At 63.6% G+C, this 56,625-nt stretch carries 52 protein-coding genes, 1 tRNA gene and 2 pseudogenes (2 of these 55 running past the window's edge); 36 read left to right on the forward strand and 19 right to left on the reverse strand.

The annotated features are described in order from the left end of the window. Window positions 1–1,151 carry the 5' portion of a 3-phosphoshikimate 1-carboxyvinyltransferase gene (gene aroA, locus KDC96_RS03555; RefSeq protein ID WP_212450757.1) on the reverse strand. The gene continues 169 nt to the left of window position 1, outside the view, so only the first 1,151 of its 1,320 coding nucleotides appear in the window; it begins with the start codon at window positions 1,149–1,151; the stop codon falls past the left edge of the window. A gap of 147 nt (window positions 1,152–1,298) precedes the next feature. On the opposite strand from aroA, the gene KDC96_RS03560 reads away from it, so the two are divergent. From KDC96_RS03560 to KDC96_RS03600, 9 genes and pseudogenes are all read left to right on the forward strand, one after another. Further along, a complete protein-coding gene (locus KDC96_RS03560; protein WP_212450759.1) occupies window positions 1,299–1,640 on the forward strand; it encodes a TIGR02300 family protein in 342 nt (113 codons plus the stop codon). A gap of 161 nt (window positions 1,641–1,801) precedes the next feature. Beyond that, window positions 1,802–1,877 (forward strand) — tRNA-Ala (locus KDC96_RS03565). Window positions 1,878–2,055: 178 nt separating this feature from the next. After that, entirely contained in the window at window positions 2,056–3,483 is a 1,428-nt protein-coding gene (ffh, locus tag KDC96_RS03570) for a signal recognition particle protein (protein WP_212450761.1), read from the forward strand. A 50-nt stretch (window positions 3,484–3,533) separates the two neighbouring features. Continuing rightward, entirely contained in the window at window positions 3,534–4,157 is a 624-nt protein-coding gene (gene rpsP / locus KDC96_RS03575; protein ID WP_212450763.1) for a 30S ribosomal protein S16, read from the forward strand. Between the two features lie 108 nt (window positions 4,158–4,265). Then, window positions 4,266–4,769, forward strand: coding sequence for a ribosome maturation factor RimM (gene rimM / locus KDC96_RS03580; protein WP_212450764.1), 504 nt, complete (start codon window positions 4,266–4,268; stop codon window positions 4,767–4,769). 4 nt (window positions 4,770–4,773) lie between these two features. After that, window positions 4,774–5,735 (forward strand): annotated as a pseudogene (locus KDC96_RS03585) (carbon-nitrogen hydrolase family protein). A 315-nt stretch (window positions 5,736–6,050) separates the two neighbouring features. Next, window positions 6,051–6,790, forward strand: a pseudogene (trmD, locus tag KDC96_RS03590) (tRNA (guanosine(37)-N1)-methyltransferase TrmD). Then, complete coding sequence (gene rplS / locus KDC96_RS03595; protein ID WP_305819765.1) at window positions 6,787–7,155, forward strand: 50S ribosomal protein L19; 369 nt, start codon at window positions 6,787–6,789, stop codon at window positions 7,153–7,155. Before trmD ends, rplS begins: the two are co-directional and overlap by 4 nt. Window positions 7,156–7,352: 197 nt before the next feature. After that, window positions 7,353–9,572: a DPP IV N-terminal domain-containing protein gene (locus tag KDC96_RS03600; RefSeq protein WP_212450765.1), complete on the forward strand. Its 2,220-nt coding sequence runs from the start codon at window positions 7,353–7,355 to the stop codon at window positions 9,570–9,572. On the opposite strand, the gene KDC96_RS03605 is transcribed toward KDC96_RS03600, so the two are convergent. Continuing rightward, window positions 9,556–10,422, reverse strand: coding sequence for an alpha/beta fold hydrolase (locus KDC96_RS03605; RefSeq protein WP_212450766.1), 867 nt, complete (start codon window positions 10,420–10,422; stop codon window positions 9,556–9,558). The genes KDC96_RS03600 and KDC96_RS03605 overlap by 17 nt on opposite strands. Before the next feature lie 89 nt (window positions 10,423–10,511). Here KDC96_RS03605 and KDC96_RS03610 point away from each other — a divergent pair, with 89 nt between their 5' ends. The 12 genes from KDC96_RS03610 (at window position 10,512) to KDC96_RS03665 (ending at window position 20,332) form a co-directional block, all read left to right on the forward strand. Beyond that, window positions 10,512–11,537, forward strand: a complete 1,026-nt coding sequence (locus KDC96_RS03610; protein ID WP_212450767.1) for an aspartate-semialdehyde dehydrogenase — start codon at window positions 10,512–10,514, stop codon at window positions 11,535–11,537. Between the two features lie 5 nt (window positions 11,538–11,542). Then, window positions 11,543–12,103 carry an aspartate-semialdehyde dehydrogenase gene (locus KDC96_RS03615; protein WP_212450768.1) on the forward strand — a complete coding sequence of 187 codons (561 nt, stop codon included), beginning with the start codon at window positions 11,543–11,545 and terminating at the stop codon, window positions 12,101–12,103. A gap of 13 nt (window positions 12,104–12,116) precedes the next feature. Then, window positions 12,117–12,767, forward strand: a complete 651-nt coding sequence (locus tag KDC96_RS03620) for a 2-hydroxychromene-2-carboxylate isomerase (protein ID WP_212450769.1) — start codon at window positions 12,117–12,119, stop codon at window positions 12,765–12,767. A 47-nt stretch (window positions 12,768–12,814) separates the two neighbouring features. Further along, a complete protein-coding gene (locus KDC96_RS03625; protein WP_249171904.1) occupies window positions 12,815–13,216 on the forward strand; it encodes a GFA family protein in 402 nt (133 codons plus the stop codon). Next, entirely contained in the window at window positions 13,213–13,971 is a 759-nt protein-coding gene (locus tag KDC96_RS03630; protein ID WP_212450771.1) for an alpha/beta fold hydrolase, read from the forward strand. The genes KDC96_RS03625 and KDC96_RS03630 overlap by 4 nt, the downstream gene beginning before the upstream one ends. Further along, on the forward strand, window positions 13,968–14,489 hold the full coding sequence (locus KDC96_RS03635) for a hypothetical protein (RefSeq protein WP_212450773.1): 522 nt from the start codon (window positions 13,968–13,970) through the stop codon (window positions 14,487–14,489). Before KDC96_RS03630 ends, KDC96_RS03635 begins: the two co-directional genes overlap by 4 nt. Before the next feature lie 78 nt (window positions 14,490–14,567). Continuing rightward, entirely contained in the window at window positions 14,568–16,418 is a 1,851-nt protein-coding gene (locus KDC96_RS03640) for a M2 family metallopeptidase (protein WP_212450775.1), read from the forward strand. Then, window positions 16,415–17,431 carry a YncE family protein gene (locus KDC96_RS03645; RefSeq protein WP_212450777.1) on the forward strand — a complete coding sequence of 339 codons (1,017 nt, stop codon included), beginning with the start codon at window positions 16,415–16,417 and terminating at the stop codon, window positions 17,429–17,431. The genes KDC96_RS03640 and KDC96_RS03645 overlap by 4 nt, the downstream gene beginning before the upstream one ends. Further along, a complete protein-coding gene (locus tag KDC96_RS03650; RefSeq protein WP_212450779.1) occupies window positions 17,428–17,892 on the forward strand; it encodes a RimK/LysX family protein in 465 nt (154 codons plus the stop codon). Before KDC96_RS03645 ends, KDC96_RS03650 begins: the two co-directional genes overlap by 4 nt. Next, window positions 17,889–18,794, forward strand: coding sequence for a 30S ribosomal protein S6--L-glutamate ligase (gene rimK, locus KDC96_RS03655; RefSeq protein WP_212450782.1), 906 nt, complete (start codon window positions 17,889–17,891; stop codon window positions 18,792–18,794). The genes KDC96_RS03650 and rimK overlap by 4 nt, the downstream gene beginning before the upstream one ends. After that, a complete protein-coding gene (locus KDC96_RS03660; protein WP_212450784.1) occupies window positions 18,794–19,711 on the forward strand; it encodes a DUF4019 domain-containing protein in 918 nt (305 codons plus the stop codon). The genes rimK and KDC96_RS03660 overlap by 1 nt, the downstream gene beginning before the upstream one ends. Before the next feature lie 105 nt (window positions 19,712–19,816). Further along, complete coding sequence (locus tag KDC96_RS03665; RefSeq protein WP_212450786.1) at window positions 19,817–20,332, forward strand: YbjN domain-containing protein; 516 nt, start codon at window positions 19,817–19,819, stop codon at window positions 20,330–20,332. Window positions 20,333–20,418: 86 nt separating this feature from the next. Here KDC96_RS03665 and KDC96_RS03670 read toward each other — a convergent pair whose 3' ends face one another. From KDC96_RS03670 to rpsF, 5 genes are all read right to left on the reverse strand, one after another. Further along, window positions 20,419–21,498 carry a VCBS repeat-containing protein gene (locus KDC96_RS03670; protein WP_212450788.1) on the reverse strand — a complete coding sequence of 360 codons (1,080 nt, stop codon included), beginning with the start codon at window positions 21,496–21,498 and terminating at the stop codon, window positions 20,419–20,421. 82 nt (window positions 21,499–21,580) lie between these two features. After that, window positions 21,581–23,017 (reverse strand): AMP nucleosidase, encoded by a 1,437-nt coding sequence (locus KDC96_RS03675; RefSeq protein ID WP_212450790.1) that lies wholly within the window; start codon window positions 23,015–23,017, stop codon window positions 21,581–21,583. A gap of 148 nt (window positions 23,018–23,165) precedes the next feature. Next, entirely contained in the window at window positions 23,166–23,843 is a 678-nt protein-coding gene (rplI, locus tag KDC96_RS03680) for a 50S ribosomal protein L9 (RefSeq protein WP_212450792.1), read from the reverse strand. A gap of 13 nt (window positions 23,844–23,856) precedes the next feature. Beyond that, window positions 23,857–24,081, reverse strand: a complete 225-nt coding sequence (gene rpsR / locus KDC96_RS03685) for a 30S ribosomal protein S18 (RefSeq protein ID WP_034904833.1) — start codon at window positions 24,079–24,081, stop codon at window positions 23,857–23,859. Beyond that, entirely contained in the window at window positions 24,081–24,446 is a 366-nt protein-coding gene (gene rpsF, locus KDC96_RS03690; protein ID WP_212450794.1) for a 30S ribosomal protein S6, read from the reverse strand. The genes rpsR and rpsF overlap by 1 nt, the downstream gene beginning before the upstream one ends. A gap of 201 nt (window positions 24,447–24,647) precedes the next feature. Between rpsF and KDC96_RS03695 the strand changes: the two genes are divergently transcribed. Further along, the gene (locus tag KDC96_RS03695) at window positions 24,648–25,289 is read left to right on the forward strand and encodes a glutathione S-transferase family protein (RefSeq protein WP_212450796.1); all 642 of its coding nucleotides are present in this window, start codon (window positions 24,648–24,650) and stop codon (window positions 25,287–25,289) included. Here the strand turns inward: KDC96_RS03695 and KDC96_RS03700 are convergent. Genes KDC96_RS03700 through KDC96_RS03710 form a run of 3 tightly spaced genes read right to left on the reverse strand, consistent with a single transcriptional unit; the run spans window position 25,286 to window position 28,560 of the window. Further along, window positions 25,286–26,812 carry a class I adenylate-forming enzyme family protein gene (locus KDC96_RS03700; protein ID WP_212450798.1) on the reverse strand — a complete coding sequence of 509 codons (1,527 nt, stop codon included), beginning with the start codon at window positions 26,810–26,812 and terminating at the stop codon, window positions 25,286–25,288. The genes KDC96_RS03695 and KDC96_RS03700 overlap by 4 nt on opposite strands. Before the next feature lie 36 nt (window positions 26,813–26,848). Continuing rightward, window positions 26,849–27,136: a hypothetical protein gene (locus KDC96_RS03705; RefSeq protein ID WP_212450799.1), complete on the reverse strand. Its 288-nt coding sequence runs from the start codon at window positions 27,134–27,136 to the stop codon at window positions 26,849–26,851. Further along, window positions 27,133–28,560: a glutamate ligase domain-containing protein gene (locus KDC96_RS03710; RefSeq protein WP_212452359.1), complete on the reverse strand. Its 1,428-nt coding sequence runs from the start codon at window positions 28,558–28,560 to the stop codon at window positions 27,133–27,135. Before KDC96_RS03710 ends, KDC96_RS03705 begins: the two co-directional genes overlap by 4 nt. 56 nt (window positions 28,561–28,616) lie before the next feature. Between KDC96_RS03710 and KDC96_RS03715 the strand changes: the two genes are divergently transcribed. The 7 genes from KDC96_RS03715 to KDC96_RS03745 all read left to right on the forward strand — a co-directional run bounded on the left by KDC96_RS03715 (window position 28,617) and on the right by KDC96_RS03745 (window position 35,979). After that, window positions 28,617–29,447, forward strand: a complete 831-nt coding sequence (locus KDC96_RS03715; RefSeq protein ID WP_212450800.1) for an LD-carboxypeptidase — start codon at window positions 28,617–28,619, stop codon at window positions 29,445–29,447. Window positions 29,448–29,474: 27 nt separating this feature from the next. Then, window positions 29,475–30,410 (forward strand): ACP S-malonyltransferase, encoded by a 936-nt coding sequence (gene fabD / locus KDC96_RS03720; RefSeq protein ID WP_212450801.1) that lies wholly within the window; start codon window positions 29,475–29,477, stop codon window positions 30,408–30,410. A 34-nt stretch (window positions 30,411–30,444) separates the two neighbouring features. Further along, window positions 30,445–32,325 (forward strand): beta-propeller domain-containing protein, encoded by a 1,881-nt coding sequence (locus KDC96_RS03725; protein WP_212450802.1) that lies wholly within the window; start codon window positions 30,445–30,447, stop codon window positions 32,323–32,325. Next, window positions 32,315–32,740, forward strand: coding sequence for an N-acetyltransferase (locus tag KDC96_RS03730; protein ID WP_212450803.1), 426 nt, complete (start codon window positions 32,315–32,317; stop codon window positions 32,738–32,740). Before KDC96_RS03725 ends, KDC96_RS03730 begins: the two co-directional genes overlap by 11 nt. A 13-nt stretch (window positions 32,741–32,753) precedes the next feature. After that, window positions 32,754–33,506 carry a 3-oxoacyl-[acyl-carrier-protein] reductase gene (gene fabG, locus KDC96_RS03735; protein WP_212450805.1) on the forward strand — a complete coding sequence of 251 codons (753 nt, stop codon included), beginning with the start codon at window positions 32,754–32,756 and terminating at the stop codon, window positions 33,504–33,506. Window positions 33,507–33,683: 177 nt separating this feature from the next. After that, window positions 33,684–34,811 carry a DNA polymerase III subunit beta gene (gene dnaN, locus KDC96_RS03740; RefSeq protein WP_212450807.1) on the forward strand — a complete coding sequence of 376 codons (1,128 nt, stop codon included), beginning with the start codon at window positions 33,684–33,686 and terminating at the stop codon, window positions 34,809–34,811. 85 nt (window positions 34,812–34,896) lie between these two features. Further along, entirely contained in the window at window positions 34,897–35,979 is a 1,083-nt protein-coding gene (locus tag KDC96_RS03745) for a DUF2855 family protein (RefSeq protein ID WP_212450809.1), read from the forward strand. A gap of 6 nt (window positions 35,980–35,985) precedes the next feature. Here KDC96_RS03745 and KDC96_RS03750 read toward each other — a convergent pair whose 3' ends face one another. From KDC96_RS03750 to KDC96_RS03765, 5 genes are all read right to left on the reverse strand, one after another. Then, on the reverse strand, window positions 35,986–36,810 hold the full coding sequence (locus KDC96_RS03750) for an SDR family oxidoreductase (protein ID WP_212450811.1): 825 nt from the start codon (window positions 36,808–36,810) through the stop codon (window positions 35,986–35,988). Continuing rightward, window positions 36,807–38,573 carry an amidohydrolase family protein gene (locus KDC96_RS03755; protein WP_212450813.1) on the reverse strand — a complete coding sequence of 589 codons (1,767 nt, stop codon included), beginning with the start codon at window positions 38,571–38,573 and terminating at the stop codon, window positions 36,807–36,809. Before KDC96_RS03755 ends, KDC96_RS03750 begins: the two co-directional genes overlap by 4 nt. A 69-nt stretch (window positions 38,574–38,642) precedes the next feature. Beyond that, window positions 38,643–38,909, reverse strand: a complete 267-nt coding sequence (locus tag KDC96_RS16360) for an alpha/beta fold hydrolase (protein ID WP_249172028.1) — start codon at window positions 38,907–38,909, stop codon at window positions 38,643–38,645. After that, window positions 38,855–39,499, reverse strand: coding sequence for an alpha/beta fold hydrolase (locus KDC96_RS03760; protein WP_249171905.1), 645 nt, complete (start codon window positions 39,497–39,499; stop codon window positions 38,855–38,857). Before KDC96_RS03760 ends, KDC96_RS16360 begins: the two co-directional genes overlap by 55 nt. A 123-nt stretch (window positions 39,500–39,622) precedes the next feature. Further along, window positions 39,623–41,320: an alpha/beta hydrolase gene (locus KDC96_RS03765; RefSeq protein WP_212450815.1), complete on the reverse strand. Its 1,698-nt coding sequence runs from the start codon at window positions 41,318–41,320 to the stop codon at window positions 39,623–39,625. Window positions 41,321–41,497: 177 nt separating this feature from the next. Between KDC96_RS03765 and KDC96_RS03770 the strand changes: the two genes are divergently transcribed. From KDC96_RS03770 to lepA, 3 genes are all read left to right on the forward strand, one after another. Next, window positions 41,498–44,230, forward strand: a complete 2,733-nt coding sequence (locus KDC96_RS03770; protein ID WP_249171906.1) for an EAL domain-containing protein — start codon at window positions 41,498–41,500, stop codon at window positions 44,228–44,230. 137 nt (window positions 44,231–44,367) lie between these two features. Further along, a complete protein-coding gene (locus tag KDC96_RS03775; RefSeq protein WP_249171907.1) occupies window positions 44,368–46,560 on the forward strand; it encodes a bifunctional diguanylate cyclase/phosphodiesterase in 2,193 nt (730 codons plus the stop codon). A gap of 93 nt (window positions 46,561–46,653) precedes the next feature. Beyond that, the gene (gene lepA / locus KDC96_RS03780; protein ID WP_212450817.1) at window positions 46,654–48,471 is read left to right on the forward strand and encodes a translation elongation factor 4; all 1,818 of its coding nucleotides are present in this window, start codon (window positions 46,654–46,656) and stop codon (window positions 48,469–48,471) included. Window positions 48,472–49,087: 616 nt separating this feature from the next. Here lepA and KDC96_RS03785 read toward each other — a convergent pair. The 4 genes from KDC96_RS03785 to KDC96_RS03800 all read right to left on the reverse strand — a co-directional run bounded on the left by KDC96_RS03785 (window position 49,088) and on the right by KDC96_RS03800 (window position 53,032). Next, entirely contained in the window at window positions 49,088–51,055 is a 1,968-nt protein-coding gene (locus KDC96_RS03785; protein ID WP_212450819.1) for an ATP-dependent endonuclease, read from the reverse strand. A gap of 130 nt (window positions 51,056–51,185) precedes the next feature. Then, on the reverse strand, window positions 51,186–51,479 hold the full coding sequence (locus KDC96_RS03790; protein WP_212450821.1) for a DNA-binding transcriptional regulator: 294 nt from the start codon (window positions 51,477–51,479) through the stop codon (window positions 51,186–51,188). Continuing rightward, window positions 51,476–51,826: a type II toxin-antitoxin system RelE/ParE family toxin gene (locus KDC96_RS03795; RefSeq protein WP_249171908.1), complete on the reverse strand. Its 351-nt coding sequence runs from the start codon at window positions 51,824–51,826 to the stop codon at window positions 51,476–51,478. The genes KDC96_RS03790 and KDC96_RS03795 overlap by 4 nt, the downstream gene beginning before the upstream one ends. 447 nt (window positions 51,827–52,273) lie before the next feature. Continuing rightward, window positions 52,274–53,032: a hypothetical protein gene (locus tag KDC96_RS03800; RefSeq protein WP_212450823.1), complete on the reverse strand. Its 759-nt coding sequence runs from the start codon at window positions 53,030–53,032 to the stop codon at window positions 52,274–52,276. 231 nt (window positions 53,033–53,263) lie between these two features. Here KDC96_RS03800 and KDC96_RS03805 point away from each other — a divergent pair, with 231 nt between their 5' ends. The 4 genes from KDC96_RS03805 to KDC96_RS03820 form a co-directional block, all read left to right on the forward strand. Beyond that, window positions 53,264–54,058, forward strand: a complete 795-nt coding sequence (locus tag KDC96_RS03805) for an outer membrane protein assembly factor BamD (protein ID WP_212450825.1) — start codon at window positions 53,264–53,266, stop codon at window positions 54,056–54,058. 71 nt (window positions 54,059–54,129) lie between these two features. Beyond that, window positions 54,130–55,797 carry a DNA repair protein RecN gene (recN, locus tag KDC96_RS03810; protein WP_212450826.1) on the forward strand — a complete coding sequence of 556 codons (1,668 nt, stop codon included), beginning with the start codon at window positions 54,130–54,132 and terminating at the stop codon, window positions 55,795–55,797. After that, a complete protein-coding gene (locus KDC96_RS03815; protein WP_212450827.1) occupies window positions 55,797–55,988 on the forward strand; it encodes a hypothetical protein in 192 nt (63 codons plus the stop codon). Before recN ends, KDC96_RS03815 begins: the two co-directional genes overlap by 1 nt. Before the next feature lie 67 nt (window positions 55,989–56,055). Next, window positions 56,056–56,625 carry the 5' portion of a GNAT family N-acetyltransferase gene (locus KDC96_RS03820; protein WP_212450828.1) on the forward strand. It continues 120 nt past the right edge of the window, so 570 of the gene's 690 nt are visible here — the first part of the coding sequence; the start codon lies at window positions 56,056–56,058; its stop codon lies beyond the right edge, outside the window.

The following is a 56,625-nucleotide window of genomic DNA, read 5'->3' on the forward strand; positions in this document are numbered from 1 at the left end:
GGAAGCGGTTCGCCGCCGGTGCCGTGGATGGCAAGGCCGTCCTCTTTTTCCTCCACACGCGCGCCGGCCAGCGTCAGCGCGGCGGCCATCGTCGCCAGCCGGTCGCTTTCCTTGACGCGCAATTCTTCGAGGCCGGTCGTGACGGTTTTGCCGTCAGCCAGCGCTGCGGCGACGAACAGCACGGGAAACTCGTCGATCATGCTGGGGGCAAGCGCGGGGTCGATCTGGGTCCCGGTCAGCGGCGAGTGTCTGACGTGAAGGTCTGCCACCGGTTCGCCGCCGACTTCGCGCGGATCCAGCGCCTCGATATTGCCGCCCATTTGCCTGAGCGCCTCGATAATTCCGGAGCGGGTCGCGTTCATGCCGACATTCTCGATCACCAGGTCGCTGCCCGGCACGATCAGGGCGGCGACGATGAAGAATGCCGCCGAGGAGGGATCGCCGGGCACAACGACATGCTGGGGCCGCAGGTCCGCTTCGCCGTGGATCGCAATGACGCGTTCGCCATTCTCCTCGCCGATCTCGAGCGTAGCGCCGAACCCGGCCAGCATTCGCTCGGTATGATCGCGCGTAGCGACCGGTTCGATCACGGTCGTGATGCCTGGCGTATTGAGGCCGGCGAGCAGCACGGCGCTTTTGACCTGCGCACTCGCGACGGGAAGGCGGTAGCGGATCGGGACAGCGGGCAGGGCACCGCGCAGCAGCAGCGGCAGGGTGCCGCCGCTCGACGCTTCGAAACTCGCGCCCATCAGGCTGAGCGGCTCGATCACGCGGTTCATCGGGCGGCCAGACAGGCTGGCATCGCCGACGAAGGTCGCCAGAAAGCCGTGGCTGGCGAGAAGCCCCATCAGCAACCGGGTCGACGTGCCGGAATTTCCCATGTCGAGCGCCTGATGCGGCTCCAGCAGGCTGCCAAGCCCTGCGCCGTGCACGCGCCACACGCTGTCGTCGCCGCGCACGATTTCGGCGCCGAGTTGGCGCATCGCCGCTGCGGTGGCGAGCACATCCTCGCCTTCGAGCAGTCCCTCGATCGTGCTTTCACCCACCGCGAGCGACGCAAACATCAGCGCGCGGTGGCTGATCGACTTGTCGCCGGGCACGCGCAGGCGGCCCCGCAGCGGTCCGGATAGGGAAAAGGTTTGGCTGCCCATAGCGCGGCGGTCTTTGACAGCGCCTCTCGCGTCTGGCAAGGCGCGCCGCGATCTTGATTCCGGACCTTGAATGTGGTCGAGGCCGGTCCCACAAATTTGCGAATTCAAGCGCCCGCCGGGCTCGCGGGCACAACCAAGGATTAATCAATGGCGAAGCCAGAATGGGGCACCAAGCGTTCCTGCCCCAAATGCGGGGAACGCTTTTACGATCTGGGCAAGGATGATCCCGTGACCTGCATCGAATGCGGGGACGAGTGGACTCCCGAACCGGTGCTCAAGACCAAGCAACCGATCCCGTTCGAGGAAGAAAAGAAGAAGAAGGACGCCGAGCCCGACAGCGATCTCGGCGGCGATGACGACGATGAACTGAAGGACATCGAAAACATCGACGACGACGACGATTCGCCCGATAACGATGTGGACCTCGGCGGCGACGACGACCTTGGCGTGGCCAAGGGCAAGGGCGACGACGACGACGACGACAATTGATGCGCGCGCGCCCATCCGGGCGCGCGTCAGTCCGCCGTCCGACGCATGAGGGTCCGCGAGAATTTGGGCTTGCCAAATTATCGCAGCGCCCATAAAGCGCGCGCTCCTTGCGAAAGCGGGGGCTTGGCCTTATCTTGGTAGGGCTGAAAATCGATGGATACGGGGCCTTAGCTCAGCTGGGAGAGCGCAACACTGGCAGTGTTGAGGTCAGCGGTTCGATCCCGCTAGGCTCCACCATTGAATGATGCAAAAGCCGGACTTCTGTCGAGGAATTCCGCACGCTGGCCGACGAGTTTTCGTCCGCCGGCGTTTTTCGCGTTTACGGGAGTTTCCCGGAGAAGGTGGGCACCACTTCTTCGGTTCGGGAAGCGACCAGACAAAGGCTCGGGCGTTCGCTTGAGAGGAGTTGAAGACGATGTTTGACAATCTGTCCGACCGCCTTGGCGGCGTCTTTGACAAGCTCAAGGGTCGCGGCTCGCTGAGCGAACAGGACGTTCGCGATGCGATGCGCGAAGTCCGGATCGCGCTCCTCGAAGCCGACGTCGCGCTGCCGGTCGCGCGCCGCTTCATCGATGCGGTCACAGAAAAGGCGATCGGCCAGGACGTCCTCAAATCGATCAAGCCGGGCCAACAGGTCGTCAAGATCGTGCATGACGAGCTGGTCGAAACGCTCGGCGGGCACGAGACCGAAGGCCTGATCCTCGAAGCCAGGCCGCCGGTCGTCATCATGATGGTCGGCCTGCAGGGCTCGGGCAAGACGACCACCACAGCCAAGCTTGGCAAGCTGCTGCGCGAAAAACACGGCAAAAAGGCGATGATGGCCTCGCTCGACGTGAACCGTCCGGCGGCGCAGGAACAGCTCGCGGTGCTGGGCGATCAGGTCGATGTGGCGACCCTGCCGATCGTCGCAGGCCAGCAGCCGGTCGATATCGCCCGGCGCGCGATGGAATCGGCGCGGCTCCAGAATTTCGATGTGCTGCTGCTCGATACCGCGGGCCGGTTGCATGTCGACGAAGCGCTGATGGCCGAAATGAAGGCCGTTTCGCAGGTTTCGACCCCGACCGAAGTGCTGCTGGTGGTCGATTCGCTCACCGGTCAGGACGCGGTCAACGTCGCGCAGAGCTTTACCGACGAAGTCCCGCTTACGGGCGTCGTGCTGACCCGCATGGATGGCGATGCGCGCGGCGGCGCGGCGCTGTCGATGCGCGCGGTCACCGGCAAGCCGATCAAGTTTGCCGGTACCGGCGAAAAGCTCGACGCGATCGAGACCTTCCGCCCCGGCAGCGTCGCCGATCGCATCCTCGGAATGGGCGACGTCGTCAGCCTGGTCGAAAAGGCTGCGGCGACGATCAAGGAAGAAGAGGCCGAACAGCTCGCCCGCAACTTCGAGAAGGGCAAGTTCGACCTCAACGATCTGCGCATGCAGTTGAAGCAGATGCAGAACATGGGCGGCCTCGGCATGCTGGCGGGCATGATGCCGGGCATGAAGAAGGCCAAGGCGGCGATGGCGGCTGCCGACATGGACGACAAGGTGCTGGTCCACATGGATGCGATCATCGGTTCGATGACCGAGAAGGAGCGCAAGAATCCTGCGCTCATGAATGCCAAGCGCAAGAAGCGCGTTGCGGCGGGCAGCGGCACCGATGTGCAGCGGGTGAACAAGCTGCTGAAGATGCATCAGGAAATGAGCCGCGCGATGAAACAGATCAAGAAGATGGGCGGGCTGAAAGGCCTCGCGGCGATGTTTGGCGGCGGCCCGGGCATGGGACTGCCCGGCATGGGCGGCCCGGGCGGCATGCCCGGCGGTCTTCCCGGCCTGGGCGGACCCAACCCCAAGAAGTGAATTCAGAACGTTCGAAATATCATCAGTTTGGAATCGAAAGGTAATCTACAATGGCAGTTGCAATCCGGCTTTCGCGCGGTGGCGCAAAGAAGCGTCCTTACTACCGCATCGTCGTGGCCGACTCGCGTGCGGCGCGTGACGGCAAGTATCTCGAGCAGATCGGCACCTACAATCCGCTGCTCGCCAAGGACGACGCAAACCGTGTGAAGCTCGACGAAGACCGCGCCAAGTACTGGCTCGGCGTCGGTGCCACCCCGTCCGACCGCGTGCTGCGTTTCCTCGATGCCGCCGGCATCATGGAACGTCCGGCTCGCAACAACCCGCAGAAGGGCGAACCGGGCGAAAACGCCAAGGAACGCGCCGAAGAGAAGGCTGCGAAGCTGGCTGAAGCCGAAGAAGCGGCGAAGTCTGCCGAGGAAGAAACCGCGGCCGAAGCCGATGCGCCGGCCGATAGCGATACGACCGAGAACGACGCGACCGGTTCGGTCAAGACCGAAGAGACCGCAGAAGCGGTCGCCGATGCTGTCGAGGAGGAAACCCCGGCCGACGCGACCGACGAAGACAAGACGGCGATGGCCGAGCAGGCAGCCGAAGGCGGTCCTGTCGAAGAAGCGCCTGCTGAAGACGCCAAGGAAGATGCCGGCGAAGACGCAGCAGACGATAAGGCCGAGTAAGCAAACTATGCCACCAACCGCTCGTCCTGAGCTTGTCGGAGCACCGTTCTTTTCTGCGAAAGTGAAGTACGGCCCTTCGACAGGCTCGGGGCGAGCGGAGCATTGAACATGGCAGAGGACCAGATCGAACTCGCCGCCATCACCGGCGCGCATGGCGTGGCGGGCGAGGTGCGCCTCAAATTGTTCGGGGAGGGTGTCGAGGCGCTTTCCCGGCACACTGCGTTCAATGGCGGCGCACTGACGCTTCGCAAGATCCGCTCCGACACCAAGGGCGGGGCGGTGGCGCGGTTTGCCGAGGCCACCAATCGCACCGAGGCGGAAAAGCTGCGAGGGACCGTGCTGACAGTCCCGCGTGACGGCTTGCCTGCCCTCGAAGAAGGCGAGTACTACCACGCCGACCTGATCGGGCTGCGTGCGATGACCGACGCGGGCGCGCATGTGGGCAGGGTGATCGCGGTTCAGAATTTCGGCGCGACCGATATTGTCGAGATCGAAAAGGACCCTGCGCCTGCGAAGGGCATGAAGACCTTCATGGTCCCGATGACCAAAGCGGCGGTGCTGGACTGGGACACGGAAAAACTTGTGATCGCAGCCGGTTTCGCCGACGAATAGCGGCATGACCCAGCTTCCCGTCGCCATCTGCCAGGCCGCGCCGGTGCCTCTCGATTTCGCTGGCGGCATCGAGAAAGCCACCCGCCTTGCGCGCGAGGCGATCGAGGGCGGGGCGCGGCTCGTGGCGTTCGGCGAGACGTTTCTGGGCGGCTATCCGCTGTGGCTGGATGAAGCTCCGGGCGCGGCGCTGTGGGACCATCCGGGAACCAAGGCCTGCCATGCGATCATGCTCGAACAGGCGATTGTCGCCAATGACGAGCGGCTGCTGCCCTTGCAGGAACTGTGCGACGGTAGCGGCGCGTGCATCTCCATCGGCGCGCATGAGCGGGTGCGGCAGAGCCTTTACAACAACCAATTGCTGTTTCGCCCCGGCCAAGCGCCGCTCGACCACCGCAAGCTGGTGCCGACCCACGGCGAGCGTCTGATCTGGATGCGCGGCGATGGCTCGACGCTCGGAGTGCATCAGGCCGAATGGGGCCGGGCGGGCAACCTGATCTGCTGGGAGCACTGGATGCCCCTGGCCCGCGCGGCGATGCACAATCTGGGCGAGAGCGTGCACGTGGCAGCGTGGCCGACCGTGCGCGAGGAATATGCGCTCGCCTCAAGGCATTACGCGATGGAGGGCGGTGCTTTGTGCTGGCCGCAGGACTGGTGCAGCATCGCGATGATCTGTTCGAGGGGTTGGAACGAGTGGGAGGCAACGACGAGGCGCTCGCTCTGTTCAATGCCATTGAAGGCGAGCAGCTCAACCGAGGCGGCTCAATGATTATTGCTCCCGATGCGCGGGTGTTGGCGCAGGCGGGTGAGGGCGAGGAAATCCTCCACGCCGAATTGGACCTAAGCGAAATCGGACAGGGACTGGCGAGCCTTGACACCGACGGTCACTACTCGCGGCCCGATGTTTTTGAGCTCATCGTCGATACGCGAGCGAAGGATGGGGTGAATTGGCGGGGCCGCGAACGATGAACTTGACGCATATCGTGCAGATTTGGCTGTCTGGTAGCGCGGTACAACTGATCGTCGTTTGGATATATCTCCGTTCCTATCGTCATGTGCTCCGCCAACTGAGCCGGGTCGAGACCGAGTGGGTCATTCCAGCGATTTTGCCAGTGGGAGGGCTTGCCCTCTGGGGGCTTGGCATGTTCGATTACGGTCGAACTTATGGATACCGGCAAGCCTTTGAATGGCTTCGGTGGCAACCTGTGGGAGCAATTCTAGGGTTCTTGATCGGTCAGAGGTTCTCTCGCTGGTATCGTGCACGCAAGTCGGCTTCCGCGTGAAATGACCTTCGCAACCACCATCCTCACGCTCTACCCGGAGATGTTCCCCGGTCCGCTGGGTGTGTCGCTCGCGGGCAAGGCACTCGAGCGGGGGGACTGGTCGTGCGCGACCGTGAACCCGCGGGACTTTGCCACCGACAAGCACCGCACCGTCGATGACACGCCCGCAGGGGCGGGGCGGGGATGGTGCTCAAGTGCGACGTGATGGCCAGCGCGCTCGACAGTGTGCCTGCGGACCGCCCCATTCTCGCCATGACGCCGCGCGGGAAGCCGATCACGCAGGCGCGCATCCGCGCAATCGCCAGCGGGCCCGGCATCACCATCATTTGCGGCCGGTTCGAAGGCTTCGACGAGCGTCTGTTCGACGCCCGGCCCGAGATCGAACAGGTCAGCCTCGCCGATATCGTTCTTTCGGGCGGGGAACCGGCGGCGCTGGCGATACTTGATGCTTGCATTCGGCTGCTTCCCGGCGTAATGGGCGCGCCCGACAGCGGGGCCGAAGAGTCGTTCGAAAACGGCCTTTTGGAATACCCGCAATATACCCGACCTCAGGAATGGGAAGGGCGCACGATCCCCGAAGTGCTGCGATCGGGGGATCATGCGAAGATCGCTGCTTGGCGCAAGTCGAAAAGCGAAGAGATCACTCGGTTACGCAGGCCGGACCTTTGGGAGCGTCATACGGGCGTTCGGGACCAGTCTGCCTCTGGCGCGCGGCGAAAGAACAAGGATACGGACCAGTGAACCTGATCCAGCAAATCGAAGCCGAGGAAATCGGCAAGGTCGAAAAAGAGATTCCCGAATTCCGCGCGGGCGACACCGTGCGCGTCGGCGTGAAGGTGATCGAAGGCCAGCGCGAGCGTATTCAGAACTTCGAAGGCGTCGTGATCGCCCGCTCGAACCGTTCGATCAACAGCAATTTCACCGTGCGCAAGATCAGCTTCGGCGAGGGCGTCGAGCGCGTCTTCCCGCTTTATTCGCCGATCGTCGACAGCATCACCGTGGTGCGCCGCGGCGTCGTGCGTCGGGCGAAGCTGTACTACCTGCGCGGCCGCACCGGCAAGCGTGCGCGTATCGCCGAGCGCAAGGTCAACGCCCCGAAGGCGTAAGCCTCGAAGCGACGAGATCAAGGAAGGGCGGTCCTGCGGGGCCGCCCTTTTTCGTTGGGTTTTGCATTCCAATCAGTTTTTCGTCATTGCGAGCGACCATAAGGTCGCGCGGCAAACCATGGCCCATAGCTCTAGGATCGGGACAGTCGGTCCATGGATTGCTTCGCTTCGCTCGCAATGACGAGGTTTGATTTGAAATGCGCTTCTCGATGCTTGCCGCTGCTGCCATTCTCACCGCAACTCCCGCCATGGCCGATAATCACGTGACCACCGAACCCGAACTCACCTTCGAGCGCGTCTTCGCCTCGCCTTCGCTCAACGGGCCAAGCCCGCGCGCAGCCAGGCTTTCGCCCGACGGCAAGTATCTCACGCTGCTGCGCAACCGCGACGATGCGCTTGAGCGCTACGATCTGTGGGGCTTCGATATCGCCACGCGCGAATGGCGTATGCTGGTGGACAGCGAAAGCCTCGGCACCGGGCGCGAACTGTCCGAAGACGAGAAGATGCAGCGCGAGCGCGCGCGGGTCGGCAATCTCAAAGGGATCATCAGCTATCAGTGGGCGAGCGACGGATCGGGCGTCCTCGTGCCGCTCGATGGTGATCTCTACTTCGCAAAGCTCGATGGTGAAGTCACGCGCCTCACCGACACCGAGGAAACCGAACTCAACCCCGCACTGTCGAGCAAGGCGGGCTACGTGTCGTTCGTCCGCGACCGTCGGCTTTGGGTCGGCAAGGTGGGCGAAGAGGCCAAACCGATCACCCCGAAGGAGGTCGACACGATCCGCTGGGGCGAAGCCGAATTCGTCGCGCAGGAGGAGATGGGGCGGCTCACCGGATACTGGTGGGGGCCGAACGATCAGCGGATCGCGGTCCAGCGCACCGACGAAAGCCCGGTCGGGATCGTCACCCGCGCGGCGATTGGCGCAACCGGTACCAAGGTGTTCGACCAGCGCTACCCGGTCGCGGGCAGCAACAACGCGATCGTCGAGCTGTTCATCATGGACCCCGATGGCGGCAACCGCGTGAAGGTCGATCTCGGAGAGGAGACCGATATCTACATCGCGCGGGTCGACTGGGGACCGGACGACTTCCTCTATGTCCAGCGCCAGAACCGCGAACAGACGGTGATGGATGTGCTCAGGGTTGACCCAGCCACCGGCGCGAGTTTGGTGTGGTTCACCGAAACCGCCGCTCGCGAGGACTACTGGATCAACCTCAGCAACAACTACAAATTCCTCAAGGATGGTAGCCTGCTGTGGTGGTCAGAACGCGATGGCTACGGGCATTTCTACCGCTTCGACGGGAGTGACTGGACCCAGCTCACCAGCGGCACCTCTCCGACGACCGAACTGGTCGGCGTCAACGAGGAAACCGGCGAGTTCTTCTATCAGGCGACGCACGAGGTCCTGACCCAGCAGATCTATCGCGGAATGCTCGACGGGTCGGCCGAGCCGGTGCTGCTCACCGACACCGACTACACCAACAGCGCGGTGATGGATGGCAAGGGCAAGCTGCTCCTCGTCAGCCGCTCGAAATCCGACCAGCCGCCGCAAAGCTATCTCGCGACGCGCTCCGGCGAGCAGGTCACCTGGGTCGAGGAAAACGCACTCGACGAGGATCACCCGTATACGCCGTACCTGCTGAGCCACGTGCCGCCCGAATTCGGCACGATCGCAGCCGAGGACGGGACCGAGCTGCATTACATGATGCTCAAGCCCGAGATCGAGGCAGGCAAGCAATACCCGGTGTTCTATTACCATTACTCCGGTCCCGGTCCGCAGATCGTCGACAAGGGCTGGGACGGCGCGCTGGCGCAGGCGGTGGTCGACAGGGGTTACATCTACTTCGCGCTCGACAATCGCGGGACGGCCAATCGCGGCGTCGATTTCGAACAGCCGCTTTACCGCGCGATGGGCGGGGTCGAAGTGCGCGACCAGAAGACCGGCGCAGATTTCCTCAAGACGCTCGATTTCGTCGATCCCGAAAAGATCGCGCTCTACGGCTGGTCCTATGGCGGATACATGACGCTGAAGCAGTTGCAGGCTGATCCGGGCCTGTATGCGGCGGGTATCTCCGGCGCGCCGGTGACCAAGTGGGAGCTGTACGACACCCATTATACCGAGCGTTACATGGGCGACCCGCGTGAAGTGCCCGAAGCCTATGAGGTCGCCAGCGCTATCCCCGATGCGACCAGGATCGCCGATCCGCTGCTGCTGATCCACGGCATGGCCGACGACAACGTCGTGTTCGAGAATTCCTCCGAACTGATCAGCGTCCTGCAGGAAGGCAACGTGCCGTTCGAGATGATGCTCTATCCGGGCTACACGCACCGCGTGTCGGGCGAGAATATCAGCCCGCATATGTGGAACACGATCTTCCGGTTCCTGGAAGCGAACGGGGTCACTCCGCCGGAGTAAGCCACTCCAGCGCCTTGGCGGCGACTGCGCCGGGTGCCTCGACCTGCGGATAGTGGCCGACATCCGGAAGCAGGTGGTGCCGCGCATCCGGCACCACGTCGCGCCATTTGTCATAGGCGTGCTTGCCCGAGACCGGGTCGAGCGCGCCGTTGACCAGGCCGATCCGATCCTGCGCCGCGACCAGAGCCGCTTCCCAGCGGTCTTTGTGTGTCCGCCGGTCGGCGATGTAGTGCAGCAGCTTGTGCGTGATCCGGTTGCCGCCCTTGCGGCTGATGAACTCCCAGAATTCGTCCAGCTCTGTCTCGCTCGGCTGCGTATCGGGCCCGAAAACTTCGGAAAAGCTCTTACCGAAACTCTTGCGGCTCATCAGCAACCCTACGAGGAAACCCAGCGGCGACACGCCGAGCTTCTGGATCGGTCGAGCGCGGTGTTGGTCGGGAAAGATACCGCCGTTGAGGAATACCATCTGCCCAAGTCCAGCGGCGCCAGAACCCTCAAGGTTGCGCGCCAGAAGCTCCTGCCCGACTGACACGCCGTAATCGTGCACCAGGGCATCGAATTCGGCCACGCCGAGATGCGCCAGCAGCGCTTCCTGCAAGTCGGCCTGCCGGTGGATCGAGTATCCCGAGCGCGGCTTGTCCGAAAGGCCGAAGCCCAGCATGTCGCAGGCGATCAGATGGTGCTGCGTGCCCAGTGTTTCCCATACCGGGACCCAGTCCCACGCGCAGGTCGGGAAGCCGTGGACCAGCAGCAGCTGGCGCGCATTCGTCCCCTCGCTGGTCCAGTAGGCAATCTGGTGTCCCTGAAAGTCGAAATACTTGGCTTTTGCCCGCCAGCCTGCCGTATTCATGCCAATGGTTCCTCGTCCCCTTTCCTCTTGCCAAGCCACGCTAGGCTCGTAAGCGGGGCGCGCAAACGAATTGATGCGGAGTATGTGGAGTGGGTTACCGGGTGGCAGTGGTCGGCGCGACCGGCAATGTCGGACGCGAGATGATGCAGGTCCTCGCCGAGCGCGAGTTCCCGTGCGACGAAGTTGCGGCGGTCGCCTCGTCGCGTTCGCACGGGTCCGAAGTCGAATTCGGCGACACGGGCAAGATGCTCAAATGCAAGAATATCGAGCATTTCGACTGGAACGGCTGGGACATCGCGCTGTTTTCGGCCGGGAGCGGCCCGGCCAAGGAATACGCGCCCAAGGCGGCGGCGGCCGGCTGCGTCGTGATCGACAATTCCTCGCTCTACCGCATGGAGCCGGACGTGCCGCTGATCGTGCCGGAAGTGAACCCGGACGCGATCGACGGCTATTCGAAGCGCAACATCATCGCCAACCCCAACTGCTCGACCGCCCAGCTGGTGGTTGCATTGAAGCCATTGCACGACGCCGCGACGATCAAGCGCGTGGTCGTATCCACCTACCAATCGGTTTCCGGTGCGGGCAAGGCCGGGATGGACGAGCTGTTTCAGCAGAGCCGCGCGATCTTCGTCGGTGATCCGGTCGAGCCGAGTACGTTCACCAAGCAGATCGCCTTCAACGTGATTCCGCATATCGACGTCTTCCTCGACGATGGGTCGACCAAGGAAGAGTGGAAGATGGTGGTCGAGACGAAGAAGATCCTCGACCCGAAAATCAAGCTCAACGCCACCTGCGTGCGCGTGCCGGTGTTCGTCGGCCACTCCGAGGCAGTGAACATCGAATTCGAGAACGAACTGTCCGCAGAGCAGGCAATGGACATCCTGCGCGAGGCGCCCGGCGTGATGCTGGTCGATAAGCGCGAGGACGGCGGCTATGTCACCCCGGTCGAAAGCGCGGGCGATGGCGCGACCTATGTCAGCCGCGTGCGTGAGGATCCGACGGTCGAGAACGGTATCACGCTGTGGTGCGTTTCGGACAATCTGCGCAAGGGCGCAGCGCTCAACGCGGTGCAGATCGCCGAACTGCTCGGGCGGCGGCATCTGAAGAAGGGATGATGGCGATGCGCGGTGTTCTGCTTGGCCTTGCCGCGCTCGCTCTTGCTGCGTGCGACAGCGGCGAAGTTCCGCCACCGGGGCAGGAACCGCTGCGACCGGGTAATCCGGATGCCGGCGAACAGCAGGTCGTGTTGCGCGCCGATGGCCTCGCTGCGGGTCCCGAAGCGTTCTATTTCGCCGCCGGCAGGATGGAGGTCGAAACCGCGCTGTCCAGCGTGCTTGGCGCGCCGAGCGGCACCACCGAAAACGCGGAATGCGGTGCCGGGCCGATGCAGTTTACCGACTATCCCGGCGGACTGACCGCGAATTTCCAGGGCGGAACGCTGGTCGGATGGAACTGGCGCATGCCGCAGGATGGCGATCCGGTGCCAGCGGGCGAAATCGCGGCCGCCGGAGACGTCCAGCTTGCGACCCCGCGCGCCGAGGTGGAAGCGATCGGCGGATTCGTAGCGATTCCGGACAGCACGCTGGGCGAGGAATTCGCGCTCGGCGACCGGGTCGGCGGGTTCTTCGATGCGGATGCCGTGTCGATGCTCTATGCCGGGACCCAATGCTTCTTTCGCTGATGGAGAATGCCGCGTGACGCTCAAGGCCGATCTCTTTTTCAGCTTCCGCTCGCCGTATTCCTACCTCGCGGTCGGCCGCTACCGCGCGATGGCCGAGGAATACGATCTCGACATTACCTTGCGCACCGTTCTGCCGATCGCGATCCGCGATCCCGACATCCTGTTCACCGGCAATCCGGCTGCGCCGCGCTACATCGTGATGGATTCGATGCGCTCGGCGGCGTTCCTCGGCATGCCGATCGCCTGGCCGCGCCCCGATCCGGTGGTGCAAAACCTGATGACGCGCGAAATCGCAGAGGAGCAGCCTCACATCCATCGCATCTGCCGCCTGGGTCAGACCGCGACCCGGCGGGGCAAGGGGCTCGCCTTCGCCGCCGAGGTTGCGCCGTTGATCTGGTCGGGTGAGGTCGTAGGATGGAACGAGGGCGATCACCTTGCCGGGGCAGCAAGCCGCGCCGGACTGGAGTTTGCCGAACTCGAAACAGAAGCCGAGAACGACGCCGAAGCGCTCGACGCCGAGATCGCCGCCAACCAAGAGGCGCTCGAAAAGGCCGGGCATTGGGGCGTGCCGACCCTCATATTCGAGGGCGAGCCGTTTTTCGGCCAGGACCGGGTCGACATGGCGAAGTGGCGGATGAAGCAGAAGGGGCTGACGAAGCGATGAGCAGGGAATTGCAGGGCGGGTGCCTGTGCGGGGCTGTGCGATATACCTTGCGCAAGGGGTTCCGCCTCAATCCCTATGCTTGTCATTGTACGGATTGCCAGACCCGCACGGGATCGGCTTTCAGCGAACACATGCTTTTCGCGCTGGCGGACCTCGAGATTTCAGGCGAACTCGATGTGGGTGAGTACGATCAGCCGAGCGGCGCACATTCGCGCGTCTTTGGCTGCGCGAAATGCAAGGCGCGGATTTACGCGGTGAATGACAGCCGTGAAGGTCTGGCGAGCCTGCGCTGCGGGACGCTTGACAACAGCGCTGATTTCCAGCCTGGCGCGCATCTCTGGACCCGAAGCAAGCAACCTTGGCTGACCTTGCCCGAGGGCGCAAAAACGATGCCGGAGCAACCGCGCAGCAACGAGGAGTGGGTTGCTTTCGTCGGAGTGATGCCATGAGTTCGGGTTCATTCGAGAGTTTCGACGGTACCCGCCTCGCCGTCCATCGCACCGGCGAGGGCGATCCGGTCATCCTCCTCCACGGCCTGTTTTCCAGCGCCGACATGAACTGGATCAGGTGGGGTCATGCTCAGCGGCTCGCGGATGCCGGGTTCGAAGCGATCATGCTCGATTTCCGGGTGCACGGCGAAAGCGCTTCGCCGACCGATCCGGCAGCCTATCCGTCCGGCGTGCTGGTGCGCGATCTCGCTGCGCTGGTGGAACATATCGGGCTGGAGGATGGCGAATACGATCTCGCCGGATTCTCGCTCGGTGCGCGCACGTCGCTTCACGCGGTCGCCAGTCAGGTTCTCGCGCCGCGCAAGCTGGTGGTGGCGGGGATGGGTGTTGCAGGGCTCAGCGAGTGGCAAAAGCGCGCGGCATTCTTCAAGCGGGTGATCGATGAATTCGACACGATCACGCGCGATGATCCCGCCTACTACTCGCGCCAGTTCCTGAAGTCGCAGGGGGTGGACCGGGTGGCGGCGCGGCTGCTGCTCGATGCGATGGGCGATCTCGATCTTGCCGCGCTCGCCAACGTCACGATGCCGACGCTCGTGGTCTGCGGCGAGAACGATCAGGACAACGGTTCAGCCAGCGACCTCGCCGCGCTCTTGCCCGATGCGGCCTATCGCGAAGTACCCGGCGCGCATCTCGACAGCGCGACCAAGCCCGAACTGGGCAAGGCGATCGTCGAATTCCTTGTGCAGCCGTGAGGGTGCTCAGACGCGCGTTTCTGTGGTGGTTCTGGTGCGGTGTGGCTGCCTTTGCGCTCGCCGTCTATGTCCACCTGCCGTTGATGACCGAGGGTGTTCCAGGTGGGATCGCAGATCATCAGGCCGCCCCCGATGCGGCCACGATCAATGCCATCCAGCAATCGTGGCGGTCCGATGGTCTCTGGACGCAGGCGGCTGTGGCCATGGTGGTCGACCTCGTCTTCATCGGAATTTACGGCGTAGGGTGCCTGCTTGGTGGGATCTATTTCCGCGCCTCGGACCGGACTGTGCTGCTGGCGCTCGGCTGGGTCGCATACCTTTCGGCGATTGCATTCGTGATCAGCGATTATGGCGAGACGATTTCGCAGATCATTCAGCTCTGGTCGTTCAAGGGCGATGACGGCCTTGCGATGGCCGCCTCGACCCTGCGCCCGATCAAGATGGTCGCCTTCACCAGCGCATTTCTCGCAATCATTGCCGCGCTCGCGATCGAGCGATTTTCGACCGGCGACGCTTGATTCAGCCTCGCTGCAGGTCCAATCAGCTACGTATTACGCTTAGTCGCAACATCGAAACCCAAATCGAGGATCGCTCCCATGAAATTTGCTACCACTGCGCTGTCCGCGCTGGCCATCTCGCTCGCCGCCGCTCCGGCCCCCGCGTTTGCGGATGGGCATGCGGCAGAGACCGATGCCGCGGGCGAGGCCCCCACTCCGGCAGATGCTGCCGCCTGGGTAGCCGCGGTCGAAGAGGACTTGAACGACTTTTCGAAAACCTTTTCGCACGTCGCGTGGCTGAACAACACGTATCTTAACTACGACAGCAACACGCTCGCCGCGAAATACGGCGCCGAGGCGACGCTCAAGACCGTGAAATACGCCAACGAAGCGGCGAAGTACGCACGGGTCGAAGGGCTCGATGCGGAAACCGCGCGCAAGCTCGACATGCTGCGCAACGGCATCGTGATGCCCGCTCCGTCGCGCGACGGCGCTGCAGCGGAGCTCTCCGAGATCGCGACGCAACTGGGCTCTGCCTACGGCCAGGGTCGCGGAACGCTGAACGGCGAGGAGATAAACGGGTCGGATATCGAGGCCGAGATGGGCAATCTCGACCGTACACCCGCGGAGCTCGCGGAAATGTGGACCAGCTGGCACGACAATGTCGGCGCCCCGATGCGCGAGGATTACGCGACGATGGTCGGCATCGCCAACGATGGCGCAAAGGAACTTGGCTTCAACGATCTCGGCGCGATGTGGCGGTCCAATTACGACATGGACCCCGATGCCTTCGCCGCCGAGACCGAGCGAATGTGGCAGGAAGTGAAGCCGCTTTACGTTGCGCTGCACACCTACGTGCGTCGCAAACTCCACGAGAAGTACGGCGACGCCGTGCAGCCCGCCACCGGCCCGATCCGCGCCGATCTGCTGGGCAACATGTGGGCACAGGAATGGGGTAACATCTACCCGCTCGTCGCGCCCGAAGGTGCGGGCGATATCGGCTACGACCTGACCGATCTCATCGCCGAAAAGGACCTGGACGCAGTCGAGATGACCAAGGTAGGCGAGCAGTTCTTCACCTCGCTTGGCTTCGAACCGCTGCCCGAAACCTTCTGGGAGCGCAGCCAATTTACCAAGCCGCAGGATCGCGAGGTCGTGTGCCATGCCAGCGCGTGGAACCTCGACAATGTCGACGATCTGCGGATCAAGATGTGCATCAAGCAGAATGCCGACGATTTCATCACGATCCACCACGAGCTGGGCCACAACTACTACCAGCGCGCCTACAACCAGCAGGATTACCTGCACCTCAACGGCGCGAACGACGGGTTCCACGAGGCGATCGGCGACATGATCGCGCTGTCGATCACGCCCGAATACCTGGTGCAGATCGACATGCTGAAGCCCGAACAGGTGCCGAGTGCCGACAAGGATATCGGCCTGCTGCTGCGCCAAGCGATGGACAAGGTCGCGTTCCTGCCGTTCGGCCTGCTGGTCGATCGTTACCGCTGGAGCCTGTTCGACGGATCTACCGACATGGCGAATGCGAACCAGGCGTGGACCGATCTGCGCACCGAATACCAGGGCATCGTCCCGCCGGTCGAGCGGACCGAGGCCAATTTCGATGCCGGGGCGAAGTATCACATTCCGGGCAACGTACCCTACACCCGTTACTTCCTCGCGCGGATCCTGCAGTTCCAGTTCTTCAAGGCCGCCTGCGATCAGGCCGGGTGGGAAGGGCCGCTGCACCGCTGCTCGTTCTACGGCAACGAGGAGGTCGGCAAGAACCTCAATGCGATGCTCGAAATGGGCGCGTCCAAGCCGTGGCCCGATGCGCTCGAGGCCTTCACCGGCGAACGGCAGATGAGCGGCAAGGCGATGGTCGATTATTTCGCGCCGCTGATGGCGTGGCTGGAAGAGCAGAACGAGGGGCAGGAGGCCGGCTGGTGAGGCTGGGCGCAGCGTTCCTTTTCGCGTCGCCGCTGCTTGCGGCCTGCGCGGCGGCGAAAGAACCCGAAACGGCAGAGCCGGTCGCCTCGAGCGAGGTGACCGGCACGCTGTTCGTCGCCAACAAGCGGGGCAACACGCTGTCCAAGATCGACCTTGCGACGGGCGAGGAAGTGTTGCGGCTCGATAGCTGCACGAATCCGCACGAACTCGCGACGTCACCCGATGGCAAGCATGTCGCGCTCGCGTGCTATGGCGGAACGACGGTCGACATCTTCCAGACCGATACGCTGGAAAAAGTCCGCAGCATCGACATGGGGGCAAATGCGCGCCCGCACGGGATCGTCTGGCACGAAAGCGGCGCGATCTACGTTACGGCCGAGGGGCAGCAGGCGATCTACAAGCATCCCGACCCGATTCCCGTCGATCCCCGGATGATGCTCAAGTTCATGACCGGCAAGCAGGGCAGCCATATGGTGGCGGTGGCCCCCGACGAGAGCGCGGCCTGGACCACCGATCTCGGTTCCAAGACGGTGACCCGGATCAATCTGAAGAACAGCGAGACCATATCCGTCACGGTCGGGGAAGAACCCGAAGGGATCTCGCTTGCACCTGACGGCTCGGCGCTATGGGTTTCTGCGCGTGGATCGAATCAGGCGTTCGAGCTCGATCCGACAACGATGGAAGTTCGCAACACTATCGACACCGGCCGATTTCCGCTCCGGCTCGCGATCCGTCCACAGGGCGATGTTGCGGTGACGTCCGATCTTGCCGATGGCGGTCTGACCGTGATCGACCTGGCGACGGCCAAGGTCGTGCGCTCCATTGCCGTCTCCAGCCCCGAAGAAGCCGAGCAGCGTTTCCAGGTGACGATCCTGTGGTCCGACGACGGGAAACGCATCTACGTCGCCGAGACTGCCAGCAACACCATCGCCGAAGTCGATTACGCCACCGGCAAGGTCCTGCGGCGACTGCCTGCAGGCGATGGCGGGGACGGGCTCGCGATCCTGCCATGACCGAAAAGCCCAAGCGCAAACGGCTCCCCATCGTCGGATGGCGCGAACTGGTGGGTTTGCCCGAACTCGGCCTCGCCGGCATCCCCGCCAAGATCGACAGCGGCGCGCGCACCTCTTCGCTGCATGGTGAAGTGATCGAGGATTTCGAGCGCGACGGCGAGCGTTTCGTAAGGTTCGCGGTCGATTGGGACGGCGAGCGGCATGAATGCGTGGCAGTGCATGTGGACATTCGCGGGATTACCAGTTCTAACGGCGAAACACAGCGGCGCTATGTCATCAAGACGCCGCTGCGCATCGGCGAGGTCACATTCCGGACGGAAATCAGCCTTGCTGACCGGTCCGACATGAAATTTCCGATGCTGGTAGGGCGGACCGCCCTGCGTCGGCACTTTCTCGTCGACAGCGGCCATTCCTGGCTTCAGACGCCGACCATGAAAAAACGAAAGGGGCAACACCCATGAAAATCGCGATGCTCGCCCGCAATCCCAATCTCTATTCGCACAAGCGACTGGTCCAGGCAGCGGAGGAGCGCGGGCACGAAATCGACATTCTCAACACGACGCGCTGTACCGTGAACATCGCCAGCCACCGGCCGACGATCATGTATCGGGGCGAGACGCTGAGCGGATATGACGCGGTGATTCCGCGCATCGGGGCATCGATCACCGCGTATGGCCTCGCAGTCCTGCGCCAGTTCGAAATGGCGGGCACCTGGCCGCTCAACGAAAGCGTCGCGATCGGGCGCAGTCGCGACAAGCTGCGCTCCACCCAGATCATGGCAAAGCATGGCCTCGGCCTGCCGCTCACCGCATACGCCAACGATCCCAAGGCGGCGGAGGAGATCATCAAGGCGGTCAACGGCCCGCCGGTGGTGATCAAGCTGCTCGAAGGGACGCAGGGGATCGGTGTGGTTCTGGCCGAAACGCTCAAGGGCGGCGCGTCGATCATCGAAGCGTTTCGCGGCGCCAACATCGCGATCATGGTGCAGGAATTCATCAAGGAGGCTGGCGGCTCGGACATTCGCTGCCTGGTGGTCGGCGGCAAGGTGGTCGCGGCCATGAAGCGTCAGGGTGCGGAAGGCGAGTTCCGCTCCAACCTGCATCGCGGCGGCAGCGCGCAGCTGATCAAGATCACCCCCGAAGAGCGCTCGACCGCAGTGCGAGCGGCCAAGCACATGGGCCTGAACGTGTGCGGCGTGGACCTGCTGCGCAGCAATCACGGCCCGGTCATCATGGAGGTCAATTCCTCCCCCGGGCTCGAAGGGATCGAAACCGCAACCGGCAAGGATATCGCGGGCATGATCATCGATTACATCGCTGCCAACGCCAAACCGGGCAAGACCAAGACCAAGGGCAAGGGGTGATGCGGCGCGCCGCTGCGATTGCGCTGGCGGCAGCCTGGGCATTCGCAGTGCCCGTTTCCCTTGCGGCACAGGAGGCTCCCCGCGAGGTCAATATCACGTCCGGGTCCACGCCGGGCTGGATCCCCAGCGAGGAGCTTGAAGCTGAAGCCGTCGCGACATTCGACCGGTATTTTCGGCTCCTTTCCGACGGGGATTACCCGTCGGCGCATGCGATGCTGAGCGAAGGCTTGCAATCCATGTTGCCGTTGGAAGAGTTCTCCGAGCAGGAGCGCTCGAACGGCCGGAGTTGGGGGAGTGAGAAATCGCGCACCGTCTCGAAGATCACATGGACAAAAGATGCGCCGGGCATCCCCGAGCCGGGTATCTATGTCGCGCTCGATATGACTGCGACCTTTGCCAACGTCGACCGGCATTGCGGTTACACCATCCTTCACCGAGCGCCCGACGCCGATGAATTCGTGATCGCTCGAACCGAGAACACCGTCCTCGATAATCGTGCCGCCGCATCCATCGCCGAAGCAAACTCGCCTTTGCAGATGGAACTGGTCTGGAGGATCGTGGCGCGCAACTGCCCCAATTACGCGCCGCCCGCGCTCCCGGATACGCTGTCCGATGGCGTCGAGTATTCTACAGTGGCCGAGGCGAGATCGGAACTCGAGGCAAGAGAAGCAACTGAAACAAAGCAAGAAAATGGCTGGACGATAATTGCTGACCGGGCAAATCTAGCCGTCTGGTCTTTCGCTCCGCCCGGTGACGCAACTTATCCGAGCGTGATCAAGCGGTGGGTGGAGCCGGTCGGTCCCGATAGCTCCGAAGCTTCGATCGGCATGCTTTGCGAAGCCGAGAAACCGGTTTGCGACAGCCTGTTTGAGGAAATGGCACTGATCAATGGCTTTATTCCGCTTTCGATCGAGTAGAGACCCGCGCTCGACGCGTGACGTCGCTGTGAAGGCGCGCTAATCCGCGTCGGCTAGGATCAAGCACAGGCTGCGGGTGGGGCGGCGAAAATCGAGGAAAGACGAATGAAGATTATCGGGGGTTTGCTGGGATTGTTCGGTGCGACGCTGCTGTGCGCGGCTCCGGCGCAGGCGCAAAGCCAGCAACAGGTCGTGACCCAGTTCAACGATTCCACCATTTCGCGCCTGCTGCTCGATGTCGGCACCAGCTGGAACATCGAAGGCGGGCCGAACGGTGAGAAGGTCTACCGCGCGAGCGCCGAGGGCGGCATCAACTTTACGCTGAGCCCGCGCGCCTGCGCCGCCGAGACCGGCTGCGTCGGGCTGCTGCTGATCGCGGTGTTCACCCGCAACGACCAGCGCACGCTGGGCGAGCTCGATCAGCTGCTCAACCGCTACAACGATCTCAACCCCAATGGCAAAGCCTACCGGGTCGAGGACGGCACGGTGGTGCTGCAAGGCTATATCAACGCGGTGTACGGGATCAGCTACCCCAACGCGCAGGCACAGATCCTCGTGTTCGGTCAGGAGCTGGGCAAGCTGCGCAACGAACTGACGGCGTTCGGCGAAGGTGGGCGCTAAGGCGCCGTTGAGGCGTTGCGGCGCAGATCAACGCATCAATGAGGCCAACGCGCGAAGCCGGAATCGATCAAGACGCAGGGGAAGGGCTAACGCTGCCCTGACAACACTGGCGATCCGAATATGAGTATTTTTGTCTCGTTCCAGCAGCCAGCGATGATCTCACCGCTGCCATCTCCGTCGAGATCGGCGATGTGGAGCGCAGCTGGACGGAAACAGGCACCGATACTTCCCAGCCGCTTACCTTCCGATGAGACCACATGGATTTCGTCGCTTTCCCACAGTCCGACGACAATCTCGTCTCGCCCGTCGCCATCGAGGTCTCCAACGGCAAGTTCGGTCGGGTTGTCGAATGCTACCGGTTGTTTCGATACGCGTTCATAAGCTTCCCCGTCCCGATGCCAGATCACGATGCCGTCGGTCATGATCGCGGTCGCATCATAAGGGCCTCGACCGGCAAAGTTGCCATTGCGGGCCATGACAGCCCCTTGCGCATCGCCGACCACGGACAGCCCGCTTTTGTTGGACGGATCGATCTTGCCGACCAGGTGCGCGCGCGGACTTGGCACCAACACTTGCGTCCCCACATTGCTCGGAAGGACGCCGAGGCGGTAGTACGGGAAATCACCCACATCGACCTGTCGTGCAGGCTCGAACCCGCCCGAGTTGCCGAACAGCACCGCTATGCTGTCGGTATCTGAGCTGTCCGAAGCAATGTCGGCGAACCCGTCACCATTGAAATCGGCGACCGCGACGCTGTGAAGATGCGGACGCGCACCGGTGTCGTACGGTGATCCGGGCATGGGAGAGAAGGAGCCCGCTCCGTCGTTCAGCAGGATGGTGACGGAGGAGGTTTCGTGGTTCGCAACGGCGAGATCGACCGCACCATCGGCGTTGAAATCGGCGATGGCGATGTCCGCAGGCTCGTTGCCGCCAGGAAAATCCGTGCGGGCAAAGTCTCCCGCCCGGTCGCCCAGCAATATCGATACGCTGTCGCCGTCGGCATTGGCGACGGCGATATCTATGCGCCCATCGCCATTGAAATCGGCGGCGATGATCGCCCGCGGTCGCTCGCCAACCGCTATCGACGCAGGTTTTTCGCCGTGCGTCGCCTGCTCCGCTTGCGTACATGAAGGGACCGCTACCAGCGCGATAACTGCAATACCCAATCGGTGCATAAGCTCACCCCCCCCCCCCCCCCCCCACCCGGACGAAACTGAGGGGCACAGACTGCCGAAGCATTCTTTTCGCTTATCTGAACGGTGGCTCGTTGAAAGCGCGCAGTTTGCGTGAGTGCAACCGGTCGCCTTCGTCGCGCAGGCGGGCGACGGCTTCGAGACCGATCTGCAGGTGCGCGGCGATCGCCTCCTCGTAGAACTGATTGGCCTGTCCCGGCAGCTTGATCTCGCCGTGCAGCGGCTTGTCCGAAACGCACAGCAGCGTCCCGTAAGGCACGCGGAACCGGTACCCCTGCGCGGCGATGGTCGCGCTTTCCATCTCGACCGCGATCGCGCGGCTTTGCGAGAAACGCTTGGCCGAGCTGGAGTAATGCAGCTCCCAGTTGCGGTCATCGGTGGTGACGACGGTGCCGGTGCGCATCCGCTGCTTGAGGTTTGCGCCCTGCACGCCGGACACTTCCTCGGCTGCGCGCGCCAGCGCAAGCTGCACTTCCGCAATTGGCGGAATCGGGATCTCGGGCGGCAGCACGGCATCGAGCACGTGGTCGTCGCGCAGGTAGGCGTGGGCGAGCACGAAATCGCCGATTTTCTGGCTGGATCGCACCCCGCCGCAGTGACCGATCATCATCCAAGCATGCGGGCGCAGCACCGCAAGGTGATCGCAGATCGTCTTGGCGTTGGACGGGCCGACGCCGATATTGACCAGCGTGATCCCGCGCCCATCCTCGCGGATCAGGTGGTAGGCGGGCATCTGGTGCCTGCGCCACGCAGTGTCGCTCAACTGCTCCTGCGCATTGTCGATGCAGTCGCGAATATCGAGCCCGCCCGCACCGGTCAGCGCCGTGTAGCCTCCGGCGCAGATCTGCTGCGCCCCCCAATTCACGAATTCATCGACATAGCGGTGATAGTTGGTGAACAGGATGAAGTCCTGGAAATCCTCGACCCGCGTGCCGGTGTAATGCGCCAGCCGTGCGAGCGAATAGTCGGTGCGCAGTCCGTCGAACAGTGACAGCGGCATCGGCTCGTGATCGTCGTGTTCGATCCCGTCGGCCAGCTCGTCGCCAATCAGCGCGAGGTCGGTCGAAGGAAAGTGCAGCGCGATTTCCTGCGGAGCGATCCCCACCATCGCCGCCCCGGCATCGCCATCGAGAACATAGGGAAACGGTATCTCCTGGCGCGATCGTCCGACTTCGACCTCGATATCGTATTCGGCCGATATCAGCTCGAGTTGCTCGGCGAGATAGCCGGCGAACAAGGCGGGCCGGGTGATGGTGGTGCGATAGGTGCCCGCCTGTTCGAGCCGTCCGAATGCGCGGCTGCGGTCCTTGGGGTTGCCGTTGCCCGAATAATGCAATGTCAGCTCGGGGTAGGCATAGCTGCCGTCGGTGCGCTTGCGCTGCGGGGGGACTGTGCCGTCGCGACCGTAAGCGATCACGTCTTCGCGCAGCGCGCTCACGGCTTCGTCGTATTGCTGTTGCAGCTGTTCGAGGATGGTGGGGATCGGGGTCATGCAACTGCACCTAGTGCGTCAATGCGGATGTTCCAAGACAGGGCGTTTCGCGAGGCAGGATGACAGTGCAAAACGGGCGCGAGATCAAGCTGACCCCGCGCCCGTCGTTTTCTCTTGCAACCACCGCCGAAGCGAAGGCCCGCCAGGATCACTCGCCGGTTTCGTCGTCCGTCTTGTGATCGGTCGCCTCGATGAGCCCTTCGGTCTCGGAGACGCCTTCGGGAGTGCTGACGCCCTCTTCGAGCAGTTCGGCCGGGATTTCGCCGGGCTCGAGGTTTGGATCGATGCGGTTCGCTTCGGCCTGTTCCTCGATTTCCTTCTGCTCTTCTTCGAACAGCTGCGCGAGCACGTCGACACCCTGCGACTGGAGCTCGGCTTCATCGTCCGAACGCGCCACGTTGGCCTTCACGGTCACGTGCACCTCGGGGTGCAGCGCGACGGTCACGTCGTGCATGCCGATCGTCTTGATCGGCGCGCCCATGATGACCTGCTTCTTGTCGATCTCGTGACCCTGTTCGGCTAGGCCGGTCACCATGTCGCGGACGTTGACCGAACCGTAGAGCTGGCCGGCATTCGACGATGCGCGGATCAGCACGACTTCGGCGCCGGCAACCTTTTCGCCGAGCTTTTCGGCTTCGCTGCGCTTTTCGGCGTTTTCCTGTTCGAGCCGTTCGCGGTTTGCTTCGAACACCTTCTTGTTGGCGTCATTCGCGCGCAGCGCCTTCTTCTGTGGGAGCAGGAAGTTGCGGGCGTAGCCGTCCTTGACGGTGACGATGTCGCCGATCGTGCCGAGCTTCTCGATCCGTTCGAGGAGAATGATATCCATGGTCTCTCTCCTCTTACTTCACGATGTAGGGAAGCAGGCCGATGTGGCGCGCGCGCTTGATCGCCTTGGCGAGCTCACGCTGCTTCTTCGCGGAAACGGCGGTGATGCGCGAGGGCACGATCTTGCCACGCTCGGACATGAAGCCCTGCAGCAGGCGCACGTCCTTGTAATCGATCTTGGGGGCGTCGTTGCCCGAAAACGGGCAGGACTTGCGGCGGCGGAAAAACGGGCGGGCCATCAGTCGCGATCCTCACGGTCGGAGCGACGCTTGCGGTCGCGTTCGTTCTTGCGCATCATCACGCTGGGGCCGTCTTCGTGTTCGTCGACACGGATGGTCATGTAGCGGATGACGTCTTCGTTGATACGGGTCTGGCGTTCGAGTTCTGCAACGACCGAGCCGGGGGCTTCGATGTTGAGCATCACGAAATGCGCCTTGCGGTTGCGCTCGATCTTGTAGGCGAGGGACTTGAGGCCCCAGGTTTCGGTCTTGGTGACCTTGCCTTCGTTCGCTTCGACGATTTCGGTCGCCGTGGCCGCCAGCGCGTCTACCTGGGCCTGCGAGAGGTCCTGACGCGCGAGGAAGACATGCTCATAGAGAGCCATCTCGCGTTCCTTCATACTGCATGCCGATCGCTGGCTGATCCGCGGGATTGCGGGGCCCCTCCGGCTTTCTTCGTTTCCGCTGGGTATCGGCCTTTCGGGCCGGCACTCCACGCGGAAGCGGCGCACATAGCGGGTCTGCCGCGGAATGCAAGAATTGGATTCGCCCATTGAAGGCCCGGGCGAGGGCGGTATTGCGGCCCCATGACCAAGCCGACGCTCTATACCTGCGCTCGTTCGAGAGGCCTGCGCGCGACCTGGGCCGCCGAGGAGGCCGGGGTGGAAATCGACCTGAAGGTGCTCCCATTCCCGCCGCGCCACCTCGCCCCGGATTACCTTTCGATCAATCCGCTCGGCACGGTGCCGCTGCTGGTGGATGGCGACACGCGGATGACCGAGAGCTGTGCGATCGCGCACTATCTCGCGACCAGGGACGGGTACACCGAACTCGCGGTTGCCCCGGGCGAGGCCGATTACGCCGAATATTGCGACTTCACCTACCACGCCGACGCGACGATCACTTTCCCGCAGACAGTCTATATGCGGTTCGCGATTTTCGAGAAGGACAAGGGCTGGGCCGAGGCGGGGGAGGCCTACGCCAAGTGGTTCTACAAGCGGTTGGTAAAGGTGGAACAGCGGCTTGAAGGGCGCGAATTCCTGTGCGCGGAGCGGTTCACGGTGGCGGATATCTGTGTCGGCTATGCGCTGATCCTTGCGCAGAATGTCGGGCTCGACGAGGGCGTTCCGGAGAGCCTGAAGGCGTACCGGAAGCGGTTGACGGCGCGCGAAGCGTACCAGAGGGCGTTTGTGCGCGAGGAAGAGGGCCGCAAGGCTCTCGAAGCCTAGGACGCCTGCTCTTCGCTCACCGGTCGTGCCGCCAATTCGCGCCGGAGCAGCTTGCCGATCGGGTCTCGCGGAAGCTGGTCGACAAACTCGATGTAGCGCGGGCGCTTGTATCCCGCGATCCTGCCCTTGAACCGCGCGGTGATTTCCTCGCGTGTCAGTTCCGCTCCGGGATTGAGCACCACGAAGGCTTTCACCGCCTCGCCCCATTGTCTGTCTGGCACCCCACAGCACCCGGCATCGGCGACTTCGGGCATTGCGGCGAACACCGCGTCGACTTCGGCCGGGTAGACGTTTTCGCCGCCGGTCTTGATCAGTTCCTTCGCCCGGCCGAGCAGGTAGCCGAGGCCCAGTTCGTCCATCGTGCCGAGGTCGCCCGTGCGCAGCCAGCCGTGGCCCAGCGCCGCCGCGCTCGCTTCTTCGTTGCGCCAGTAGCCGAGCATCACTGAGGGGCCGCGCAGGCAAATCTCGCCTTCCTCGCCGGGCGGCAGGTGATTGCCCTCGGGATCGAGGATGGTCATGTCTACATGCGGCATCGCCCAGCCGATCGAGCGCGGATGGTCGAGCATGTCGGGATAATCGATGAAGGTCGCAAAGCCGCACACCTCGGTCTGGCCATATCCGCCGACGACGCGTGCATCCCATTCGGTCTCGATAAACTCGTACATCTGCGGGCGGCCCATGCCCGCGCCGCCGGTGTAGTTGGCGAGCGGCATAATCCCGCTGCGCACCGGCTCCATTTCCAGCCACGGAAAACAGATGGTGGGGAACGCGCTGGTGGTGGTGCAGTTTTCGCGATGGACGAGATCGAGCACCGCCGCGCTGTCGTCGTCGCGCCCGGCAAACACGCTGGTGCCGCCGCAAGCCAGCATTGCGGCGACCTGCTGCATACCGACGACGTGGAACAGCGGGTTGATCGACAGCAGGCGTTCTGCGCGCGTGAAGCCGCGCCGCACGCAGAAACCCAGCGCCGAAGACGCGACCGCGCTGCCCGATTGCAGACAGCCCTTCGGCTTCCCGGTCGTGCCGCTGGTGTACATCATGTAAAGCGGGCGGTCGGGCGCAAGATCAGGCAAGGTCCGAGCGCTCTGCTCGGCGGCGACGATTGCTTCGAATGCGCCGTGCGGATCGTGGGCTTCGTCCACTTCGATCACCTCGCCAGCCTCGGCCTCGGCCAGCAGCGCGGCGAAACGCGGATTGACGAAAGTCATCGCGGGTTCGGCATTGCCGCAGATCCACCCGATCTCGCCCGGCGCCAGCCTCCAGTTGAGCAGCACAGCGATCGCACCAATTCGCCCGCAGGCGAGCAGGATGGTGAGATAGGGCGCACCGTCGGTGAGCAGGATCGCCACCCGGTCTCCCGGCCCGATCCCCTTGGCGAGCAGCCAGTGCGCCAGCCGATCGACCCGCGCCTCGAGCTCACCATAGGTCAGGCGCTGCGGGCCATCGACCGTGGCTTCGCGCCCGGCATGCTGGGTGGCGCAAACCTTCAGGAGCGTGTCGAGCGAGAAATCGTGAGCCTTCATGTTCGGCGTGCTATCGTTCCGCGCGACACTCGACCATTAGCGCAATTGTGGGTCGTCGCGGTCCAGCTCCAGCCCGCACCTGCCGCAGGTCCGGTTCGGCCAGGGCACCACGAACATCCCGCGAAAGAACAGGTTCTTGCCGCATTGCGGGCAGTTGAGCCGCAGCATCGGACCGTTTGCCAGCACCAGTCCAACGATCGCGATGCCAAAGGCGATGGTCGAGTGGCCGTAGAAGCGATCGATTGCGAGCACGAATGCGATCGCCGCCCCGAGCGCGAGCAGCATCCGCCACGCATGTCGCCGCGCCCGCACGTATGCGGTCATGCCAGCCGCTCGAACAGGTCCTTGGCGAAGGCCGTCAGCGTATCGTCGCGCGCGCCCATGATCACCACCCGGTCTCCCGGCCGGGCCAGCGTGGCAATGCTCTCCCCACAGGTTTCGCGATCGGGAATGTGTTCCGCCTTGCCGCCCGCATTCCTGATGAGGCGCACGATCCGCTCGCTGCCTTCGCTGCGATCGACCGTGCCGCCGAAATAGACCGGGTCGCACATGACCGTGATGTCCTCGGGATCGAGCTCGCGCGCGAAGGTTTCCGCCAGCTCGTCGCCCATCTGCCGCAGCGGGCCGTATCCGTGTGGCTGGAAAAAGGCGATCACCCGGCCCGGCGTGGCCTTGAGCGTGCGAAGGGTGGCGGCGCACTTTTCGGGATTGTGGCCGAAATCGTCGATTACGGTGATCCCGTCCGGACTCGTGCCGATCACGTCGAACCGCCGCGCCAGACCTTGAAACGAGCGCAGCGCGTAGACCGCCTTGCGCACTTCGATCCCCGCTGCCGCTGCCGCAGCGATTGCCGCCAGCGCATTCGAAAGATTGTGCCGGCCCGGCATCGGCAGGATCAGCGGGAACACCTCGCGGCTGCGATTGTCGATCACCGCTGCGCGGATGCCGAACGGGCTTTCGTCGATCGAGTCCGGGTCGACGGTGATGTCTGCCTTGGGATGGGATATCCCGAAGCTGACCAGTTGCGAGGTCTTCTCCGCAAGTGCGCGGGCCTCGTCATTGTCGAAATTGACCACCGCGCAGCCCGATGCCTTGAGATAGCCGCCGAACAGCACGCGCAATTCCTCAAGGCTCTTGTGATCGAGGCTGACATTGAGCAGCACGCCGATGGTAGGACGGTACAGCGCAATCGTGCCGTCACTTTCGTCAACTTCGCTGAGATAGATCTCCGGTCGCCCGACCCGTGCGCTGGCGAACGGATTGTCCGGCCCGGCGAAATTCTTCATCACCGCGCCATTCATCACGGTCGGGTCGTATTGGCCTTCCGACAGAATCCAGGCGATCATCCCCGTGACGGTCGATTTGCCCGAGGTTCCGCCGATCGCGATCGAATATCCCGCCTCGTTGAACAGCGCGGCATTCAGCTCTGCGCGGCTCATCCGTGCGCAGCCAAGCTCGCGTGCGCGGACAACTTCGGGAACGGTGTCTTCGACGGCTGCGGAGGCGACGAGGATTTGCCGGGACGAGGTCAGGCCGCTGCCGTCCTGCGGAAACAGCGCGAACCCGTTTTCTTCGAGCCACCGGAATTTTTCCGACGTGCGTCCCTGATCGCGGCTGCGGTCAGACCCGGCGACTTCGTGGCCGATTCCGTGCACGATCTGTGCAAGCGGGAGCATGCCCGACCCACCGATGCCGCAAAAAAAGAATGGCCGTCCCGCGAGGTCCGGCCCATCGATCCCGTCCGCCATGGGAAACATGGTTATTGGCTTGCGCCATGGCTGACAAGCGACTTAGGTCTGCGCGCATGACAAATATCGCCATCTGTGCGCCCGCGACTCCAATCACGCGTGACCATGCCGCAGCGCTGGAGGCGCTCGTCGCCGCCGAGTTTCCGGCCCATCGGGTATCATTTCACGATCAATGCTTCGAAAGCGCCGGGCATTTCGCTGGCAGCGATCTCAGGCGGCTCGAGGCGCTGCTCGATTGCGCCAACGATCCGGCATTCGACGCGGTGTGGTTCGCCAAGGGCGGCTACGGTTCGAACCGGATTGCCGAGGCAGCGGTGGCGCAGATGAGCCAGGCGGCGCGCTCCAAAACCTATGTCGGATTTTCGGACTGCGGGTATCTGCTTGCCGCGCTCTATCGCGCCGGAATCGGGCAGAGCGTGCACGGATCGATGCCGGTCAGCGCCCGTTCGGAGCGGGGTCGCGAGGCGGTGCGGCGGGTGCTGCGCTGGCTGGAAGGCGATGTCAGTGGGGTTGAACCCAGCATCGATGGGACCACACCGGCAGCCGCGTTCAACCTCATCACGCTGGCGATGATTACCAACACGCCGCTGATGCCCGACCTGTCGGGCCACGTCGTGATGGTGGAGGAGGTGAGCGAGCACCTCTATTCGATCGACCGGCTGTTCTTCCATCTCGCCAACACCCTGCCGCGACTTGCCGGCCTGAGGCTGGGCGCGGTGACCGATGTGCCGGAAAACTACGTCGAATTCGGACAGGACGAGGTCGCCATCGCCAGGTTCTGGTGCGACCGGGCCGGGATACCGTATCTCGGCCGGGCCGAGATCGGGCATACGTCTGCCAACAGGGTTGTGCCCTTCGGCCTTGCGAGTCCGCCCACCACTGCCTAGCGCAGCGAGCCCAGCAGGAGGATCACAATGCGCGCATTCGTATTTCCGGGACAGGGCAGTCAGAAGGTCGGCATGGGGGTCGAACTCGCCGAAGCGAGCGCTGTGGCCCGCGCCGTGTTCGAGGAAGTCGACGAAGCGCTGTCGCACAAGCTTTCCGCGATCATGCGCGAGGGACCGGAAGACCAACTGACCCTGACCGAGAACGCGCAGCCCGCGATCATGGCCAATGCCATCGCCACCCTGCGGGTGCTCGAAGAGGATTTCGGCGTGAAGCTGGCCGAGGTGGGCGACTGCGTGGCGGGCCATTCGCTCGGCGAATACACCGCCCTGTGCGCGGTTGGCGCTTTTGATCTCGCGACCACGGCGCGGCTGCTGAAGCTGCGCGGGCAGGCGATGCAATCGGCCGTGCCGGTGGGCGAGGGGGCGATGGCGGCGTTGCTCGGTGCCGATATCGACACCGCCACGGCCCTCGCAGCTGCCGCAGCACAGGGGCAGGTATGCGAGGTCGCCAACGACAACGATCCGGGGCAGGTGGTGATCTCGGGCCACAAGGGAGCGATCGAGCGCGCGATCGCGATGGTTAAGGATCACGGGATCAAGCGCGGCGTGCTGCTGCCGGTCTCCGCTCCGTTCCACTGTTCGCTGATGCAGCCCGCCGCCGACCGCATGGCCGAGGCACTGGCGGAGACCTCTCCTGGCGCGCTCGCATTGCCGCTCTACGCGAACGTCACGGCCAGCAAGGTCACCGATCCCGAGGAGGAGCGGGCGCTGCTGGTCGAACAGGTCACAGGCCGTGTGCGCTGGCGCGAAAGCGTCGCCAATATGCACGCCGATGGTTTCGCAAGCTTCGTCGAACTGGGGGGCAAGGTCCTCACCCCGATGATCCGCAAGATCGCCGACGAGGCCGAAACGGCGAGCCTGATCGCCATGGAACATCTCGAGGCATTTGCGAAATCTATGTAACAATGTATCATCAGCGCATCGAGGGGAGAGGGAAATGCGCAACGGTACCTTGAAAATGCTCGCGATCGGCTTGGCCGCGATGGGAATGTCGGCCTGCACGCCCGTGGTGGAGAATTCGGCGGCGGACTCGAGCGGGCCCGGCCTCGTCGGCTTCGCTTCGAAAGACGATCTGGATCGCTTCGCCGGAAAAATGGCCAAACGCCAGCGCGCACGGGCCGCGATGTACGAGTCGAGCGTCGCGGCGCCCATGGCGATGGAAGCCGCCGCCGATTCCGCCGACGCCTCGGCCGAGGGCGAGAGCGAGAGCATCACCAACACGCAGGAAGCCGGGGTCGACGAAGGTGGGATCGTCAAAAACGCGGGCGATTACTTGGTCGTGCTGCGACGCGGGCGGCTGTTCACCGTGCGCCACGGCGACGATGCGCTCGCGCCGGTCGATACGATCGACGCCTTTCCGCCGGGCAAACCCAACCCCGGGGATACCTGGTATGACGAGATGCTGGTCAGCGGTGATCAGGTGATCGTGATCGGGTATTCCTACGGCGAATTCGGCACCGAACTCAATCGCTTCGACCTGTCGGGCAGCGGCGAGCTGACCTATCGCGATACGCACTATCTGCGTTCGGGCGATTACTATTCGTCGAGCAATTACGCTTCGCGCCTGATCGGCGACGAGCTGATCCTCTACGCACCGGTCTACGCGCGCTGGGACGATCTCGATGCAACCATGCCCGCACTGCGCGGATTTGGCGAGAGAGCCGAGACCAAGACTTTGGTGAGGCCGGAAGATTTCCTGATCGCCGAACCCTATCGCACCGGCGAGTTCGAGCTCGACATGCTGCACGTGGTTACCCGCTGCGATCTGAGCGCGCCCGAACTGGACTGCAGTGCACGCGCCATCGCGGGAACTTGGAGCCGCGCCTTCTACGTCTCGCGCGGCGCGGTCTATGTCTGGACCGGGTCGGCGCAGACCAGTTGGGACGACGATGCCGAGCGCACCCCCGGCCAGCTCTACCGCATCCCGCTCGACGGTGCACAACCCGGCGCGGTGCAGGTCGCCGGATCGCCGATCGACCAGTTCTCCTTCGCCGAGAACGCCGAGGACGGCGTGCTGCGGGTCTTGCTGCGCGAGCTCGGCAATGGCGAAGGAATGTGGGCGAGCGAATTCAGCGGCGGCGACGTGGCGCTGGCAAACGTCCCGCTGGCCGGGTTCGACAACGGTGCCGCGGCGCTGCCGCAATCCGATTACCGACCGCTCCCCGCACCGGAGGGCTGGCGTTTCCACAACCGCTTCGTCGGCGATTACCTGCTCTACGCCGCAGGTGATTATGGCAGCGAAGATGCGACCGCGACCGTCTACGCGGTCCCTCTCGATGGCAGTGCGGTGCAGGAAGTGTCGCTGCGCCACGGTATCACCCGGTTCGACCGGCTCGGCGATGACGGGGTCGCGATCGGCCCGTCGCGCGGGGGAGCGCTCGGTTTTTCCTCGCTGTCGCTCGGCAGCCGTGCGAGGGTCGAGGACACCTACATGCTTCCCGCCGCCAACGAAGGCGAGACCCGCAGCCAGGCCTTCTTTTTCCGCCCGGATAGCGGGTCGGATGGCCTGAGCGGTACGCTCGGGCTGCCTGTGACGCGTCGGCTCGCGCGGGACGGAGCCGAATTCCTCGGCTCGGGCTCCTCGATCGCGTTTCTCCGTCGCGATGCGCGCAGGCTTTCCCCGGTGGGCGAGCTGGTGGCGCGTACCCAGGATGCCAGCGACGACAATTGTGTCGCCTCGTGCGTCGACTGGTACGGAAACGCCCGCCCGATATTCATGGGCGAACGGATTTTCGCGCTGATGGGCTACGAAATGGTCGAGGGTCGACTGGCCGGAGGAAGCATTCGCGAGACGCGGCGGATCAGCTTTGCCCCGTAACGTCGAACGCCGCTGGATTGATCGGTCCCATGCGCAGCTGCTCGATCGCGTTGCGCCCGGGACCTTCGACCACGCGATCGACCCGGTCCAGCTCGACACCTATCTCGCCAGCCCGGGCAACTGGCTCGGCGTCGCGCTGCACGGCGATCTCGTCGTCGGGATGGTGATGTGCGTCGTCCACCATCATCCCGACAAGCCGACCGAGCTATTCCTTGACGAAATCGGCACGGGCGACGATTGGCGCAGGCAGGGCATCGCGCGTTCGCTCGTGCAATTCGTGTTCGATCGCGCCGATGCGGAGGGAATCGAAGAGATCTGGCTGGGGACCGAACCCGACAATCTGGCCGCACGCGGACTCTACGAAGGGTTCAGGCATGAGCGAGAAGACGCCGTGATCTACTTTTTCGACTGGTGAGGAGCCTGTTCTGATGTTTTCACTCAAGGGTATGAACGCGCTGGTTACCGGCGCGAGCGGCGGAATCGGCTCGGCGATCGCGGTCGCGCTGGCGAGGCAGGGCGCGCGGGTCGCGCTGTCGGGTTCGAACGGATCGAAACTGCGCAGCTTCCGCGAGCAGCTGATCGAGGAGGTCGGCGGCGATCATGTCGAGATCACCTGCAACCTGTCCGACACCGTGCAGGTCGAGGAGCTGATCCCGGCGATGCTCGATACGCTGGGCGGGATCGATATCCTCGTCAACAATGCCGGGATCACCCGCGACAATCTCGGCATGCGGATGAAGGACGAGGAATGGGACCAGGTGATCGCGATCAATCTCGAAGCCGCATTCCGCCTGATGCGGGCCAGCGCCAAGCCGATGATGAAGGCGCGCTTCGGTCGGATCGTCAACATCACCAGCGTCGTCGGTGCCACCGGCAATCCGGGGCAGATGAACTACGCCGCCGCCAAGGCCGGGCTGACCGGCATGACCAAGAGCTTCGCGCAGGAAGTCGCCAGCCGCGGAATCACCGCCAATTGCGTCGCGCCCGGATTCATTCGCACTGCCATGACCGCGCAGCTCGACGAGAAACAGCAGGACACGATCAATGCTCGCATTCCCATGGGCAAGATGGGCGAGGGCGGCGATATCGGCGCGGCCTGCGCCTATCTGGCGAGCCGCGAGGCCGGGTACATCACCGGCGAAACGCTGCATGTGAACGGCGGGATGGCGATGGTGGGATGAGCTTTGGGCGATAAGGGCCTGCCCAGGCACCCTTATCCCCAAGCGAATCCCCGCTCGCGCGCGCTCACGCTTGCCCGTATTGTCCACCGCGCTAAGGTTTTTGCAAATTCCCCGGCGCTGGTGGGGCGATTCCGGTCCCATTCCCCGCCACAGATCGAAAAGTGATAGGCGAGGCTCATGAAGGCTACGATCGAACGCGCGACGCTCCTGCGGTGTCTGTCCCACGTCCAGTCGGTGGTCGAACGCCGCAACACGATCCCAATCCTGTCCAACGTGCTGATCGACGCCAGCGATGGCGGCAATGTGAAGGTGATGGCGACCGACCTCGACCTGCAGGTCGTCGAAACCATGTCGGCGGCCTCGGTCGAGAACGCGGGCGCGATCACCGTTTCGGCGCATCTGCTGTTCGATATCGCCCGCAAGCTGCCGGACGGCAGCCAGGTCAGCCTCGAAACCGCCGACAACCGGATGGAAGTCAAGGCCGGGCGCAGTCGCTTCAAGCTGCCGACGCTGCCGCGCGACGATTTCCCGGTGATCGTCGAGGGCGACCTTCCCACCTCGTTCGAGCTGCCCGCGCGCACCCTTGCCGAACTGATCGACCGCACGCGGTTCGCGATCTCGACCGAGGAAACCCGGTACTATCTCAACGGCATCTTCCTGCATGTGACCGATGAAGACACGCCCGTGCTCAAGGCGGCGGCGACCGACGGCCACCGGCTGGCGCGCTTCACGCTGGCCCGTCCCGACGGGGCAGAGGGCATGCCCGACGTGATCGTCCCGCGCAAAGCGGTCGCCGAATTGCGCAAGCTGCTCGAGGAAGCGATGGACGGGAACGTCCAGATCGACCTGTCGGCGAGCAAGATCCGCTTCACGCTCGGCGGCGAGGGCGGGGTGGTGCTGACCAGCAAGCTGATCGACGGAACCTTTCCCGATTACAGCCGCGTGATCCCGACCGGTAACGACAAACTGTTGAAAGTCGATCCCAAGAGCTTCTTCCAAGGCGTTGATCGCGTGGCAACAATCGCCACCGAGAAAACGCGCGCGGTGAAGATGGGGCTCGAACCCGACAAGGTCACCCTGTCGGTCACCTCGCCCGACAACGGCACCGCGACCGAGGAACTTGCGGCCGATTACAAATCGGAAGGGTTTGAGATCGGCTTCAACGCCAATTATCTCAAGGATATCCTCGACCAGATCGACGCCGATACGGTCGAACTGCACCTCGCCGATGCGGGCGCGCCGACGCTGATCCGGCAGGACGAAAAGAGCCCGGCGCTGTATGTGCTGATGCCGATGCGGGTGTAGGCAAAGTCGGTTTCCCGGCAGTTTGATCCTGCTGGGAATGCGCGGCTCGTTCCGCTAGTGCTTCTCGACAAAGGAGAAGCCCCCGATGACGATTCAGCAAGTCCATGTCCGCAAAGACGAACTCACCAACGCCGATCTCGTCCATGTCGAGCTGACGAACCTGGCCGAGGGCGCGGTGCGGCTCCAAATCGAGAGCTTTTCGGTCACCGCCAACAACATCACCTACGCGGTGGTCGGCGACGGGTTCAAATACTGGGATTTCTTCCCCGCGCCCGACGGTTTCGGGATCGTCCCGATGTGGGGCCACGCAAAGGTCATCGAGAGCAACCATCCCGATATCGTGGTGGGCGAGCGGGTCTACGGCTACTTGCCGATGGCGACGCACCTCGACGTGCGGCCGGGCAGGGTCTCGGATGGCAGCTTCATGGACATGACCGATTACCGCCAGCCGATGAGCCCGGTCTACAACACCTACCAGCGGCTCGCCGCCGATCCCGAACACGATCCCGCGCGCGAACCCGAACGGATGATCTTCGGCCCGCTGTTCAAGACCGGGTTCCTGATCGAGTATTTCATGCGCGACCAGGACTGGTTCGGTGCCCAGCAGGTGATCCTGACCAGCGCCTCCTCCAAGACCGCGATGGGCCTCGCCAGCGTCGCGCGGCAGAATTCACCGAGCATCAAGCGGGTCGGACTGACTTCGGCCGGGAACGTCGATTTCGTCGAAAGCACCGGGCTGTACGACCGGGTGCGATCCTACGACGAGGTCGGCGGGATGGTGATCGCCGACAGCGTGCTGGTCGATTTCGCGGGGAACGCCAAGGTCCTCGCCAGAGTGCACGAACATTTCGAGGCGACGCTGAAATACTCCTGTCTGGTCGGGGCGACTCACCTTGAGGCGCGCAGCACGTTCGGCGGAGCGGACATTCGCAAGGGTCCCAAACCGACGCTGTTCTTCGCCCCCGACCATGCGGTCGCGTTCTTCAAGGAAAAAGGTCCTGACGAAGGCGGAAAGCTGGTCGCGGCGGCGTGGCACGAATTCCTCAAATGCGCGGAGGGGACGGTCGAAATCGTCAGGAAGCAGGGCCTCGACGCCGCACGCGAGACCTATCTGGAGATGATCGGCGGCAGCGTCGATCCGTCGAAAGGCATCGTGATCGAGCCCTGAGCAGGGCTACGCGCGTTCCAGCGCGTAATGGAAGAAACCGTGATGCTGCGCGCGGTGGCGCGCTTCCATCTTGCTCTCGGTGTCTGGTTCGGTCGGGATAATGCACCATCCGCCGCCGCGTGCGAGCACGGTGTCGATGCCCCGTTCGAGCACTTCGGGGCCGGGCTGGGCGCGCCAGTGATCGCCCACCGCGTCGGGGGCCTGGCGCGCGCCGCCGAAACGATCGGGACGGGCCTGCGCGGCGTTCCAGATCTGGGTGTTGAGGATTCCGGGGCACAGGATTGTGACGCCGATCTCGTCCTCGGCGAGTTCGGCGCTGAGCGCCTCGCCAACGGCCGCCGTCATCTGCTTGGTCGTGGCGTAGAGCGTGAACGGCCCGCTGACCGGCACCACCGAGGCGGAGCTGGCGGTGATCCCGACATGGCGCGGCCCCTGCTGGCGTTTCAGCACCGGCAGCCACGCCTGTGCGGTGTGGATCGGGCCCATCACGTTGACACCCATCAGCCAGTCGAGCGTATCCGGCCTGGCGTCGCTGACCGTGTCGGCGCTGCCAACCCCGGCGTTGATCCATAACAGCGAGGGTTCCACACCCTGCGCGATCAGCTTTTCGGCGACCCGCCCGGTCTCCGCGCGGTCCGAAACGTCGCAGCCGTGTGCGCGCGACGCATCGCCGCACATCCGGGCGCTTTCTTCCGCTTCGTAGGCGTCGATATCGAGCGCGCAGATGCGCATGCCCTTGGCGGCGAAGTGCTGCGCCAGCCAGCGCCCGATCCCGCGCCCGGCACCGGTGATGACTGCCCAGTCGCCGGTCGCGGGCGCAAAGCCGGTCATTCGGCCGCTTCGGCGAGTTCCGCGCGCTGCGGGCCGCGGATCAGCACTCCGGGCGTCGCGCCGGTCCATTTGCCATCGCGAAACGTCACCACGCCGCCCTTGATCGTCGCGACATAGCCATCGGCGGTTTGCAGCAGCCGCTTGCCGCCTGCGGGCAGATCGAAGGCGAGCCACGGGCGACCGAGCTTCAGCGCGTCCATGTCGATGATGTTCAGATCGGCGAGGTAGCCCGGCGCGATCACCCCACGATCATCGAGACCGTATAGCTTTGCCGTGTCGTGACACTGGCGCTTGATCGCATGCTCCAGTGTCAGCCGCTCGCCACGCTTCCTGTTCTTCACCCAGTGCTCGAGCATGAAGGTGGGCGAGGCCGCGTCGCAGATCGTCCCGCAATGCGCGCCGCCATCGCTGAGCGAGTTGACCGTATCGTCGGCGTGTTGCAGCGGGTGGAGAAAATCGAGGTTGCCCTCCGCATAATTGAGGATCGGCAGGTAGATAAAGCCGGTCGCGTCCTCACGGCACAGCATGTCGTAGGCGTATTCCTGCGGATCGACCCCGGCCGCCCGTGCGCGGGCGTTGACGCTGGCCGTTTCGTCCGGTTCGTAGTCGAAATCCGGATCCATCTCGTATTGCAGCGCCCACCCTTGCGTGATCACCATCACCACGCCGATGATATCCATCGGCGCTTCGGAGTAGTCGTTCGCTTCGGACAGCATCTGCTGCTTGAACGCGGGATCGAGCAACCTGGCTTTCTGCTGGTCCCGCGGCAGGTCCTTGATCGCCTGCCAGCTCGGGCGGAAGGCAAACGGGTTCACCGTGCCCTGCCAGGCCATGATGATGCCGTTTCCGCGCAGGGCGATCTGCGCCACGATATTCGCGCCGTTGTCGTTTTCGGCGCGCATCGTTTCGATCTGCTCCTTGAGCGGCATTTCCTTTGCGATGCTTTCGAGCGCCGCGAAAGTGACCGGGATCCCGGCCTCGCGCGAGAGCCTGCCCATCCATTCGAATTCGTTCCAGTCGCGCTGGAGATCGCTGGCCATTTCGAACACCGCGTGGCCGCCCGCATCCTTGGCCCGGCCCATCGCCTTGCCGATCGCGACCAGCTCTTCGGGGGTAGCGGTGGTTCCGGGCACCAGCTCGCCATCGACCGACTTGTGCAGCACCGTGCGCGAGGTCGAGAAGCCGAGCGCACCCGCGCGCACGCCTTCCTCGACGATGCGGCTCATCTCGGCGATGTCGGCTTCGGTCGGAACGGCGCCCGGCTGTTCGCGGTCGCCCAGCACATAGGCGCGCACCGCGCCATGCGGCACATGGGTGGCGACATCGACGGCGCGCGGCAGCTTTTCCAACGCATCGAGATATTCGGGGAAGGTTTCCCAATCCCAGGTAATCCCTTCGGAAAGCGCCGTGCCCGGAATATCCTCCACGCCTTCCATCAGGCTGATAAGCCATTCGTGCCGGTCCGGCTTGGCAGGCGCGAAGCCGACGCCGCAATTGCCCATCACCACGGTGGTGACGCCGTGCCAGCTCGACGGGGCCATTTCCTGATCCCAGGTCGCCTGACCGTCGTAGTGGGTGTGAATATCGACGAAGCCGGGGGCGACGATCTTTCCTGTCGCATCGATTTCCTCGCGTGCGTCGCCGGCGACCGCACCCAGTGCGGCGATCACGCCGTCCCTGATAGCCACGTCCCCGATGAAGCCTTGCGCTCCGGTGCCGTCGACGATCGTGCCGCCCCGGATAATCAGGTCGAACTGCGCCATGTCTCTCTCCTCTAGGCGAGAGAATGTCCTATCGTCCGGAGGCTGTCCAGCGCTTCACATCGAGGGAAATCAGGCAGCGACCGCCTTCACGCGGCCCGCCTCGGCTTCGGTCTCGGGCGCATCGAGGAATTCGCGCAATCGCGCGATGCTCTCGTCGGCATGGGTCAGCAGGAACAGATGCCCGCCGCCCGCGATCATCTCCAGCCGCGAATTGGGTATTGCCGAGGCGAGGATGCGCCCGTTGATCGGCAAAACGATCTGGTCGTCGTCGCCCATCATGATCAGCGTTTCCTTCTGCATGAATGGCAGCGCGGGAAGGCTGGTCCAGCCGAGCATGCACAGCAGCTGGTAGAAATAGCCGCGCGGGGAGGGGGCTTCAGCCGGCCGATGTGGCTGTCCTTCTGGTGCTTCGCGCCATCCGCATCGACGCCGCCATACAGCGTCGCGAAATGCTCGTTCATGAATTCGGGATCGATGTAGCGGCGCGGATTGGCCATTTTGGTGAATGATGCCGGGTTGCCCGGTACCATCAGCATGCCCGCCGTGGTCGCCGCCAGAGCCAGACGCCGGGTACGCTTGGGATGCTGGAGCGCAAAGTGTTGCGCCATGGCTCCGCCCCAGCTCACGCCCATCACGTCGACCTCGCCGATCGCGTGCCGTCCGAGCAGTTCGGCTGCCGTCCAGCTCATCGTGAACGGGTTGTAAGGGATCACCGGATCGGGCGATTCGCCCGTGCCCGGCATGTCGAACATGATGAAGCCGCGATCCGACATTTCGTCGGCCAGCGGCGCGACCGCTTCGATATTCGCTCCGATACCGTTGAAGAACAGGATCGGCAGGTGATCGGACGGCTCGTCGAGCCGCCATGTCGCAACCCGTAGCGTCCGCCCGCCCACCTTTTCCATGGTGACGACAGCGTCATTCATTGCATCGGCCAAGTATTCGTCCTTTTCTGCGTGCGGTTCCGCACTGGAAAGGACCGCTCGCTGATCCACCTGCAAGCGACCTTCGTGTCTATCGTCCGCGCGTGTTCCCGCGCGCGCCGGCTATCAGACTTCTTCTACTACGTAGAGTCCGGGGGCCGGGTCCATCGGCTTGTGCTTCGCGTTCCCCAGCTTTTCCGGCGCGGGCTTTTTCGCGCCCGAACGCTTCTGGATCCATTCCATCCAGTACGGCCACCAGCTGCCCTTGACCTCTTCGGTGCCCTGCAGCCACTCGTCGGCAGTCTCAGGCAGCTTGCCCTTCTTTTTCTGGACGTAATATTTCGCCTTGGGATTGCCCGGCGGGTTGAGGATCGCCTGCATGTGCCCCGACTGGCTGAGCACGTAGGTAACGTCCTTCGATCCGAACAGCTGCGTCGAACGATAGGTCGCCTTCCACGGCGTGATGTGGTCGGTCACCCCGCCGAGAATGAACAGGTCGGCGGTGACCTTGCTCAGATCGACCTTGTGATCAGCCATCTCGATCTCGCCCTTCTTGGTGAAGGCAAGGGTTTCGTACAGCGTCAGGAAATCACCCATCAGGCTGGCGGACAGGTTGGTCGCATCGGCATTCCAGAAGAGCACGTCGAAGGCCGGCGGGTCCATGCCGAGCAGGTAATTGTTGATGACGTAGTTCCAGATCAGATCGTTGGGTCGCAGCCACGCGAAGCCGCGTGCCAGATCGTCAGCCTTGATAATGCCCGCTTTCTCCGCGCGCTGGCGGGCGAGCTTCATCCCGTTCTCGCTGACCAGCGAGCCGGCTTCGATATCGGTCTGTTTCGGGTGCAGCACGCATACCATCAGCGTGAGCGTGCCGAGAATGTCATTCCCGCTCGCCGCGAGCTTCGAAGCGAGCACCGAGGCGGTCTGGCCACCCGAACAGCCGGCCGACACGTTGACTTTCTTCGCACCGGTAATGTCTGCCACCGCCTCGAGCGCTTCCTCGCAGCTGGCGATGTAATCGGCCATGTCCCAATGGCCCTGTTCCTTCGACGGATTTCGCCACGAAATCACGAAGGTCTGCATGCCGTTGTCGACCTGCCACTTTATGATCGATTTCTCCGGCGCGAGATCGTTGATGTACATCTTGTTGATCTGCGGCGGGATCGTCAGCTGCGGGATTTCATACACTTCGTCGGTCGTCGGCGCGTACTGCACCAGCTCGAACATTTCGGTGCGATGGACGACCGACCCTTTCGACGTCGCGATGTTTTCGCCCAGCTTGAACGGGCGCTTGTCGACCTGGCTGACCATCCCCTTGTTGTGGACGAGATCGTTGTAGGCGTTCTGCAGCCCCTTGATCAGCGATAGCCCGCCCGAATTGATCAGCTGCTTCTGCGCAACCGGGTTGCCGGCAAGCGTATTGGTCGGCGCGAGTCCATCGAGAATGATGTTGGCGATGAAATTCGCCCGGTTGCGTTCCAGCTCGTCGAGCTCGAGCTCCTCGAGCCAGTTCTTCATGCCCTTCTGCACCGCGAGGTAATATTGCGCTCCGGCGCGGAAGAACGGGTTGAATTGCCACGCCGGGTCCTGGAACCGCCGGTCCTTCGGGTCGGGCGCGAGTTCGCTCTTGCCGGTCATGATCTTCACCATGTCCTCGGTCATCGAGCGGGCATGGCGCATCATGCGGCTGGGGTCTGATGCGGTTTCGCGCAGCAACAGCGCGACCGCGCTGACGAAATCCTCGCGCGCGACACCGATCAGCGGACCGAGCGCGTTGGTCGATTGCGCCGCCTCGTTTTCGAGTTTTACCGTGCCTTGTGCCATGGAATCCCCTTGCAGTCTGCGCGCGCGACCGGCGGCGCGCTTTCCACATGCCTCGCGATCTGCGGATTATCAAGGTTTCAGGCGGGCATGCCTCCCCGTAACGGAGGTCCGCGTTCACACTTTCTTGAGCCTGCGGATTAACCGTTCCGCAGGCCCGTTCCCGCCATAGTCTCGACAATGAACGGCCGTTCCCTTCGAAATCCCGTGCAGGCAAGCCCGAGAACGGCCGAAGCCGCGCCCGCCAGCGCGCGCGCCGGCATCCGTCGGAACAGGCAGGCAGACGAGTCCGCAGGGGATCAGCGCAGCGAGGACGATCGCCGTGCGCCGGATCGCGTCGAAGCGGGACACGCAGTCCCGCTACCGTCCGATAATGGCGGGCTCCGTGCCGAGCACGAATTCTTCCTTCCGCGCGAAACCCGCCCGTTGGCGCTGTTCCTGCTGATCGCCTACACGCTGGCGGCCCTCGTCACCTTCTCGGTCCCGCTCGGCTTCGCGTTGGTCGCGGGCGCGGTGTCGGTCGCCGTGTGTGCTTCCGGCGCGCATTTCGCCCGGTTTGAGCGGCGCGCGGGCACATCGAATACGCTCCGTTACGCGCTGGTTGGCGCTGGCATCGTCCTGCCGATGGCCTGCGCCGGGTACACGCTGGCGAGCTGGGTCGAGATCGGCCTCGCTTGGCAATGGGCGATCGCCACAGTGGTGTGCGTCAATGCCGCCTGCGCGGCGCTGTTCGCCCGGCGGATCGCGACGCTGTTTACCGCGAAGATCGCGATCTGGACCGCGTTTGCGCTGGTCAATCCCGGTCCGCTGATGGCGACCGCGTTGATCGGAACGGTGCTGACGCTGGCGCTGGTCGGGCGCTACGAATGGAAACGTGCGATCAAGAAACGCCAGGCGCGCGATGCACGCGAACGCGTCGCGGCGCGGGCCGAAGACATCCTCCGCAGTTTCGAGGAAACCGGTCAGGGCTGGTTCTGGGAGACCGATCGCCGCGGGCAGATCAGCTACATCTCGCCGTCCGCAGCCCGGGTGCTGGGCAAGACGGTCGATCAATTGCTCGGGTGCCCGCTCACCGAGCTGGCCGATCCCGAGCAAGGCCCGGTCGATGCCGAGCGCACGCTCGCATTTCACCTGTCCGCACGTTCGGCATTCCACGATCTCGAGCTGCGCGCGGCCGTTGCCGACGAAGAGCGCTGGTGGGCGCTGACCGGGCGACCGGTCTACGATTCGTTCAAGAATTTCTGCGGCTTTCGCGGCCACGGTACCGATCTCACCGAAAAACGCCGCAGCGAGCAACAGGTCTCGCGTTTGGCGCATTACGATTCGCTGACGGGTCTCGCCAACCGGGTGCAGATGAACCAGGCGCTCGAACAGATCCTCGCCGCCCCGCGCGAGCGCGAACGGGCCTGTTCGGTGCTGCTGCTCGATCTCGACCGGTTCAAGCACGTGAACGACACTCTCGGCCATCCGGCGGGCGATGCGTTGCTTCAACAGGTGGCGCAGCGCCTCGAACGCACGGTCGATGGCAAGGGGCGCTGCGGGCGTCTGGGAGGCGATGAATTCAAGGTGATCGTTCCGGGCGATATCGATCAGGAACAGCTTGGCCATCTGGCCGACGAGATCATCGCCGCCCTGTCGCAGCCCTATTCGATCGGCGGGCAGAGCGTCGTGATCGGTGCCTCGCTGGGGATCGCGATCGCCCCGCACCACGGTTCGAACACCGACGACCTGATCCGCAACGTGGACCTCGCGCTCTACGCGGCGAAGGATGCGGGGAGGGGGTGCCACCGGTTCTACGCCAAGGACCTGCATTCGGCCGCCGAAGAGCGCGCCGAGCTCGAGCAGGATCTGCGCGATGCGATCGTGCGCGGCGAACTCGAATTGTTCTACCAGCCGGTGGTCTACGCCGCGAGCGAGAAGATCGTCGGATTCGAAGCGCTGATGCGTTGGCAGCATCCCAAGCGCGGATGGATTTCACCCGCCAAGTTCATCCCGATTGCCGAAGACGCCGGTTTGATCGACCAGCTCGGTCAGTGGGCCCTGCGCACCGCTTGCAGCGATTTGGCCACCTGGCCGGACTCGATCCGCTGCGCCGTGAACGTTTCGCCGCTGCAGTTTTCCAACCCCGAATTGCCGACCGTCGTCGCCAACGCCCTGGCGCACAGCGGGGTCGATCCCGCCCGGCTCGAACTGGAAATCACCGAGAGCGTGTTCCTCAACGATTGCAAGGGCACCGACGCCATGTTCAAGGCGTTGAAGCGTGTCGGCGTGCGGCTCGCGCTCGACGATTTCGGTACCGGCTACTCCTCGCTCGGATATCTGAAGAAAGCGCCGTTCGACAAGATCAAGATCGACCAGAGTTTTGTGCGCGGCGCAACCGAACACGGCAGCCGCAACGGCGCGATCATCACCTCCATCACCACCCTCGCCGATGCGCTCAACATGGATACGACCGCCGAAGGGGTCGAAACGCTGGACGAGCTCGAGCTGGTGCGGATGCTCGGCTGCAGTCATGTCCAGGGCTATATCTATTTCAAGCCGATGTGCTCGACCGACGCGCGCGCTGTCGTCGCCGGCGACCTCGCAGCCGAGGCTAGCGGTCCGAAGGCTGCCCGGTCGCCGCGCCAGGGCGTGTTGCGGCGAGTTTACCTTACCCAATCCGGCCATCGCGCCACCGCGACCGTCCGCAACATATCCGATTGCGGGGCAATGATCGAAGGCGTCTGGAACATGGCAGAAGGCAGCACCGTGCTGATCGAATTTACCCCCGATCAATGCTTTAGCGCGACGGTTCGATGGTCGCGCGAAAACCGTGTCGGTGTGGAATTCGCAAGTCCGCTAGGCCGCCGGCTGGACGGATCGTTCACCGTGTTGCCCGGGAGTGGAGACAGAGTTGCTCGCGCCCGTCGATGAACGCGCAACGTCCGACAGCTTAACGAAGATTAAGCACCGTCATTAGCCAAAAAATAACCAACCGGGTTTACCGCTGGTTGAGACCGGCAATGATGTCGGGATGTAGTCGATCACCCGATTGCGGAGGATAGCCACAGGTGCCCCTCAAGGGTTTCTTGTCATCGAAAGGCGCGAACGCACTGCGCAGGGCGCGCGGGGGCGATGCCGCTTCGGCGCTCAGCGATGGCGAAAAGCTGGCCATGCTCGACCAGCTCGAACAGTCCGGTCTCGGATGGTTCTGGGCCAGCGATCCCGACGGTAAACTCACCTATCTCAGCGCTGCAATCGCGGAACGGCTCGAACTGCCGCTCGGCGATCTGCTCGGCCAGCCGCTGGCGACGACCTTCGCCCCGATCGAGGGCGAGGGCCGCACCAAGTCGCTGTCGCTGATGCTCGGCGCGCACAAGGCGTTCTCGGGCTTCGCGGTGCGCGCAGCCAAACGTCCGGACGGGGCCGTGCTGCGACTGGCGGGCCAACCGGCGTTCGACGGCAAGAAGTTCACCGGGTTTCGCGGCACCGGCACCGACATTACCGATCAGTATCACCGTGAGGTCGAAACCGCGCGGCTCGCAAAGTACGATTCTCTCACCGGGCTCGCCAACCGGCACCGCATGTCGCAGATAATCGATTCGACGCTGACTGCCTTCAGGCAGGCGAAGCGCAATTGCGCGGTGATGATGCTCGATCTCGACAAGTTCAAGCATGTCAACGACACGCTCGGCCACGCGGCGGGCGACGAATTGCTCAAGCAGGTCTCGGATCGATTGCGCCGCGCGATCGAGGTCGATTGCGAAATCGGCCGGTTGGGCGGCGACGAATTCCAGGTGATGCTGCCTGACCTCGACGATCGCGGCGAGCTGGGCGAAATCGCGATGAAGATCATCACGATGCTCAAGCAGCCCTATTCGCTCGAGGAGGGACGGTGTGTGATCGGCGCGTCGATCGGCATCGCGATTGCCCCGCATGACGGGGTGACGCGCGAGGAGGTCGTCCGCTCTGCAGATCTGGCGCTGTACGCCGCCAAGAACGGCGGTCGCGGGCAATTCCGCTTCTTCTCGGGCGAACTCGAAAACGAAGCCTTGTTCCGCCGCCGGCTCGAAGAAGGCCTCGACGAGGCGGTCCGAGAGAATCAGCTGTTCCTCAAATATCAGCCGATCGTCGACGCCAGCTCCAAGGGAGTGCGCACGCTCGAGGCGCATATCTGCTGGATGCATGAACAGCGCGGCGAGATCGACGAGATCGAGTTTGCGTCGATCCTCGACGGGTCGAGCCAGATTGTCGAGGTGGGCAAATGGGCGATTGCAGAAGCCTGTCGCCACGCCGCTGAATGGCCCGAAAGCGTGCGGGTCGCGGTCAACGTCCCGGTGCCGCTGTTCGGCTCCGACGGCTTCGTTGACGACATCGCCAGCGCGCTCAGCGCGGCCGACATGGCCGCCGGGAGGCTCGAGCTCGAAATCAGCGAAGCGGTGTTCTTCGGCGACACCGAAGCGGTCGATCGTACGCTTGCCCAATTGTTCAAGCTGGGCGTGCGGCTGACGCTCGACGAATTTGGCAGCGGCTACTCCTCGCTCGCCTATCTGCGCCGCGCGCCGTTCGATACGATCAAGATCGATCGGCAACTGGTCGAGGAGGCTGAGCACCACGACAAGGGCGAGCTCGGTCTGATCAAGGCCATCGTCGCGTTAGCCGATGCGCTCGACATGGATACGATCGCCAACGGTATCGAGAGCATGGACTTGCTGGCGGCGCTCGAAGAGTGCGGTGTGCGCCGTATGCAGGGACCGATGTTTGCCGAGCCCATGGTGCGCGAGACGGTCGAGACCGAGCTGATCGGCGATGCGTGGAAGATCGAACCGAGCGGCGATCGCACCAAGCGCGCGCGCCGCCGCACCGTGTTTCGCAAGATCCAGGTGATCCACGACGATCACTCTTATGAGGTGACGTTGCGCAATCTCTCGAAATCCGGGGCGCTTATCGAAGGGCTGATCGATGTGCCGAAGGGTACGCAATTCGTGGTCGATCTGGGTGGCGGGCAGCTCGCTGTGGCGACCGTGATCCGGTCGAGCGGCGACACGCAGGGTCTCGAGTTCGAACAGCCGCTGGTAGAGGATGGTTCGGGCGGATTGTGCACCCGCAACCGCGTATCGCCTTATGCGCTCGCATCGGCGGGCGCGCCGCTCGCGGCGCTGTCGCAGGGAAGCTACAAGGGCATGCAGGGCGGGTTGCTGGGCCAGTCGGGCAGCGTCCCGCAATTCGGCTATGCGCGACCATCGCGCAGCGAAGCGGCCTGATTTTCGCTTTCCTACACGAAGCCCGGACGTTATCCGACTGTTGCGATTTTCGCGAATGACATTGCGGGCAAGCGTCGCTAAGTCGCGGCGCAAATGACCGACCTTTCCCATATCCGCAATTTCAGCATTATCGCTCACATCGATCATGGCAAGTCCACGCTCGCCGACCGGCTGATCCAGTTCACCGGCGGGCTGACCGAGCGCGAGATGTCCGAGCAAGTGCTTGATAACATGGATATCGAGCGCGAGCGTGGCATCACCATCAAGGCCCAGACCGTCCGGCTCAACTACACCGCCCGCAACGGCGAGACCTACCAGCTCAACCTGATGGACACGCCCGGCCATGTCGACTTCGCCTACGAGGTCTCGCGCTCCCTGGCCGCGTGCGAAGGCGCGCTGCTGGTGGTCGACGCCGCACAGGGCGTGGAGGCCCAGACCCTCGCCAACGTCTACCAGTCGATCGAGCACGATCACGAGATCGTCCCTGTCATCAACAAGGTCGATCTCCCCGCCGCCGAGCCCGAAAAGGTTCGCGCCGAGATCGAGGACATCATCGGCCTCGACGCCTCGGAAGCCGTGCTCACCAGCGCGAAATCGGGCCTCGGGATCGAGGACGTGCTCGAAGCCGTCGTCGCCAAGATCCCGCCGCCCACCGGCACCGCCGACGCACCGCTCAAGGCCAGCCTGGTCGACAGCTGGTACGACCCCTATCTCGGCGTCGTCATCCTCGTCCGCGTGATCGAGGGGAGGCTCACCAAGGGCCTCAACATCACATTCATGCAGGGCGGCACGCAGCACCTCGTCGACCGGGTCGGCTGCTTCACCCCCAAGCGCACCGACCTCGCCGAACTCGGCCCGGGCGAAATCGGCTTCATCACCGCGCAGATCAAGGAAGTCGAACAGGCCCGCGTCGGCGACACCATCACCACCGTGAAGAACGGCGCCAGCGAACCGCTCAAGGGCTACAAGGAAGTCCAGCCGGTGGTGTTCTGCGGCCTGTTCCCGGTCGATGCCGCCGATTTCGAGAAGCTGCGCGAAAGCATCGGCAAGCTGCGCCTCAACGACGCATCGTTCAGCTTCGAGATGGAGAGCTCCGCCGCATTGGGCTTCGGCTTCCGCTGCGGGTTCCTCGGCCTGTTGCACCTCGAGATCATCCAGGAGCGCCTCTCCCGCGAATACGATCTCGACCTCATCACCACCGCTCCCTCGGTGGTGTACCGCGTCCACCTCGGCCACACGAAGAACGAGGACGCGGCCACGATCGACATCCACAACCCCGCCGACTGGCCCGACGTCAACCGGATCGACATGATCGAGGAGCCGTGGATCAAGGCGGTGATCTACACCCCCGACGAATATCTCGGCGCGATCCTGAAGCTGTGCCAGGACCGGCGCGGCATCCAGACCGACCTCACATATGTGGGCGGCCGCGCGCAGGTGACCTACGAATTGCCGCTCAACGAAGTGGTGTTCGACTTCTACGACCGGCTGAAGTCGATCTCGCGCGGCTATGCCAGCTTCGACTACGAGCAGATCGGCCTGCGCGAAGGCGACCTCGTGAAGATGAACATCCTCGTCAACGCGGAAGCCGTCGACGCGCTGTCCCTGATCGTCCACCGCGGCGTCGCCGAGGAGCGCGGGCGCGGCATGTGCGAGCGCCTCAAGGACCTCATCCCGCGCCACCTGTTCAAGATCCCGATCCAGGCCGCGATCGGCGGCAAGATCATCGCCCGCGAAACGATCGCCGCCCTGCGCAAGGACGTCACCGCCAAGTGCTATGGCGGGGATATCACCCGGAAGAAGAAGCTGCTCGAGAAGCAGAAAAAGGGGAAGGCCAGAATGAGAGAGTACGGAAACGTCTCGATACCTCAGGAAGCTTTCATCGCAGCCTTGAGGATGGGTGAAGAGTAACCTCATTCTGAGGATGCGGGAGCGCCCGCAGGGCGGCCTGTCCCCGCGAAAGCGGGGAGGAATGTGTCGATCCCGCAGGAGGCGTTTATTGCGGCGCTGCGGATGGGTGAGGAATAAGGCCTCCCCGGGACGGGGAGGGGGACCACCCGCAGGGTGGTGGAGGGGCACGCTCCGCTAGCTCCGCGCTAGTTTTTTCTCACACGAAGACACGAAGACACGAAGGACGCGAAGATGCGGGAGCGCCCGGAGGGCGGCCTGCCCTGGCGTAGGCCGAGGGAATGTGAGCATTCCGCAGGAGGCCTTTGTTGCTGCGCTGTGAATGGGTAAGGAGTAGTCAACAACTGAACTTTGTCAGTAAGTGAAATCTCTGCGTCAGTCGTCATATCTGAAAATGACGTTTCCGCCTCCAAGGCGACCGATTTCCTTCAAAGTGTCTGGAAGCCATTTCGGATTTCTAAATATCAGCGTTGCTCCGCTTCCTCCAGCCATGCGCGCAATTTCCTTCGCTGAGTCGGGCAATATCCTCGTGGCCTCGATATCGAGGCCACCTCCAAGTCTCACTATCTCTTTCATAGTATCAGGTAGAAGAACCATCTCTGATCATTCCTTTCGATGATTACCTTAGCAATGCATTCAAATGCTTGAACGCAGCCTCGAAGTGGTCCTTCGTCTCGTCTGACACCTTGGGCCACAGCTTGCTGATCTGCTCGGTGAAGTAGCGCGCCGGGCGGTAGTGCCCGAACGAGCCCGACTTCATCGGGTTGTCGGCCAGCCAAGCCTCGATGGCCCGCAGGGTGCGAGGCTCCTTCGCGTTGAGCTTGGTCTTAGTGATTTTCTCGGGCAGTTGCCCAGCGAACTCTCCGTTTACCAGGTCGAGGTAGAAAGTACGGTCGAACATGTCTTCAACATCCGCCTCGGCGGAGCCCGTGAAGTCCGCGTAGGTCGAAACCTGCCTCTTGGTGAGCAGCTTCTTCTTGTAGAGATCCTCAATGATCTGCTTGTCGCTGTTCTGAATGTCCAGCAACGTGGCCACGTTTATGCCCTTCTGCGAGCCGAGCATGGCGACGAAGGTGGGCACCTTGCCGCTACCGCCCACGGGTGTGATGACCCACTCCTCCGACAGCCCGGTGCGGCCTTCGCGTTCCAATTCGCAGGATACGGCCCTGAGATAGAGCATGTCGGCGACGCCCTCCACGATGAGAGAGTTGGGCCCAATAAAGAGTGTCTGCTGGATCTCGTAGCCGAGTGCACCCTGCAAAGGGAACAGGCTGTCGTCGGTGGCGTCGAACACGTTGGCAAGCACTTTAGTTCCGTCCTCTTCCTTCGGCAGAGCATCGGCGGCGTCGATGCTCAAGTCCTGCACGATGCGGACCCGATCGAATTTGGTCGGGTCGATCATGAACGGTGAGTGTGTGGTGTAGAGGAGCTGGTGCTCCGACAGTTCCGCATCGAAGTAGCGAAGCAGGTCGGCTTGGGCCCGCCCATGAAGTGACAGTCCGGGCTCATCCAACAGCAGGATAACGTTCTGCCCCTGGCGTTTCACATCCTCGTACCAAGCAAGAAAAGAGAAGAACCAGACGAAGCCGCGCGAGCGGTTGCTCAGCGGAGTAGTGGCTAAATGCACGGAATCGTGCACCTCACCCCACACGTTTACACCCTGCTGCATCCCCTCTGGATCACCCGCCTTCGCGTCGCGCACGTCGAAGCGCATCTGAATGTGCCTGTTCTGGGACCAGTACTTGACGATGCGCTTGGTTAAGTGGTTTCCGGCATTTTGTAGCTTGTTCTTCAACTCGACAGTGTTGTTGGTGGCCACGAGCTCTCGGTGGTCGAGGCGCGCGAGGTTGATGAGACCAACCAGCGGGTAATCAGAGTCGAGAAGCTGGTCGCTGTCTTCGCGCGCGATCAGCGCGTTGAGGTTGGCCTGCCCTTCCATCTGGTAGTACTCGTCAAAGTAAAGGAACTTCGGCGCGCGGGGCCAGATGATGTTGTGAAAAATGTAGGAGCGGGCGCTCCCTCTTTCGTTCACCTTTTTGACAAGTGCCTTGAGCGCACTAACGGCCTCGGTGGCTTCGGCCTCATCCAGCGCACCGGTAAATTCCGTCCAATCCGTGGCACCCGTTAGCTTGGCCTTCAAATCGTCGGGAAGCGCAGAGTTGTCGGCGAGGTGTTTCCGAGCTGCCGCTTCATTGCAGTTCAAGTAGGCCATGCTCTTGGCCTTGCCGTAAAATGACTTGCGGGTGAACTTGCCATCCGTGAAAGCTTCAGGACCAAAGACCTTTGCGACAGCGGCTTTATCACTCTCGTCCAGCTCGAAGATACACTCGACGACCACGGCCTCCTGGCGATCCTCGTTCTCAACCGCGAAGCGGTAGTCCTCGACCTCTCGCTTCGGGTAGTCGTAAGTTTCTTCAAAGACGGCATCGCCCGTGCGGATTGGGTTGGTGCGGTAGAGAGCGGTCAGGACCGTGGTTTTTCCCGCCTCGTTTTTGCCCACGAAGCAGGTTGTCTGGTCGTCAACCTCAATCGGTCCGGTGTCCCAGATGCTACGGAACTCACGGACCCGATACTGCCTTAGCTTCATTTCTCGATCCCTACCTACAATGGCAAGTAGATATGGAACAAAAGAGGCACATTACAAGTCGTGCTTTGAGTTTTCCCCAACTGACTAGTAACGCTACAAGTCTCCTAATCGATGACCGAAAAATATGACCTCAACCAACCATCCGCTCAATCAACCCAAACGCCGCCTTCGGATCAGCGTCCACCATCCCCAACAACGTCCGCGCGGGCGCATCCGGCGAGCGGCGGTGTTGCTCCCAGTCGCGCAGGGTCGCGACGGGCACGCGCAGCTTGGCGGCGAACTTTACCTGGCTGAGTTTGGTCTTGGCTCTGATAGCCTTCACGTCCGGGCCAGCGGCGACGCGGCCCTTGGTGGTGTCTCCCTGAACGAAGGCGATCGCATCCTTCAGCCCGGCGGCGATGCCTTCGAAATCTTCGTCCTTCATGATCGCAACTCCTTCTTCAATTGCGTGGTCAGCGCCTTGAACACCTTTTCCTGTTCGTCGGTCAGCGTGTCCTCGTCCGTCTTGTTGAGCACCCACAGCAGGAACACCGGATTGTCGCGGTCGGCGAAAAAGCTGAACACGCGATAGCCGCCGCTCTTGCCAGTGGCTTCCTTCGCAATCCGGCCCTTGCGCAGCCCGCCTGTTTTTCTGACGACCTTCCCGTAATCCGGCGTGCGGGCATAGGCATCATAGACCGCAGCGAGTTCCTCCGGCGAAAGACCCAGCTTCTTCACGCGAGCGGTGAAGGCTGCTGTTTCGACCACCGTGTGGATGGGTGCTTCGTTCATTTCTGGGATATACGGCCTTGCCGTAGTTTGCTCAAGTGAAATTTGTACGGCAATGCCGCAGTAACTCATACTCCTCTCCCGCTTGCGGGAGGGGTTGGGGGTGGGCGCGCGTAGCGCTGGGCCGATTAGGGCCACCCCGCTGTGACTAGGCAGGCAAGCTGCCAAGTCTCGCTACCCCTCCCGCAGGCGGAAGGGGTGGAGTGTCGCACTAATCCCACCCCTCATCCTTCAACCGGTGCACCGTCTTCCGCTCCTCCGGCTCCGGCTTCGCCTTCTTCGGCGGCGGCGTGTCATTCACCGTCACGCGCCACGCGCCGTTCCGCGTTTGCTGGCGCAAACGCTCCATGCGTCGCGCGGCGCCGTCAGTCGGGTTCGGCTAGCGCCGACCCGCTGGCCGACGTTACAGCCTCTCGCTTCTAAGCCTCCGGTCGCTTCGCGATCCTCGGCTTAGCTGCGGGGCTTCACCGCCAACCTCCACCGCATCTCCTCATCCGCCTTCAGCGCGTCGAGGTCCCGGTCGCGTAGCTCGGCGAAGCGCTCCCACGCGGCGCGGGTGTCTTCCGAGAGCTGCTCCCATTCGCGCTTGCGCTCGTATTCGATCTGGCGGCGGATGCCTTCCATCTTGCGCTCGATGCTTGCGCGCACTTCCGCTGGCGAAACGTTGTGCTTTCCGGCGCGCTGCTCGGTCTCCCACTGCGCGCGCCACTTCTTCTTGAGGCGGCGCTTTTCCATCCTGCCGACCGCGTTGAGGCCCTTGAGATCGCTGCCGCCTTTCGCGACTCCGTTGCCGAACCGCTCGGGCGAGCGGTTGCGGAGCATGAACATCAAGAGCCGGTCGTTGTACTTCTTCCGCGTGCCCACGTGCTGGCCGTAGACGTAGAATGGCTCCTCCACGCCATTCAACGCGCGTTCCATCGCGACATCCTCGAGCCTCTGCACGCCGAGGTCGAGCGCGGCGTTCCAGGCTTCGCGGAAGCTCTTGCCTTCGGGCAGGCGGCGGATGCGGTAGGCACCGACCGTGCTCATGTTGACGTGCTTGCACGCGGCCTCGACGCTGCCGGTGTCGGCGAGGGCTTCGATGAATTCCTGCTGGCGTTCGGGCGTCCAGCCATCGGAGCGGGGCTTGATGGGGACGGGGGTGAAGTCGGGGATCTCGCTCGCGGGGACGAGCGAGCGGGTGGTGCGGTTGTCTGTGCGGCGGGTCATGGAAGAGTATGAACCACAAAATGTCCGAGTAGGAAATTCGGGCCCGCAGGGCTCGCAAGGGCGACCGCCCGTCCGCAGCGATGCGACCTTCAGGTCGCGTGAGCGAGGAAAGCCAAGGGGGCGGATGCCCCCGCCGGCGCTTGAGGCCAAAAAGACGCGTAGGAAAATTCGGGGGACGAGCCGTTCTTACTTCACTTGGCGTTCACGAAGTGCCCCGTTATACCGCGCGGCATGTTCACGATCGCTCGCAGCACCCTGATCCGCGCCGCCCTGCTCGGCACCGCCATCGCCGCCACCACCGCCTGCGCGGGGGGATCGGGCAACGACGACGTCGCCTATGTCGCGCGCGACGTCGAATCGCTCTACGCCGAGGCGCAGCGACGGCTCGACCAGGGCAACACGCAGCTCGCGGCGGCGCTGTTCGACGAGGTCGAGCGCCAGCATCCCTATTCGCCATGGGCCCGCCGCGCGCAGCTGATGAGCGCGTTCAGCTATTACATCGCGCGCGATTACAACAAGGCGATCCAGAACGCGCAGCGCTTCCTCTCGATCCACCCGGGCAACAAGGACGCGCCCTACGCCTATTACCTGATCGCGCTGTCGTATTACGAGCAGATCAGCGACGTGAACCGCGACCAGAAGATCACCGAACAGGCGCAGTCGGCGCTGCAGGAGGTCAACCGCCGCTTTCCGCAGAGCGAATACGCCGCCGATGCGCGGCTGAAGCTCGATCTGGTGGCCGATCACCTCGCGGGCAAGGAGATGGAGATCGGGCGGTTCTACCAGCGTTCGGGCCAGTGGCTCGCGGCGGCGCTGCGGTTCCGCAACGTGGTCGAGCGGTTCGACACCACCAGCCACGCGCCCGAAGCGCTGTACCGGTTGACCGAAAGCAACCTCGCGCTCGGCATCCCGAGCGAAGCGGTGAAATACGCCGCGGTGCTCGGCGCGAACTATCCCGGCAGCGAATGGTACGAAAAGGCCTACGAATTGGTGCAGGACCACGCTGCGGGCGTGCAGCCGAGCTGATCGTGCGATTGTGGGGATCGCGATCCTCACCACGTGACGGGGCGGGGCGCTTGCATTAAGGCTGAGCGGCCATGCTGACCCGGCTTTCGATCCGCAACATCGTTCTCATCGAAGCGCTCGATCTCGATTTCGGGCGCGGTCTGGGCGTGCTTACGGGCGAGACCGGTGCGGGCAAGTCGATCCTGCTCGATGCGCTGGGGCTGGTGCTGGGCGACCGTGCGGAAACCGCGCTGGTCCGCGCGGGCGAAGCCAAGGCGAGCGTGACCGCGAGCTTCGAGTTCGCGCAGCTGCCGGCCGCGATCGCCGAAGCGCTCGACGATGCCGACATCGAGATCGAAACCGGCGAACCGCTCATCATCCGCCGGCAGGTCAAGGGCGATGGCGGGTCCAAGGCGTTCGTCAACGACCAGCCGGTCGGCGTCGCGCTGCTGCGTGAACTGGCCCCGGCGCTGGTCGAACTGCACGGCCAACACGACGATCGCGGGCTGGTCAATCCGCGCGGACACCGGATGCTGCTCGATCGCTATGCCGGGACCGACCTTGCTGGGCTGGAGCGCCGCTGGACCAGCTGGGCCAGGGCCGAAGCGCGGCTGTCGGAAGCGAGGGCCGAGGTCGAACAGGCGCGCGCCGACCAGGATCTGCTGATCGCGCATCTCGCCGAACTGACCGCGCTCGAGCCGCAGAAGGGCGAGGAAGCGCGGCTCGCCGATGCGCGCGCCAGCATGCAGAAGGGCGAGCGGCTGGCGGACGATCTCGAACAGCTGCGCCATATCTGGGAGGGTTCGGATTCACCGCTCGCGAGCCTGCGCGTGGCTGCGCGGCGGCTCGACCGGATTGCCGAAGAGCATCCGCTGCTGGCCGAAGCGCTCGCGGCGCTCGATCGCGCGGTGATCGAGGCGGGCGAGGCGGAGGAGAAGCTCGAAGCCGCCGCCGAGGCGCTGGTGCACGATCCGGCGGCGCTCGACGCGGCGGAAACGCGGCTGTTCGAACTGCGCGCGATCGCCCGCAAGCACCGCTGCGAAGTCGATGCGCTGCCCGAGACGATGCGCGACATGCGCACGAAGCTGGACGCGATCGAGGGCGGCGAGGCCGAACTCGATTCGCTCGAAGCCGCTGCGAAAGAAGCGCGGGTCGACTACGTCTCGGCAGCCGAAAAGGCGCACGAGGCGCGGGTCAAGGCTGCCAAGACACTCGACAAGGCGGTCGCCGCCGAACTCGAGCCGCTCAAGCTCGATGCCGCGCGGTTCCTCACCGCGATCGGCACGCTGCCCGAGGAGAAGTGGGGCGCGCACGGGATGGACAGCGTCGAATTCCTGATCGCGACCAATCCGGGCGCGGATTTTGCGCCCCTGGCCAAGATTGCCTCGGGCGGCGAATTGTCGCGCTTCATCCTCGCGCTCAAGGTCGCGCTGGCCGAAAAGGGCGGGGCGGCGACGATCATCTTCGACGAGATCGATCGCGGCGTCGGCGGCGCGGTAGCGAGCGCGATTGGCGAACGCCTGGCGCGGCTCGCCAGCGCCGAGGGACAATTGCTGGCGGTGACGCATTCCCCGCAAGTCGCCGCGCGGGGGCAAACGCACTACCTGATCGCGAAATCCTCCGAGGGCACGGTGACCAAAACCAGCGTGGCGCTGCTCGACGAAGCCGGACGGCAGGAAGAGATCGCGCGGATGCTCTCCGGCGCGGAAATCACCAGCGAGGCGAGGGCGCAGGCGGACCGGTTGCTGGAGGGGGTGTGATGCCGATCAGCTTGTTCGAGCTGATTATGGGTTGGGTATTCTTGCTCGCGATTGTGCTTGGTGTCGTGACGGTGATTGTTGGATTGAGGCAAGAGGGCTCAAGAGCGAAACTCTTGCATTTTGCGGTGGCTGTCGTTCTGCCAATTAGCGCGTGGGCACTGCTTCAAATCGGCAGCGCAATTGGATTGTAGTGAATGCTGGGATATCCCGTAGCATCTTTGCCATTGCGCCCCCTCCAATGAAGAGTGTGCTTAGGGAATGAATGACACGTCCCTTTGCCGCCCAGTCTGGTCGATGCTCAACGGTGAGCAAGCCGATCTCGCTTTCGCAACCGGTTCGGCGGTCCGCATCGATCCGCGCTATGGTCCCTTTGGAGCCGCACGCGACCGAAGTACCACCGCGCAAGCCGACCTCGCCGAACTCGTACGATCCTCACCGCACGACATCTGGCTCGTCGAACCCGATGAATGGCCTGCGCCACCGGGCACCAATGTCGTCCGTACTGCGCCGCTGGTGCAGATGGTCGCAGACGGTGAGGGCAACTCAACCGACCCAGATCCCGCGATCGTCCCGCTCACCGACGCCGATGTGCCCGAGATGACCGAACTCGCGCTTGCCACCGAACCGGGCCCATGGGGCGAGCTTACGCACCAATACGGCCAGTTCTTCGGCATCCGCGGTGGCGACACACTCGCCGCCATGGCAGGCGAACGCATGCGGCCCGCGCCGGGCTATGCCGAAGTCAGTGGGGTGTGCACCTGGCCGGACTATCGCGGGCGGGGCATGGCGCGGCGGCTGATCGCGCATGTCATGCAGGCGCAGCGGGCG

The organism is Erythrobacter sp. JK5, from assembly GCF_018205975.1.
Lineage (GTDB): Bacteria > Pseudomonadota > Alphaproteobacteria > Sphingomonadales > Sphingomonadaceae > Erythrobacter.

What these genes read in the sequence shown, in the direction of transcription:
- KDC96_RS03560 (WP_212450759.1), top strand. Translation starts at nt 1,299, where the DNA reads ATGGCGAAGCCAGAATGGGGCACCAAGCGTTCCTGCCCCAAATGCGGG.
- ffh (WP_212450761.1), top strand. Translation starts at nt 2,056, where the DNA reads ATGTTTGACAATCTGTCCGACCGCCTTGGCGGCGTCTTTGACAAGCTC.
- rpsP (WP_212450763.1), top strand. Translation starts at nt 3,534, where the DNA reads ATGGCAGTTGCAATCCGGCTTTCGCGCGGTGGCGCAAAGAAGCGTCCT.
- rimM (WP_212450764.1), top strand. Translation starts at nt 4,266, where the DNA reads ATGGCAGAGGACCAGATCGAACTCGCCGCCATCACCGGCGCGCATGGC.
- KDC96_RS03600 (WP_212450765.1), top strand. Translation starts at nt 7,353, where the DNA reads ATGCGCTTCTCGATGCTTGCCGCTGCTGCCATTCTCACCGCAACTCCC.
- KDC96_RS03605 (WP_212450766.1), bottom strand. Translation starts at nt 10,422, where the DNA reads ATGAATACGGCAGGCTGGCGGGCAAAAGCCAAGTATTTCGACTTTCAG.
- KDC96_RS03615 (WP_212450768.1), top strand. Translation starts at nt 11,543, where the DNA reads ATGCGCGGTGTTCTGCTTGGCCTTGCCGCGCTCGCTCTTGCTGCGTGC.
- KDC96_RS03630 (WP_212450771.1), top strand. Translation starts at nt 13,213, where the DNA reads ATGAGTTCGGGTTCATTCGAGAGTTTCGACGGTACCCGCCTCGCCGTC.
- KDC96_RS03640 (WP_212450775.1), top strand. Translation starts at nt 14,568, where the DNA reads ATGAAATTTGCTACCACTGCGCTGTCCGCGCTGGCCATCTCGCTCGCC.
- KDC96_RS03650 (WP_212450779.1), top strand. Translation starts at nt 17,428, where the DNA reads ATGACCGAAAAGCCCAAGCGCAAACGGCTCCCCATCGTCGGATGGCGC.
- rimK (WP_212450782.1), top strand. Translation starts at nt 17,889, where the DNA reads ATGAAAATCGCGATGCTCGCCCGCAATCCCAATCTCTATTCGCACAAG.
- KDC96_RS03660 (WP_212450784.1), top strand. Translation starts at nt 18,794, where the DNA reads ATGCGGCGCGCCGCTGCGATTGCGCTGGCGGCAGCCTGGGCATTCGCA.
- KDC96_RS03665 (WP_212450786.1), top strand. Translation starts at nt 19,817, where the DNA reads ATGAAGATTATCGGGGGTTTGCTGGGATTGTTCGGTGCGACGCTGCTG.
- KDC96_RS03675 (WP_212450790.1), bottom strand. Translation starts at nt 23,017, where the DNA reads ATGACCCCGATCCCCACCATCCTCGAACAGCTGCAACAGCAATACGAC.
- rplI (WP_212450792.1), bottom strand. Translation starts at nt 23,843, where the DNA reads ATGGATATCATTCTCCTCGAACGGATCGAGAAGCTCGGCACGATCGGC.
- rpsR (WP_034904833.1), bottom strand. Translation starts at nt 24,081, where the DNA reads ATGGCCCGCCCGTTTTTCCGCCGCCGCAAGTCCTGCCCGTTTTCGGGC.
- rpsF (WP_212450794.1), bottom strand. Translation starts at nt 24,446, where the DNA reads ATGGCTCTCTATGAGCATGTCTTCCTCGCGCGTCAGGACCTCTCGCAG.
- KDC96_RS03695 (WP_212450796.1), top strand. Translation starts at nt 24,648, where the DNA reads ATGACCAAGCCGACGCTCTATACCTGCGCTCGTTCGAGAGGCCTGCGC.
- KDC96_RS03700 (WP_212450798.1), bottom strand. Translation starts at nt 26,812, where the DNA reads ATGAAGGCTCACGATTTCTCGCTCGACACGCTCCTGAAGGTTTGCGCC.
- KDC96_RS03705 (WP_212450799.1), bottom strand. Translation starts at nt 27,136, where the DNA reads ATGACCGCATACGTGCGGGCGCGGCGACATGCGTGGCGGATGCTGCTC.
- KDC96_RS03710 (WP_212452359.1), bottom strand. Translation starts at nt 28,560, where the DNA reads ATGGCGGACGGGATCGATGGGCCGGACCTCGCGGGACGGCCATTCTTT.
- KDC96_RS03715 (WP_212450800.1), top strand. Translation starts at nt 28,617, where the DNA reads ATGACAAATATCGCCATCTGTGCGCCCGCGACTCCAATCACGCGTGAC.
- fabD (WP_212450801.1), top strand. Translation starts at nt 29,475, where the DNA reads ATGCGCGCATTCGTATTTCCGGGACAGGGCAGTCAGAAGGTCGGCATG.
- KDC96_RS03725 (WP_212450802.1), top strand. Translation starts at nt 30,445, where the DNA reads ATGCGCAACGGTACCTTGAAAATGCTCGCGATCGGCTTGGCCGCGATG.
- fabG (WP_212450805.1), top strand. Translation starts at nt 32,754, where the DNA reads ATGTTTTCACTCAAGGGTATGAACGCGCTGGTTACCGGCGCGAGCGGC.
- dnaN (WP_212450807.1), top strand. Translation starts at nt 33,684, where the DNA reads ATGAAGGCTACGATCGAACGCGCGACGCTCCTGCGGTGTCTGTCCCAC.
- KDC96_RS03745 (WP_212450809.1), top strand. Translation starts at nt 34,897, where the DNA reads ATGACGATTCAGCAAGTCCATGTCCGCAAAGACGAACTCACCAACGCC.
- KDC96_RS03750 (WP_212450811.1), bottom strand. Translation starts at nt 36,810, where the DNA reads ATGACCGGCTTTGCGCCCGCGACCGGCGACTGGGCAGTCATCACCGGT.
- KDC96_RS03755 (WP_212450813.1), bottom strand. Translation starts at nt 38,573, where the DNA reads ATGGCGCAGTTCGACCTGATTATCCGGGGCGGCACGATCGTCGACGGC.
- KDC96_RS16360 (WP_249172028.1), bottom strand. Translation starts at nt 38,909, where the DNA reads ATGCTCGGCTGGACCAGCCTTCCCGCGCTGCCATTCATGCAGAAGGAA.
- KDC96_RS03760 (WP_249171905.1), bottom strand. Translation starts at nt 39,499, where the DNA reads ATGAATGACGCTGTCGTCACCATGGAAAAGGTGGGCGGGCGGACGCTA.
- KDC96_RS03765 (WP_212450815.1), bottom strand. Translation starts at nt 41,320, where the DNA reads ATGGCACAAGGCACGGTAAAACTCGAAAACGAGGCGGCGCAATCGACC.
- KDC96_RS03770 (WP_249171906.1), top strand. Translation starts at nt 41,498, where the DNA reads ATGAACGGCCGTTCCCTTCGAAATCCCGTGCAGGCAAGCCCGAGAACG.
- lepA (WP_212450817.1), top strand. Translation starts at nt 46,654, where the DNA reads ATGACCGACCTTTCCCATATCCGCAATTTCAGCATTATCGCTCACATC.
- KDC96_RS03785 (WP_212450819.1), bottom strand. Translation starts at nt 51,055, where the DNA reads ATGAAGCTAAGGCAGTATCGGGTCCGTGAGTTCCGTAGCATCTGGGAC.
- KDC96_RS03790 (WP_212450821.1), bottom strand. Translation starts at nt 51,479, where the DNA reads ATGAAGGACGAAGATTTCGAAGGCATCGCCGCCGGGCTGAAGGATGCG.
- KDC96_RS03795 (WP_249171908.1), bottom strand. Translation starts at nt 51,826, where the DNA reads ATGAACGAAGCACCCATCCACACGGTGGTCGAAACAGCAGCCTTCACC.
- KDC96_RS03800 (WP_212450823.1), bottom strand. Translation starts at nt 53,032, where the DNA reads ATGACCCGCCGCACAGACAACCGCACCACCCGCTCGCTCGTCCCCGCG.
- KDC96_RS03805 (WP_212450825.1), top strand. Translation starts at nt 53,264, where the DNA reads ATGTTCACGATCGCTCGCAGCACCCTGATCCGCGCCGCCCTGCTCGGC.
- recN (WP_212450826.1), top strand. Translation starts at nt 54,130, where the DNA reads ATGCTGACCCGGCTTTCGATCCGCAACATCGTTCTCATCGAAGCGCTC.
- KDC96_RS03815 (WP_212450827.1), top strand. Translation starts at nt 55,797, where the DNA reads ATGCCGATCAGCTTGTTCGAGCTGATTATGGGTTGGGTATTCTTGCTC.